This is a genomic window from Methanobrevibacter ruminantium M1, from assembly GCF_000024185.1.
In the GTDB taxonomy this organism is placed as follows: Archaea; Methanobacteriota; Methanobacteria; order Methanobacteriales; family Methanobacteriaceae; genus Methanobrevibacter; species Methanobrevibacter ruminantium.
In genome coordinates, this window is sequence record NC_013790.1 from 767,501 (window position 1) to 825,171 (window position 57,671).

Consider the following 57,671-nt stretch of genomic DNA (forward strand, 5'->3'; position numbering starts at 1 on the left):
TAATCTGATCTTTCCTTTAAATCCATATCTTTTGTTGATTCATCGCAGTCTTTTAATATCTGTTTTAAGTCATCAACTTCAAGCAGATTTACCGCCAGGCAGAAGAAGATATGTCTGTTGGCAATATTATACCTGTTTAAAATATGGTTTATGATTTCCTTTTTTTCAAGCTGTTCTTTGTGATAGTTTTCGATTCCTATAGTTTTTGCTTTTTGCAAATCCTTTTTCTGATTCCTGTGTGTGATTAGTGAATCGTATAATTCAATTCCATCATATTTGTCACAGGGATATTCCTCACATTCGAAGCAGTAGTCTATATTTCCATGTTCAATGCTGCATGGTGCTATTGTGCAGGTCAGATAACAGGCACTGCCTTCACGACAGCCTGTGCATCTTTTTTCAATAAACATTGGGCATAAACTGCAGTTAAGTCCGCACAATGACAGCAGCAGATCAGTCCGTTTAAATTTTTTATTTATCATAATGACCTTTTATTTCTCCTTATTTGTGCCATCCTTTCGAAATCACCATATTTCAAACCTAATGCCATTATAGCACCAGTGCAAGCTCCACAAACTTCTCCTTTACGCATACCGCCTCCAAATGATATGCTGATTTTAAATGCCTGTTCTCTTGAAAGTCCAAACTCTTCACAAAATACCTCTAAGACAGCTTGTGAACACATATAACCATCTTCAAATAATTGTACTGCTTCTTCTACATAATTCATGATATTAAATATCTTTTTGTTAAGTATATAATTTTAATGGACAACACAGTTTAATATATTCCAGACCATAGCAACCTTGCCATACCCATGTTATAAGCGAGCCAATTCGCCCGGCCGACCCCCACGCCGGTGCGTAAGTGGAGGCGTGTGTGGGGAGGCCTGGGTGAATAGAATTGGCGAGCACTACTATAGGGAGGAACCAATCCTCTCCAGTCGGTTCTGTAAATCAAGCATTTGAATAAAAAGTTAAATATCAAACAATCATCATGTTCCGCCCAACCATAGGTTGGACTGAACGCCTTGAGCATAAGCGAAAGGCCATAATATTGGCATAACGCACTTTAAATTATCTACTACTTTTAGTGAAATTTGTTCTATACCATACGAACAAAAAATTATTAAAAGTAGAAGAATTATCCGCTACTTTTTAGTTAAATTTGTTTAAAAAAATAAGACATTATAATTCAATATAATATGGACATATATTAGCGAATTCATCATTATCTAACCTGAATCCTTTTGGAATGACACCAAGCTGTTTGAATCCTAACTTTTCATACAATTGTCTTGCAGATAAATTATCTTCAACAACAGCATTGAACTGAAGAATTAGAAAATCAAGTTCTTTTGCTTTTTCAATCGAATCCAAAACCAGTTTTTGACCAATATATTTTCCTCTGGCTTTTGAGGATACTACATAGCTGGCATTGGCAATATGGCTGCATCTTCCCACATTATTTGGATGGAGAATATACAGTCCGAGAATTTCACCGTCAAATGCAACTCCAACATGACTTTGACTGTTGAAAAAATCCAAACCTGTCTTTAATGTCAGTACTTCTTCTTGTGGAAACGCATTGCCCTCCTCGACAATTTCATTCCAGATTGAAATCATTTCAGGCAAATCATCCATGGTAAATTCTCTAATAATCATCATTTAGTTAGTTTAAAAATAATGTTATATAAAATTTACATTAACAATCTCCAAGATAACAATCTAATGCAACATATGTTGCAAAAATTTATATATAACCACTACCATAACAAATATTAAAATGCAACATATGTTGCATATTATGGTGATTATATGAATTATCAAGAAATATCAAATATCATTAAAGAAAGCCTAAACCTTAAAACCAGCCCAGTTAGCGTGAAATTATTTGAAAAAGAAAAGGATGCAGAAGAAATTTTTGAAAAAACCAATAAAACAATACATTGTCAGGCAATAATAACAGCAAGTAAAGGAAAATCATTTTATGGAACCATAGATGAAATTGGATGTCCGATTGGAGCGGGAATTTTGGGTCTAAAGGAACTACCTGAAAAAATACTTAACGGATCACAATTCGATAAAATGAATGTAACCTCATCTCAGGAAAGCGGGAAAGCATTAATTGATTCAGTTGCTAAAAACAATAGAATAGAAGCCATTGCATACATGCCTTTGGAGGATTCAAAAATAGAACCTGACGTTGTTGTGGTAATTGCCAAACCAAGACAGATTTTCGATTTGATAAGAGCCAATACTTATCAGGAAGGAAAAAGAATGGACAACAGTGTGGGAGGAACACAATCACTATGCGGAGACATTGTAGTAAATTCAATTCAAACAAATGAACCCCATATCTCATTTGGCTGTATAGGCTCACACATGGCAACAGAACTCTCAGAAGACCAAGTAATAATCGGAATACCAATATCCAAACTTGAAGAAATAGCTAATTCTTTAAATATAATTAACTAAAAGGTAGAATATTATGAAATTTAAATTCAATACACCATTAACTGAAGGAAAGATAATCAAAAGAAACAGCCAGTTCACCTTGGATGTTGAAATCAACGACAACATTGAAAAAGTGCACTGTCCCACAACCGGACGGATTGGAAATATTGATTTAAAAAATGTTGCAGGATTACTTTCCAAAAGCGACAATCCCAAAAGAAAAACAAAATATACCTTAGAGGCAATATCCATCAGCAATCTCAACAGAAAAGATAAAAAATGGATAGGAATAAATCAAATAGCTTCAAACAAATATATTGAGCTGTTTTTAAAAAATCATCTTCTCGACGGGATGCTTCCGGAATATAGTGAGATTAAAAGGGAAGTTAGTCTTGGAAAATCCAAATTGGACTTTTTAGTTGGAAGCACATATCTTGAAGTTAAGACTCCACTTCAAACATTACAAATAGAATACGATACAGATATTAAAACAAAAAAAGTTTCATCATTCTCATCAACTGACAGATTCATAAAGCATATCAATGAACTTGCAGACAGTCTTGAAAGTAATGAAAAGGCAATACTTCTAAATACATTTCAATATGACAATCCAGGATATGAAATCTTAAATCCAAGTACAAATTATATTGAAGTCAGCGAAAATGTGGACAGATGCATTGAAAAAGGATTGGAGATATGGCAGGTAAATATGAAAATAGACCATGAAGGTGTGGAATTACTCAAATACTGGAATACAACATCAAACTTTAGGAAGATAAAATGAAAAGCAAGGATAAAATTGTTAAAAGTCTAATTGAACTAATGGAAACTCATGAATTTGAAGAAATAACTGTAAAAGATATATCCGAACTGGCTGAAGTCAACAGGTCAACATATTATCGCAATTTTAAATCAAAAGAAGACATCATAAAATACAAGTTAGAATCGATAATGGACGAATACCTGAAAGAATTTGAAAGTAAAACAGATAAAACAAAAGAGACTTATATCCGAACAATTCTTGAAACATTTCTCAAACATGAGGAATTTTTAAAAATCATACATAAGCAAAATCAAAGCTACATACTGCAAAAAGTACTCGCCAATTACTTTGGCGACGTATTGAAAGACACCTCTAAAAAGGAAAGATATCAAGTCTATTACCATATCGGAGGAATTTACAACTTTACAATATGCTGGATTGAAAATGACATGAAAGACCGACCGGAATATCTTGCAAAAATAGGTGCGGAGATAACATCAAATATTGAACCGTATTTGCTTAAATAAACTCTTTAGGGGCCTGACGATTTTAGTTTTCAGATAATTGTTGTATGGCCGTTTTTGAGTAAAATCCTTGTGATATAATCAGTGCTCCTAAAAATACATTTAGATAAACGGTTTTTTCTACTGATTTTGGAGTATATTTGTGGATTTCTCTCATATTCAAGCCTTGTTTTAATAATTTGAAAAAATCTTCTATTTTGCCCCTTATTGGTTTAAATTTTTCCCATGAATCTATTTTTTTCATTAATTCCATTTTTAAACTGTTGTATAATCTTTTTTCTTTCATTATTCTCTTTGTTTTGTTAAATACGGCTAGTGGATAAGTTAAAATGTCATCCAATCGGGTTCTGCTGAATTTTTCTTTTGGAAAAATGAAAGGAATGATTTTGTATTTGCTGATTCCGATTTGGTAGTTTTTATAGCTGTAATATCCTTTATCAAAGATTAATGTGTCTCCTTTTCTGATTATTCGTCTTTTTTGAAGGTTTTCTAAAATTTCTTCGAAAAGTTTTGCATCGTTTGGAGCTCCAGAGTGGACTAAAATACAAACAGGATTCATAGAATCATAATCTAATACAACAGTTGCTTTAAATCCAATATAATAACCTTTAGAGGATGAATAACTCCATTTGAGATTAATTTTTTCCAGATGTTCTTTAGTCTTTTTATTTCTGTGGAAATTAATATCTACGTCCACTGGGGTCGCATCAACAATAAAAGTCTTTTTTCCTCTTCTTTTAACCATATTCCTTGAGTTTAAGATTCTGTTTAAACATTTTATAAGTTTTTCAGAGTTTATTTCTGAAAAAATTTTATAAACTTGATCTGCAGTCAAAACTTCAGAAATATTAAAGTATTTGCGAAGTTCTTTTTTGGATTTAAGCTCGTTTAAAATGAATGGAATGTCAATTCCAAAGAACATACTTATAAATATAATTTTAAAAGTAAATATTGTTCTATTTAAGTTTTTAAATCCATAGGATGCTAATATACTTTTGGATTTTCTAGAATCCATAATTTTAAATATTTCTTTCAACAAAATATAATTTGGGTCTTTATTATCTAAATTTAATCTATGCTTCATTATTATCGCCAATAATATATTTGTAAAGCATATTATTTAAATTTAACGATATTAAAGACCTATTTTTTTATATAACTAATAATACAATTGTATTTTTAGAAATAAATACATTTTTATAGGGTAATGAATAAAAATATAGAAAATCTGAACGATTTCATACATAAAAAAATTCAGGCCCCTAAATTTCTTTTTCAAATAATTTAAAAAAAGGTTTTACTCATGGAATATATTAAATTAGGAAACTCCGATTTAAAAGTCAGTAGAATATGCATGGGATGCATGGGGTTCGGAGATCCGGAAAATGGAATGCACACATGGACATTGCCTGAAAAGGAATCAATAGAAATAATTACAAATGGCCTACACAATGGAATTAACTTCTTTGATACTGCTATCGGTTATCAGAATGGAACTTCCGAGCAATATGTGGGAAAAGCAATCCGGGAAAACGCTTCTCGTGAGGAAGTTGTTGTTGCAACAAAGTTTCTGCCTAGATCACAGGAAGATATTGGAAATAATGTCTCTGGAAGACAGCATATCCACAATATGGTCGAAAAAAGCCTTATAAATCTTGGCTTGGATTACATTGACCTGTATATCTATCATATGTGGGACTACAACACTCCTTTATATGATCTTCTTGAAGGATTAAATGAGGTCATTGAAGAAGGTAAAGTTAAATATATTGGAATATCAAACTGTTTTGCCTGGCAACTTGCAAAGGCCAATGCACTTGCAGAAATGGAGGGTTTTGCTAAATTCGTATCAATTCAAGGCCATTACAATTTAATTTTCAGGGAAGAGGAACGTGAAATGATTCCATTATGCCACACAGACAATATTGCATTAACACCATACAGCGCACTGGCTTCAGGAAGATTGTCAAGGCTCCCTGGTGAAGAATCTAAAAGATTAAATGAAGATTACTATGCCAAATTGAAATATCAAAATTCCGAACAGCAAGATTTAAAGATTATAGAAAGAGTCAATGAACTTGCTCAAAATTATGGTGTGTCAATGACAGAAGTGTCTCTGGCATGGCTACTTACAAAAGTTACAGCTCCTATTGTAGGGGCCACTAAAATGCATCATGTTGAAGGTGCAGTTAGTTCCGTTGATTTGACATTAACGGAGGAGGATATTAGTTATTTGGAGGAACCCTATATTGCTCATGATTTGGTAGGAGTAATGGCAGACAATAAGGTTTCAGCCAGTGATAACGAGAAAGTCTGGATTAAACACACTAAAAACAAGATTTAAAGAATGGAATCAAATTTTTAATCCTTTGAGGTTGAATTATTCGGCACTGTTGTAAATGAAAATCGATGATTTATTGGATACTTTAGAGATTTCTGTTTTCGGAGGACATTGTTATTATAATAGGTGAAAAAATGAAAATTATAGTTTTGAAAGGAAGTCCAAATATTAATGGTTCTTCTAATCTTCTTGCAGATAACTTCATTAAAGGAGCAGAAGAAGCGGGCCATGTTGTTGGAGAAATTGATGCTGCTCATGCAGACATTGCACCATGTTCTGGTTGTGTTAGCTGTGGCTATGAAGGTCCATGCATAATTAGTGATGATATGGATATTTTTAGAGAAAAAATCCTTGAAGCGGATATGCTGGTGTTTGTAACTCCATTATACTATTATGGAATGTCAGCGCAGCTTAAAATTCTAATTGACAGATTCTGTTCAGCAAACAGTTCCATTCAGTCAAGTCATTTCAAATCTGCACTTATAACCGTTGCATATAATTCATCCAATTGGACATTTGATGCACTGGAAGCACATTATGATACTCTAGTTAAATATCTTAATTTAGATGATCAAGGCAGAATTTTAGGTTATGGTTGTGGCACTCCCTCAATGACAAAATACTCTGATTATCCTAAAAAGGCTTATGAATTTGGAAAAAGTTTATAATCATGTTACATTTAAAATAAGTTTTCACATAACAAAATAATCTATGTTTCCAATAATAAATTCATTTATTTTCCACTTTAAAACACCAAATATTTTGATAAGATTTATATGAACTGATATTAAATATTATAATGTAGGAGCTAAAAGTACATTATATTTTGTATAGTATACGGGCAACAAAAAATCTATATTATTTGGGCTTTATTTAACTTATTATTCATTAATATTGGTTTAATTCTTGATTAACTTAATATACTTATTTTATAATTTTATTAAGCATTATATGTTGATATTTTTAAAAATTGAGTCTTTTTTTAAGGAATTAATTTGGTCTTTTTTAGCAGGTGTTTATATTTTGTATAGTTTTTTCAGTATATTGGCTTTATATTCAGTGTAAATTCTTTTAAAAATTTATTGGGGAAATTCAATAATCTGGTTTTAATATAATCAGTAATTCCCATAATAATCATTTCATATTTTTTATATAAAATAAGTAATAAAATTAATGTGGATGGAATATGAAAAAAATGATTTTTATGAACTGTAAGTTTTTTAATGGAATATTCTAACTCTTGTAGAAAAATTAATGATAATGTAAAAATAAATACATAATTATATATATTATATAAAAATTATATTACTATTTCGCATAATAGAAAACTAACATGATATAAATAATGAAAAATAGATTTGTTAAATCATGCCTGTTACAAATAAGACCAGATTTGCAATACTTGCAGAACCGAGGTAAGTTCCGGAAATTACGATTATTGCTATAATGATTCCTTTCCAACCAATCTTTTTAAATTCCTCCCAATCGTTACCGATTGCAATACCGACATATGCTAAAAATGCAGTGCAGATTGTAGTTAACTCAATTTGAGAGACATAAGTTATTATAATGTCTGAAGTTGGAACTCCAGGAATGGCTAAAAAAATACCAAGTAAACTTATATAAATGATTGATGGGATATCCCATGGAATTATCCTCTCAAGGCACATTCCGATAAGGGTAATAATTGAAATGATTAGCATTCCGATGAACACATCAAGCAAAGGGGTATGATAACCTATGAAATTTCCAACTGTGCCGATGATTGAGAAAAGTACGAGGAAAGTGACCCATCTTTCAATCTTACCAGAACTCAAATCCTCAGAAGTAGCATATTTATCATCTTTTACTCCTTCAATAGCATATTCGTCATCAATGGTTCTCCCCTCACCTTTACCTATGATTGGAGATAACCATTTATACAATTTTTCTGCAAGAGGCAGGGAAATGAATATGCACATGTAAATGCCTAAACAAAATGAAAGAATGTTACTGCATCCTGCAAAGGCCTCCAATTGGGTAGCCATGGCAGGGTACATATGCACCAATGGAACCAATGCTGCAGCATTCATGCTTGCGCTTCCTATGCCTGAAGCCATTGCAAAGGCATATGGATGGTAAGGTATGAGCGAAATGCATATGCTTGATAGGAAGCTGATAAAAGGAGTGCCGATAATGGATCCTATAACAAAAATGGCTAAAACTCCCCTTGTCTCAGGGGATTTGAAACCATACTTGTCGATAATGACTCCCAAGTTAGGTTCGCGGCAAATGGAACTTGCCATACCGATTACTTCTCTTCTAAATCCTAAAATCAAAGCAACGGGCAATGCTATAAGAGTGCCCAAATCCCCCAAAAGTTGTAAAATCAAGGAGGGGCCGACATTAAAAATAATATCAATGGATTGTCCGCTCGAAATAGCTAATTTAGCAATTAAAACTCCTATAAATAAAACCATTGCTCCTTCAGCTACCTTTGATTGCTTTTTACCTATAAATTTTATAGGTTTTGCTAAAAAAAGAGCCAAACCCATGATTAGGGCATATATTAAAGGCAATAATAAAACACTTATGGTATCAGTGATTCTAATCTCTTTAACTCCAATGGCCATTGAAATGGCAACCAGAACAAAACAAACTATATGCAGGTTGTATTCCTTCCATGGGGGTCGTTTCTTAATAGCCCTGTCAGTTTTTCCCCTAAACGTTTCTTGCGGTTTATTATTTGATATAAGATCTCCTCCTGAGAAGAAATTTGGCATTGTCTTTTTAAATTTTTTCTCTAAATGAACGTGGAGTTGTTGGCCTTGGAATATCCTTATGGAATTCAGCAGCCAAATCCATAATTTCCACTGAGATATCGCCCATTCTTTCGAATGATTTCACTACACGGGATATGTAAATATAATAATTGGACATTTCAATATCCTCAAAAGAAGTTTCAACCATTTGGTTGGCAATGAGATTCATGGCTTTTTGTTGAGTTTCATGAATTTTTTCTTCTGTATCCATCAAATTTCCACGTGAGTCAATATTCCCATTAATAAAAGCATCAGTTGCATATGAAATAGATTTTTGTGCATATTTATGCATTTTTTTTAATATATCTAAAAGTTCATCGTCTACGGCAGTCTTCTCATTAATGACAAATTTGGCAATATGGCCTGAATAATCTCCAATGCGTTCATAATTGTATGCCGCTTCGCTGAACAATAAAATCTTGGAAAGTTTGGAATGGGGATCAACATCAACGACAGTTTCAACAGATGCGCGAACTTTTTCATACATATTATTTGTGGTAAAATCCAGTTTTAAAGCTTGTTCTGCCAAGTCCTTATCATTAGTTAAAATGGCATCGAAAGACATTTGGACCTGTTCTTTAACATGCTCGCTCATGCTGCTTAGCATGTTTTCAATTAAAAAAAATGCGGAATGCTGTTTGAGATTGAAGATAGGGTCTGAAGAGCCATAAATTTCATCATATTTATTCAAGTCGATGACATAAGCCCTTTTGACAATGTCTTCTTCAATTAATGGTTTAAGCAATTGAGTAACATATCTTCGACTAATCTTTAATTTTTCGGCAATTTCATCTTGAGTTGACGGTTTATCATAAAAAATAATATTCAAAATGTCTTCCAAAGTTTTATCGCTCCGCGCCATTGAAAATCCTCTCCATCAATCAAATTTAAAAAATTAACTTCAAAGAAATTTTATTGTGAATGCAAATATTTTCACATTTGCCTATAATAAAAACAATGATTTTGGACTATTTAAACTTTGCTAAAATGTGAATTTTTATTCACAAAAAGTGAATAATATTAGGTGAAAAACATATTTCAAAAATCCGGATTTCAGATAATGGGAATAAAAAATAATGAAAAAATATTTAAACGAAATAAAAAGACATGGGAGTTTTAATATGTTTGCATTGAAAGAATTATCCCATTTCAAAAACATTATCAAAAAAAAGATTTCATTATTTCCAGTAATATTCTCATTATATTATTTATTATATTTTTTATATAAAACAAGTAATAAAATTTTTGAAATATCGGGTAAATTTAAAAGTAATAAAAATATATACTTCTTTGTTTTATATTATAATTAGAGAGCTAAAAGTAGTAAATATTTTGTATAGTATACGGGCAAAATATTAAATTAATTATTTTTTATAAAAAGAGTAATTATCAATAAATACTTTATAGTGATGATGTGTAAATAAAAAAGCGCTTTTAATTGATTAAAACATAAAATAATAATTTTATAGTTATAATCAAAATAAAAGCTTTTAACTATTTTTGAATAAATTTAGAACTAATAATTTTTATATGGAGATTATTCTTAATGGATTTTAGATCATTAAGTCTAATATAAACTTTTTTTAAATTCAGAATTTCTCCAAGATCTTACCATAGACCTTTTTCAGTTCAGGACTAGAGTTCTCATACATTCTTTTTATAATGAGCTCAGGTGTACTCTTAGCCAAATAATTCATCTTAGGGGTCCTATCCACAATCAGATTATAATTCTCATCCAATCCAGTTGCCTCAATACCATCCACCCTAATGTCTGTATACTTCATAAGCTCATTAGCCATATGGGTTACAATGATTGCAAAGGAATTGCTGTCCTTTATCATCTCAATAAAGCTTGAAATGATCTTTACAGCGGCTTCCAATTCTGTAATTCCCTCAAGTTCATCAAGAAGAACCAATTTTTCACAGTCGCTTGTCACAATTGGCATAAACACATTAAGGAATGATTCAAATGCTCCGGCATCCAATGATCTCTTTTTAGAGAAGTGATAAATCTCATCCAATAATTTTATCTTAGCCATATTTGCCGGAACTGGAAGGCCCATCTGTGCAAGAATCGCTATCTGGCTGATTGTCTCAAGAAGTGTTGTCTTTCCACCACTGTTTGCTCCAGTTAAAAGCGCCACATTCTCCTGCTCATTCAATTTATAATCTATCCTTTGAATCTCTCCATTCTCATTATCTTCCTCTGTCTCCTTAAGGCATAATTCCAAATGAAGGGCTCCTTCAAGAGCATATTCGTTTGAAAATTCAGGAGCATTAAGCTTATAATGGTATGCAAAGCTTCCTAGGGCATATTCAAAGTCAAATTCAATTGTTTCCTTAACCTCCCTTTCGGCCTGCTCCTTAATGAGAGCCAAATGTTCGGCAGCAGTGATTTTCATGTCAAAATAGTTGTTCTCGCTGCTTGAGAGAATCTCCATCTTGATTCTCTCCATCTCCATATCATCAATTTCAATAGGATATTTTTTGATGAATGGATCAAAGTCAATTCCACTTTTTGCCTTTATGTTCTCTTTTGATTTAGACAAGATTTCGTCAAATATTTTCTCTATCTTAGGGGGCAAGGCATTATTTAATAAGTCAAGGACTTCATCTCCTTCAAGGTCAACATTGTGTATCCTAGTTTTAAGTTCCTCATCAATATAGGTCTTTTCTTCCTGAACGATTCCATCCAAGTCAATCTCTTGGGTCTTGTAATTGTCAAGTTCCTCTAAGACCGGACCAACATCCTCCAAGACAGTGCTTTCACCTAGGATCTTTCGGATTTTACAAACATTCTCAAAGAGTTCCCTGTTTTCCTTGAAGTAATCTAAAATAATCTCAGGCACAAGCTGGTAGTCTTCAGCTTCCTTGCTTATCATGATGAGGTTAGGCATGTCTCCAAAGTCGAGTATCCCTTCAGAGTAGATGTAATAGACAAGCTCATATCCGCTGATTTCCTCCTTGAAGAATGGTGAATCGGAGGCAGTTAGGATTGTATAGTATTTGTTCAGTCCAAGGTCCATTAGATAATCGCTATCCTCAGCGCTTTCAACAAGTATTGCCTTGCTGGCATCGTAGTTTGCCTTTGCATTCTTTGGCTCATGGAGATTTCTCATCAGCTTGTTCAGCTCATCAAGAGGCAGTTTGCTGACTCTTTCCTTAGCGCTCATGACAAATGAAAGCCTTTCGGCAATAATGAATTCATCCTTTATTGGAGCTAAAAGCAAGATTCTGTTTTTAGAGTAGTTTGTATTTGAATATTTGAGGATTTTTTCAATGATTTCTTCATATAGCTGAATTGCACGTTCGCTTTTTAAAAACTTCTGTGCAGGATTTCCCAATAATTGGTTCATTATTTCAATCGCCTTTCTTTGGCTTATTCCTTCAATTTGGATAAGTCTTTCAAGATCAAGCTCATTTATGACCCGGTTAAGTTCCTCTTCTCCTCCAAGGTTTAGCAAAATCTTTTGGGACAGCTTATCTCCAATTCCTTTTATGTTCTGTAATTCGCTTCCTTCCATAATAATTCCTCAAATTTATTACTTTAGGCTCTTTTATTTCTATCTTGTCATTTTGGCTCTTTTAAAGAATGCTATTCTTTTTAAAAATTAATAAGATTGATCTAATCTGTTTTTCATGAAAACCTATTAAGATTTAATTAAATTAATTAATTAATCAATTTATATTTTGATAAGATTCAAATATTGTAATTTCTATTTTAATTCATTAAGTAATATCCTTTATAATTTTTATTATATTTTAAATCTTTTGTTTTTTCGAAGATTATGATATTTTTCACATCAAAATTGATGTGACTTCGTAAATGTTTAGTGCATTATAATAATTATTTTTAGTTTTTATGAAATTTTAATAATTATTTTAATCCTATATCAAAATTTGCTTTAGTCAATTGCTCTGAATGTTTATTGATAATTTCTTTAAACTCACCTAGGTCATAATCATCATTATCTAGGGAATCCCTATAAACCATTCCAATATCCCTAATATAATCAATGCCCTTCCATCTGCAGTCAATGGAATAGTTTTTGATTCCAATTGACTTCAAGTAATCAATCTCATCAATCAGGCAAAACTCCTCTGAGTTTAGAATAATCAGATTATCCTCATTTATGCTTGTTCTTATTGGGTAATATTGATCCTTTCTGTTTTTTAGGTAAAACTCATTTGAAGAGATGTCCATTTTATCCCTTCTCATCTTCTTATTATATTTGTCGATTAGCTTCAATTGTTTTTTGGAAATAAGTTCCTTTCTTGTGGTCATGGCTTCAATCTTTCCATGAACCAAGATTTCCATTTCAGATAATCCCTCATTGTTTTTGTTTGTATAATAGTCTTCCATTAATTTTTCAATATTCTTCTTATATAACTCGGGTGATATGCATAATGTCTTATAATTTTTTAATTCCATAACACTATATGCATTATATACATTTAACGGATAATTTCCATAAAGTTCTAGCTTAAACTTATCTTTTAATGAATCGTCTAATCCAATTAAACTAGTCATAATATTAATGTGCAAATTCATTTTATTTAGTATGCCTAATATCTTTACTATTGATTCCTTGGATTGCTTATGTGCAATGTCTGGCAATTTCCATATGAGTTCATAGTCTTGGTCTTGGGCCAAGTTGATTGCAGACTTTAGGAAGTTAACACAGTAGCTTATGTTAAGTTCTTTTGAGTCATTTGGGTTGTAGTTTTCTATTCTATCCTTTGTAATTTCATCCAGTCTTCTATTTGGCGGTATTTCTAAATAGATTCTATTGAATAGAGTATTTGAAAGATCATTGATTTTATTTATTTCCTTTAAGCTTTCTAGGCTATTTATGTAGATGGATAGATTTTTTGAATTCTTATTCTTATTTTCCAATTTGGCATTGGATTTTAAATCATTGTTTTCTTGTTCTGATTTAACTTTGGCCTTTAAATCAATCTTTCTATCCAGTTCTTTAGACAACTCCTTAATGTTTTCTTCTGCAATTTTTATATCTTCATCAGTAGGAATGTATGAATTAATTACTTCCTCTTCAAGCTTGTCAAAGAATTCTCTTCTAAGCTCATTTATTCCGCTTATTGGTGTGAATAGGCTTTTATTGTTGTTTACTGTAATCTTTTCGATATAATAAGGGAGGTCTCCTATCTTCATCAATTGCTTTTTGATGGTCTCATTTGTAATAGGCTTTTTGATTGCCTCTTCCCATGGCATTTCCCCTCTTATTTTAAGGGTGATTACCTTTCCATTGTCCAATTTAAGGTTTCCTTTTAGGTGAGGGTAATTGTCGCTGTCTATTCTAAAGTAGAGTTCCAGATTGGATTTCTTTATCATATGCTTGGACTTGTCGCTTTTTAGATTCTTGACTTCATTTATCAGGGAGTTTCTCTTTGTAAGGTATACCTTTGAGCCCTTCTCAAGAGGAAATGGGATTCTTTTGTTCTCCCTAACTCTTTTTATAACAAGTAGTTTGCCTTCTATGTCCTTGTCCTTTTCCCTTTTTCTCCAATGCTTGTCTTTGGAATCTTTTAGGACAGGCTTTGAGGATATGTCAAATCCATAAGTCTGAATGATTGAATGATAGTTTTCATCATTTTCCATCCTTTTTATTTTCTTTTTATTTTTATCTTTCTTATTTGATTTGGATTCATTTTGTTTATTTTTATTGTTTTTATTAGATTTATTGTTTCTTTCATCAGAGTTTTCTCTATTGATTCTGCTTTCTATTAATATTCCATCTCCTTTTTCGGGAATGTGAATTAAATTGTCATTTAATAGGATATGAATCTCTTCTGTTTGAGGATTGTATCTGTGAATATTTCCAATATATAATCCCTGATGGCCAGGTTTCTTTCTGTTCATGATCATAGGATTGTTTTTTGGAATAAGATGACCTGCCGTAAACTCCCTATTGAAGACCAGTCCTAATTCTTCCTCTGAATTTCTGTTTTCTTCCTTTTGAATCTTCTTAAGGCTTTCTATCTTTTCCTTATCCTCTATCTTTTTTAAGTCTGATTTTCTTCCTTTCTTTCCCTTTTTGGTTTTTTTGATTGATTCATTTATGTTTCTATTCAATGACTTTGAGGTCTTGTCGTATCTTAATCTGTTAAGTCTTTTTCTGTAGTTCTTAACTACAGTTGCCACATAGTCTGTGCTTCTCATTCGCCCTTCTATCTTTAGGCTATCAATGCCTAAATTTACGATTTCATCAAGGTTTTCATATAATGACAGGTCCCTTGGGGATAAAAGATAGTTTCCTTCGTTCTTTGGACTGATTCTTTTGCTTTTGTTTATGGACAGTTCATATTGCTCCCTACAGGGCTGTGCGCATCTTCCGCGGTTTCCGCTTCTTCCTCCTTGAAGAGAGGATAGGAGGCAATGGCCTGAATATGAATAGCATAGCGCTCCATGTGCAAATATCTCTATTTCAATTCCTAAGGAATGGGCATATTCCACTATTTCCTTAAGCTCTCTCATCTCAATTTCCCTTGGAAGGACTATTCTTTTTATATTGTGATCGTAGGCCCATTTGATGCCCTCTATATTGTGGAGGTTCATTTGGGTGGAAGCATGTATATTGAGTTTTGGAATATGTTTGTTTATTATATTTATTAGTCCGATGTCTTGAACAAGTACTGCATCAACTCCCATTTTGTATAATTGGAGCAAATATTCGCTTACTTTCTTCAGTTCACCTTCCTTGATTAGGGTGTTTACTGTTACATAGGCCTTGACATTATGCAAATGGGCATATTTGATCGCTTCTCTTATTTCGGGAAGGGAGAAGTTTTCAGCATACTTTCTAGCACCATAGTTCTCTCCAGAGAGGTATATTGAGTTTGCGCCAGATAAGATGGCAGTCTTTAAGTGTTCAGCACTTCCAACAGGGGCTAATAATTCAGGCAATTTCATATTATTCCTCAAAATTGATAATCTTTTGTTTTATGGGGATTGTAACTAATTATTTTTGATTCTCTTGCTTTCTTTTAGTTTAAACTTTTTTCTTTATTTTTCCTTTTAGTTTAATTTTCTTTTAGTTTAAACTTTTTTCTTTATTTTTCCTTTTAGTTTAATTTTCTTTTAGTTTAAACTTTTTTCTTTATTTTTCCTTTTAGTTTAATTTTCTTTTAGTTTAAACTTTTTTCTTTATTTTTCCTTTTAGTTTAATTTTTTCCATTACTAATCTTTAACAGTCTTTTTCATGTAACCTTCCATTTATAAAGTTTCCTTGATTTAGTCTGGATAGGGTTATGTTTCGAATTTGATCCTTTAGCAGGCTTAAGTCATAAGTATTGTCCTCTTTTAATGCCTGCAGGTATAAAGAGATTATTGTAGAGCTGTATTTGGCTGATGAGAATCTTGTATCGATTATTACAGAATCAACTCCTGTATCCTTTATAAGCTCCACTTCCTCTATCAGGCATAGGCAGTCCTTATTGATGAAATGGCTATGCTTATTATAGTCAAATACAACCTTATATTTGAATTTCTTTCTTTTCTTATCCTCAAGGATTGCATAGTCATCTGCAGAGTTTATTATGAAGTCTTTTCCATCATTTAAATTGGAAAAGTCGTCTTTGCTGCTCATGACTTCAAGGTTTCCTTGAATAATTATGTTTAGGTCGGTTTCTTTGTCTCCTTTAATGTATTGGTATTTTGATACAAGTTCCTTTATTTCCTTATGGGAGAGTTCTGATGATAGGATAAGGCTTTTAAATCCAGATTCAGAGAGGTTTTTGACATTGTAGCTGTTCCAGATGTTTAGGTTGTGGTTTCCATAGATGTCTGTATTGAAGCTTTTTCCTATTCCGGGAGTGTCATACATTATAGGGATGCTTATTCCTTCTTCTTTTAGCTCATCAATGATTTTGCTTAGTTTTTCTATCTCTTCATCTGAAATAAAGGAAGACAAGACTAGAACTAATCTTTCATCTTCATTTGATTTTGATTTATTATTTGGATTATTGGAATTGCCAACTATTGAATAAGCTTCCTTCAATAGGTCCTTAATCTTTTCAAAATACTCTTCTGGGCTGTTGAATGAGAATGATGGGTCAAAATAATATTTATGAATAGGAAGTTTCCTTGTCATCTCCAAAAGCTCAAGGCTGTCAACAAATATTGATAGGTTCAGTTTTTCCTTTCTTAGATCAATGTCACTATATGTTTTATATTCCTTTATAAATTGATTTACCTTTTTATTTGTAGCCCTCACTTCTTTTTTGCTTGGCTTATAATAATCAAGCAGTAGATTTGTGGCTTTTTCAAGAAGCCTTCTTCTGATTTTGTTTAATTTTCCAATAGGTATGAAAGTGTTTTCAGGCATGCCATGAATGTTCATTTCCTTTATATAAAATGAGCTGTCTCCAGTCTTTAGCATTTGCTTTTCTATATCCTCTTTGCTTATTGGTCTATTCAATGCCTTTTCAAACTTGGTTTCGGAAATATAGTTAAAGTTAAAGCGCTCTATTATGTTTTTGTTGTTTATTCCCTTTTCCTCTATCTGGAATCTTCCTGTGACATTTAGGCTTAAATCCTCATTCCAGTATATGTCTAGGGACAATGGGATGTGCTGCTTTATTGTTTCATTATGGAATTTCTTTAATTTATCGTGGGTTGACTTTGAATAGCTTAAGAGTACCTTATCTCCTTCACGGACATTTCTTGTGGTATTTAGGATTATATAATCGTCAGTCTGTTCTTTAATGTTGTCAATATAGATTCCCTTGATTTTGTCCTTATATTTGAATCCTATTCCGTCACCGATGTCAAGGTTTATTGAAAAGTCCTTGTTTTCTTTGGAAATCTTAATCTGCTCTCCTTTCTTTTCGATGATCTTTCCGATATAGACTCCCTCGTGGCCTGAGCTTTCCCTTCCTAGGACTTGGCCTGGACTTTGGTTTAGGATATATCCATCTGTAAATTCTCTATTGAAGACTAAATGAAGGTCTTTTTCATAGTCCCCCTCATCTCCATCGATTATATGTCTGTATGCATTAACGATTGTCCCTACATAATCTGCAGACTTCATTCTTCCTTCTAATTTTAGGGAGAATACTCCGGCTTCTTCTATTTTATCCAAACCTTTATAGACTGCCAAGTCATGGGTTGAAAGAAGGAATCCGTTTCCTACATTGTAGTTTTTGTATTTTAACTTGTATTGCTTACGGCAAGGCTGTGCGCAGGCTCCCCTGTTTCCACTTCGTCCGCTGTTATAAGATGAGATGTAGCAGTTTCCGCTGAAGCAGTAGCAAAGTGCTCCATGGCCGAATACTTCAAGTTCCATATTTAAGTTTGAGGATTTTAGCTTTTCGCTGATTTCCCTTATCTTATCCACGCTTATCTCACGTGGAAAGACAATTCTTGATATTCCATTCTCAACAGCCCAAAGAATGCAGTCATAGTCGCTAAGGGTCATTTGAGTAGATGCGTGAACTTCAAGACCAGGGATTAGGGTTTTGATTAGCTCTATAATTCCCACATCCTGTACAATAACTGCGTCTACCCCAAGCTTGTAGAGTTTGAAGAGGTATTGGACAACATCAACAACCTCAAAGTTGTTTATGAGGGTGTTTACTGTTACATGTATCTTTACTCCATTTAAGTGAGCATATTCTACACTTTTCTCAATTTCTTCAAGTGTGAAGTTTTTGGCAAAGGCCCTTGCTCCAAAGCGTTCGCCAGATATATAAACTGCATCTGCTCCTGCATTTACAGCAGTAACTAAAATGTCATAGTCTCCTGCAGGCGCTAATAATTCAGGTAATGTCATAAGATCTCCTATAATTGTGATTTATTTGTTTAAATTCTATTTTATTAGTAATTATTTTTTTATGATTTTGCTAGTTTTTGTTTATTTAATTTTATTTTATTTTTTTTTAATTCTTATTAAATAATCTAACTATTAATAAATCTGTTAATTTTGTTATATACATATTTTTATCAAAATTAAGGATTGAAGTCCGATTCTAGATTATTTAGTTTTCTAATCTAGATTAATTCTTTTTAAAAAATTGCAAAAATATTTATTTTTTAAAATTCAATTTCATATTATGTATATCGTATTAGAAGGAATAGATGGTGCTGGAAAATCAACTCAAATAAACTATTTAAAAGGATGGCTGGAAGATAACGGCTTTAAAGTTGAAACAATTGTTGAACCTACCGATTTGGAAGTTGGAAATCTTATTCGTCAATTGTTGACTAGGTCTGATGCTACAAGTGACACTATGCAAAAGACTTTAGGCCTTCTTTTTGCAGCTGACAGACTTGTTCTTATGGATAAAATCGAAAAGCTTGAAAGTGAAAGGACTGTTGTAATAAGCGATAGGTCTTTTTATTCAAGTCTGGTATATCAAAAGCCACAGGATTGGATTCGTGAGATAAATAAGTTTGCAAAAATCCCTGATTTGGTTTTGCTCCTTGATTTGGATGTTAAAAAGTCAGTTGAAAGATGCGATGGAACTGATGAATTCGAAAATGAGGAGTTTTTAACTGGAGTTAAAGAGAATTATCTGGCATTATCTAGAGAGAATGATAATTTTAAAATCATTGATGCGAATAATGGTCCAAATAAAGTTGCATCTGATATAAAAAAAGCTGTTGCTCCTTTATTTGATATCTGTGTAGATTGCATTAGGTAGTTTGAATATTTATCCTTTGAATCTGTGTAGATTGCATTAGGTAGTTTTAAAAATAGTTAAATAAATAATTATTTAAAAAAAATAATCTTATAATTAGCTTTTTTTTTTTAAAAAATAAAAAGGAAATTAAATAGACTTATTGCCTATCTAATTCTTCTAATCTTTTTTTCATCATTTCAACAATGTATTCTTGAGCTTTTTCCAATTCCTCTTTAGTTCCTTGGAGTTTAGGTCCGAACTCAGTTTGCTTTAGTTCCACATCGAACTTTTCAAAAACATGAGCAAGCATCTGTTCTCCAATTCCGTTTGTAAGTTTCATTTCGTAAATTGGTTCTTCTTCCATTTTTTCACCTTTATGTCCTTTTTATACTTTAAGTATCTTATAATTAAATCTTTTTTTACTATAATTATGACTTATTTTGATAAAGCTTTTTTTAACTTTGATTTAAACTTATTCGCCAGATTCCATAAATTCTCTAACTGGCTTTAAGAAATCAATGAGGAATTTAGTGATTCCATTTTTTAAGTCCATTGGATGAAGTTTGCCTTCGCTGTACATTGTATGCAGTTCATCTTTTGTTAATTCAAGGTTTCCTCCGAATTTTTCAGGTCTTTCTATGACGAATGTGTCTTGTTGGGAGAATACAAAGAAGTCTGCAATTTCAATCATTGGGTTTCCTTCGATTTCACCTTGCGGACAGTAGCTTTTTCTTATTTTTTCCTTGATTGTCTTTTCGTCATCATCCACAGCGATATAGTTTCCTTTGCTTGAGGACATCTTGTCATCGCCGTCGAGACCATGAATCAAAGGAGTGTGAATACATACAGGAGCTTCCTTTCCGATTCTAGGCAGGTTTTCCCTTGCTAACATTTGGATTTTTCTTTGCTCCATTCCTCCTAAGGCAATATCTACATTTAATGCAGACATATCAGCAGTTTGCATGAGAGGATAGACTACGCTTGCAACTTTTGGATTGTCATCGTGTCTGCTTACTTGATCCATACTTCTTTTTGCTCTTTTTAAGGTTGTTATGGTGGCTAATTGGTAAACATCATTAGTATATTCGCTTCCGGTTTGGAAAGATGAACCTAAGATGTATTCTGTATCATCAGCTAATCCTAAACCTTGAAAACACCTTTTATTGTATTCTGCAGTTTCTGCAATCTCTTCTACAGTTCCTTTTCCATTCAAGAAAGCATGGTAGTCTGCAAGAAGGATCTTTATCTTAAATCCTAACTTTTGCAATTGCTTAAGCTTCATTATGGTAACTGCATGACCTAAATGAATTTTTCCAGAAGGTTCATATCCAGTATAAGCAATTGGGGTTTCTTTTTCAAGCTTTTGCTTTAATTCTTCCAGTTCTATGATTTCAAGTGTTCCTTCTTGGATTAATTCTATTTTTTCTTCTATGTTCATATAATCACATTTTTCTTTTTTGTAATTAGTAAGTATAAGTTCTTTCAGTGTTTTTTTTTCAAATAATAATTGTAAATTATTATTTATTTAGTTAATTAATTATTAGATCGTTTTTTTTTACTTAAATAATAAATATTCTGCCCTCTATTTTTAATATATCAATTTCATCCCCGATATTAAAGCCTTCTAATTTTTCATTCATATCAAGGTCCAATGGGCTGAAGTCATCTGGATCTAGGATTTGAATGCTCTTTGGAGATTTTGCAGTTATGATTGCCTTTTGAATTCCATTTAGGTTTTCCATCTTTTCAATTGAATCATACTCTCTCCATTTCAATGCCAAGGAGTCCTGATTTTCCAAATTGGCCAGGAGAATTCTATTTCCATCAATGGCTTCCACCCTATAGATTTTATCATTATACTTGATTATATTCTCTTTTTCAAACTTAGGAAGCCTTAATGATATCCAGATTCTGTATAATCCTTTTCCTGTAGACTTGTCTTCGCTGATTAGCCTTGGAGATTCCTTGACTTTTCCTCCAAGCTCCTCTTTAAGATGTTCCACAACCTTTTTAGCTGACTTTAAGGAACCGATATAATAGTCATTTCCTTCCTTAAGCTTAGCCACTTGTGGAATATATGCCAATTTGTCTTTTTTAAACTGCTTGTCCAGTGTTCTGCCGATTATTTCTTCAGCTTTGATTATTTCATCTTCCTTAAGTTCCCTATTGTCTGCACGAAGTTGAATTACTGCTTCATAGTATCCTGCATTTCTTTTGCTGCAGTCTGGACAAACGGAATATTTGATTTTAACATTTGGCGTATGGGTTTCTACAATTTCCTCTCCAAGAACTGTCGCCACTGCTTCAATGTAACATTCTGCAATTGTTCCTCGCATTTGGTCTATTTCCAGTTCAATCTCTTCATTTTCTGCTAAATCATTAAGTTTAATATTGTTTTCTAAGGTACGATATATAATCTCATCCTCTGGAATATATTCGTCTTTCCATTTTCCTTCCTCTAATTTAGCATTACAGTGTTTACAGATGGTTACGGTAATGTTTTCTGGAATTTCCATCAATTGAAATTTCTTCAAATAGCAATTCTTGCAGATTCCATCTACCATTTCAACATCAGTGGCACCACATTCTGGACAAAACATTTAAAACGCCTTTTAATAGTAAAAATAAATAAAATAATTAAAATAAATTGTTCAAATCAAATCTATTAAATTGTGCTGATTAATAATGGTTTCATATGATTTAATAGAGATTTGGCTTTTTAAAAAAATAAAAGAGAAAAAAGAGTTATAATGGTTTAAGCGGAGCTTTTGCACCACATGCAGCACATTTTAAAATAAATATTCTATCTTCTCTTATGATTTTAGTATCTGGCCTGTTACATTCATGACAGATAACGTATTTTTCAATATATTCGTCAATTCTTTCGTTGATTAAAAAGTGATTGAACTTACCTTGAAGGATTGCTCTTACTCCTTCCAGGTTTCCTGCTGTACCTAATTCCCTAAGCAGGTATTTTAATATATGCTGAGGGTCTCTATTTAATGAGTCTGCAACATCTTTGAAATTTTGAATGAATGTTCTATTACCTTGAATAACAGAGTAAGCTTTAACTGGTTCAAACCTTTTGGTTTCAAATACTTCAGGAGGTAATTGATCAATCGCTCTGTTTAATAAATTTTCATAATCGTCCATTTTATCGCCTTCTTTATGATTGAATAAATATAATTAAATTAAATGCTTTAGGATAGTTTATATCTTATTATTTTAAAGTTCTAATTTATTTGTATGGTTTTTAAAGCATTTAAGTTATAAAAATAATTTTTTAAAGTTTTTATAATCAAATAGTTTTCTATTAAAAAGATAGTATTTGAGTTATATTAATATAAATTATATATTTTATCATTTATTAAGTTAATGTATATAAATGATTTAAATGGAATTATTTGGTTAAGTGGAATTATTTGGTTAAGTGGAATTATTTGGTTAAGTGGAATTATTTGGTTAAGTGGAATTATTAATTTTGTTAAAATAGGTGGCAATTATTTTTAAAATAATTAAAAAGAGTTAGGAATTATTAATTTTGTTAAAATAAGTGCTAATTATTTTTAAAATAATTAAAAATAAGTAAATTATTAATTTAGTAAAAAAGGAATAAAGAAATAAAAGTAAAAAGAAAAAAAAAGAAAAATGATTTATTTAAAATGCTCTAATCAAATGTTTTAATTATTAAGCAGTATTAAAGAAACCATTTCTTGGTTCAAATATGATGCCTTTTCCTTTAAGTTTTTTAACAAGAGTTTCAACCTTTTCAGGACTCATATCATATTTCTCTTTCATGTTTTCCTTAAGAGTGTCTATAGGAGCTCGTTCGAATTCCTGTTCAAGAAGCTTGATTTCCTCTTCTATCTTTTGCATTCTTTCCCTATCTGAGGTTGTTGTTCCTCCTTCCACTCTTGAAATATCTAACTGTCCTGTTTCAGGGTCTAATCCAATTTGCTCTAATGTTTTCCTTTGCAATGTGATTGCTCTTTGAGCATCCACTGCCTCTACCTTGTCCTTTAATTGGAGCTTTGCGCTTGCTTCAGCTAGACGGATGATTGCTTCAAGTTGTCTTGCTGTAATTGGAACTGGAGTGTCTTCCTCCACCCCTGCACTTCTTACAGATACATAAAAGTCTTCCAATACCTTGTTTGCCTCGTCGGTTAGGACTGGATTTATGTTTTTACGGGCATATGCGATATATTTTCTAAGGAGATCAGGCTCTATCTCATAGTTTACGCTTTCAGACTGGTGTATCTTTAGAATGTGTTGTGCCAGTTTTCTATCGTTTTCAATGTTTGGCTTATCTTCAATTACAAAGGTAAGGTCGAAACGAGAAAGAATCGGTGAAGGCAAGTCAATTTGGTCTGCTAAGGTTTTATATCGGTCGAATCTACCGAATTTAGGGTTTGCAGCTGCAAGAACTGAACATCTTGTATTCAATGTAGCCATGATTCCAGCCTTTGCAATACTTACTGTCTGTTGTTCCAATGCCTCGTGAAGGGCTGAACGGTCTTCGGAACGCATCTTGTCCAATTCGTCGACACATACGTTACCTTGGTCCCCAAGCACCAATGCACCTGCTTCAAGAGACCAGCCGCCAAGCTCATCTCTTACTGCCGCTGCAGTCAAACCTGCACCTGAAGTGCCTTTACCACTTGTATATACACTTCTTGGTGCCAATTTTGATACGTACTTAAGTATCTGTGACTTACCGATACCAGGGTCTCCGACAATGAGGATGTGGATATCTCCCCTTAAACGTGTCTTGTCTTCAAGGTGCTTTACAGATCCTCCAAAGAGCTGCAATGCAATCGCTTCCTTGACCTCTCTGTATCCTCTGATTGAAGGTGCAGTGGAGTTAATGATTTTATCATGTATGTTAGGGTCTTGGGATAATTCAAGGATTTTAGCCTCATCCTCTTCGCTAAGGTGCAATTCCTCAAATTCCTGTTCTAAAGGCTCAATATGATTTACATAAATGTAATTTTTGAATTTTCCGCTTTTTTCTTCTCTGAATGTTTTTAAAGTCCCTGTAATCCTGACCTTGTCTCCTGGACTCAATTCATCCACCAAGTCATCTTCCAATACCATAAGCATTTGCTTAGGCTCTGTTCCTCCTGAAAGGTTTTCCAAAGGCTCTTGCATTCTGGCGCTTTGAGTGTCTATGTATTTGGATTCCTCTTGAAGCAGTCTGAATGACCTTCCTCCACATTCTGTACACATGGAAGGTTCCATTATGCGGCTTGAGGATGTCTGTTCAACTTCTTGTTGTCTCATGCAGCCTCTGCATTCGAAAACACCTTTTTCAATTCTTGGGCGAATCTCATCGGTTTTTCTTACGATTCCATCTGCTGAAACAAACTTTCCAATGTATTTACTTAAGAGATCGCTTAATGGAACGTTGTTTGTAAGATTTTCGAATCTGATATTTAAATTAGCGTCTTTCATCAATGGATCGATATTCTTGATAGCCTTTTGTGAAGTTGTAATGACTTCATCAGGCTTATCGATTAATAAATCCGCCAAATCTGGATCAAACATTTCTAAATCGTTATAATCGACTGTCAATGACCTTTCATCAGGATATTTTTCTAGAACTTCAAATACATCGTCCTTGTAAATTGTAGAGAAGAATTCTTCAAATCTTGCAAGTGATGCTTTGGTTTTGTTAGTGGGACTCATAGTATACTATTCTCTATATTTAATATTATAAAAGTTTTATTGATTTTTCATTTTTTGCCTATTTTTTCACATCAAAATTGTTTTGATTTCGTAACAATATTACTTTGATTCACTAAGTTATATTTATACTTTGCTTCAATTTTACTTATTTTTTTTATTTTACTCCTCTTTTAAGGTTTAGGTTTTAATAGTTTGGTTTGATTGATAATCATTTTTTTCATATTCTCTTTTTGCCTTGATTTTATGATAATTTTAAATACTTAAAAGTAAATAATTAATGATGTATAATAATTTTATAATAATTTTATAAAAATTTTATAATGTTTTTGTAATGTTTTTATAAGTTTTTTTTAATGTTTTTAAAACATTTATAAATATTTTTATTATTTTGGTGAATATATGAGAAAATCAAGACTAAATTTATTTAGATCAACTTCTATGTTAATATCAGTCTTGGGAGTGATTGTAATTATCATTATGGTAGTTGCAGCTGCTTATGTTGGATTTAGCGTTGTTTCATCTAGTTTGACTGGTGGAATTTCCTCTGGTACTCAATATGATGAGTTAGCAACCTTAAAATCCAATTGCTCTAGTTTAGAAGCCCAATTCAATATAACCGGAACTAAGATTTATGCAATGCAAAACATTACCTTAGAAAGAGAGTTTGTAAATGCTCAAGTGGAGTTAATTAAGGTTCAAAATGATTTGGATAGTGTTGAAAGTGCATTGGCATCCGGTCAGCCTGCTTCAGAAGTTGATAAAAGAATACAACAATCAAAAGAAGATTTAAAAATAGCTCAGCAGGCTTATAATAGTTTATCTGTTAAATAAATAATCAAATTATTTATTTAATCTTTTTTTATTTTTTTTAATCAATATTTTGCTATTTTTATGGTTTTACTTATTTATATTAATTTTTAATTTATTTTATAATAATTTTTAACTTATTTTTATTAATTTTATTAATTTAATGGATTTTTATTTATTATGTATTAAAGCCTTTTTTATTATTTAAAAGGAATTACTCTTTATTTCTACTTTTTCTACTTCCAGGACCTTTTCTATAGCCTAATCCAACAATATACATCTCTTTGCTTCTGTGTCTTGATGATGGTGGCTTTGTGGATTTGACTTTTCTAAAGTCCTGCTTGATTTCATCCAATAAGCGCTTGTATTCAGGGCCTTGGAATGCTTTGATTACCATATTTCCTTCGGTTTCAAGGATATTGTCTGCTATTTTTATAACGGTTTCCACTAAATCAACTGAATTTAAATGGTCTATTGTCTTAATTCCAGTTAATGAAGGTGCTGCATCTGAAATAAGGACTTTTGCTTTGCCGTTTGTAAGTTCCATAATCTTATCTTGAACTATCTCTTTGGTGAAGTCCCCTCTAATTCCATAGAAGTTCTTTTCAGGGAATGGCTTGATTCTGTTCAAATCCACTCCAACAACGATTCCCTCTTCCCCAACCTTTTCCAAGGCCACTTGAGACCATCCTCCTGGAGCTGCACCTAAATCCACTACAGTGTTTCCTTCTTTGATTATTTTATACTTTTTATCAAGTTGTTTAAGTTTATATGATGCTCTTGAACGATATTCTTCACTTTTAGCTCTTCTATAATAGGGATCTTTCTTCTTTTCCACTTGCCATCTACTTCCCATTTTGATACATCCTTTTTAAATATTAGTTAATTATCGGTTAATTATTAGTTTATTATTGATTATTCGTTGTTTATTTATTAGTTTATTATTGCTTTATTATTAGTTTATTATTACTTATTTGTTGTTTATTTATTAGTTATTATTAATTGAAACTTATTTATTCTTTATTTGCTTTGTCTTTAAAGAAATTTAAAGCAGAACAAACAGGATTTCCCACTTTAACGAATTCAAAATTAATATCATTTCCATTTATTTCCATAATTGCCACTGAAGGGTCTGACAATCTTGGATTTGTAGGGCTTCCCGGATTAACCAGAATCACATTTTTAATCTTTTCAAGCTGTGCAACATGGGAATGGCCGCTTACAAGGATGTCTACACCTAATTCCAATGCAGTGTAATAGAGCTGTTGGGTGTCTCCTCTTGGATAGACTTCTCCATGGACTATTCCTATTTTATGGCCTTCAGCTTCAACTATTTTAGATGGAGGAAGATTCATTTCCCCTACAACCCTGTCCATATTTCCTTCAACTGCATGGACCGGTGCAATTGCCTCCAAATCATCAATAACGCTTTGGCTGGTGATGTCTCCTGCATGAAGAATCATTTCAACATCTTCAAATGCATCCAATACTTTTTGGGGAAGTTTCATTCTTCTATCTGGAATATGGGTGTCTGATATTAATCCAATTAACATTTTAGTCACTTAAATGATTGATTTTAAATAGTTCTTAAAGTTAAATTAATAATTCTTAATTTAGAAAATATAATTCTAATAAAAATCAAATTTAATTATTTGTTCATAGACATATAAACAATTGTTTTCTTTTAACATTAATAAATTTGTTTCACATTCATTATATATTTTGTCTGAATCGGTTCCTTTTTTTATAACTTTCTTAAGTTGCTTATTGTTTTTTTCCAATTTTCAATTTTCCACTCAAGTTTAATAATAAAACTTTATAAGTTTATAATTATATAATATTAATTATCTGATAATTATTTTGTTCAGGAGATTAAAAATGGGAAAAGTTAGTAAAGAAAAAATATTGGAGATTTTAGATGGCTATGATAAGGAAAACATTACCATAGCTACTCTCGGTAGTCACACTTCCTTGCATATTCTTAACGGTGCTAAAGAAGAAGGCTTTAGAACTGCTATTGTATGTGAAAAAGGTAGGGAAGTACCTTATGAACGTTTTGAAGTTGCAGATGAATTCATTATGGTCGATGAATTTAAAGACATAGTGAATGAAGATGTACAGCAAAAGCTAAGAGATATGAATGCAATCGTTATTCCTCATGGTTCCTTTGTTGCATATGCGGGTTTGGACAATGTTGAAGACAAATTCAATGTTCCTATGTTTGGAAACCGTGATATTTTAAGATGGGAAGCTGAAAGAGACCTTGAAAGAAAACTATTGGTCAATGGTAAAATTAGAATCCCAATGAAATATGATGACCCTTCAAAAATCGACCGTGCAGTAATGGTTAAATTCCCTGGGGCAAGAGGTGGAAGAGGATACTTTGTAGCTTCATCTCCTGAAGAATTTGATGCTAAAATCGATGCAATGAAAGAACGTGGATGGATTGAAGATGAAGATGTGGCACAAGCTCACATTGAAGAGTATGTTTCAGGCTGTAACTACTGTATTCACTACTTCTACTCTGCTTTGAATGACGAAGTGGAATTGATGGGTATGGACAGCAGATATGAATCCAGCATTGACGGATTTGTAAGAATGCCTGCTAAGGGTCAATTAAGCATTGATATCAGCCCTTCATATGTTGTAACCGGTAACCACCCTGTTGTAATGAGGGAATCCTTGCTTCCACAAGCATTTGAAATCGGTGACAAATTGGTCAAAAGTGCAGCAGAGCTTGTAAAACCAGGTTTGAACGGTCCATTCTGTATACAAACTCTTGTAAACGATAACCTTGAAGTTGTTGTATTTGAAACAAGTGCAAGAACTGACGGTGGTACTAATACCTTTATGGAAGGTTCTTCCTACAGTTACCTTAAGTATGGTGAAGGTATGAGTATGGGAAGAAGAGTTGCACGTGAGATTAAAAACGCTTTAGAAAACGGTGGTTTTGAGAAAATTATTACATAATTTTCTTTTCTACTTTTTTTAGTTTTTTTTCTTATTTTTATATTCTTTTATTTTCTATTTTTCTTTCTTTTTTTTGACTCTTATTTTTCTATTTTTCTAATTTTTATCATTTTAATTAGTTCGTATGGTATAAAATTATTTTTTTTTAGAAATTCGTTCCTATTTTTGAAAAACTATATTAAATGAGTTTCATTTAATAAATTATAAAAATGTAGTTTTTACTTTAATAGATTATAAAAAAAGAGTTTTTACTTTAATAGATTATAAAAAAAGAGTTTTTAGTTTAATAGATTATAAAAAAGAGCTTTTCTATTTTAAATTATTAAAAAATTTATTTAATAAAAAAAGAGATAAAAGAATTCCATTTGGAATTCAATTAATTAAATTATTTTTTCCTTCTGCTTTTTGGAAGGAATAAGTTAGCAACATTCTTTTTGACACTTCCAGTGTCTTCAAATTGTTTTTCTTTTTTAGGAGTGTCTTCGACTACAATACCCCCTGCTTTTGCTTTATTTCTTTGCCTATCTCTGTAGAGGTATCCTCCAAAGTATCCCATCAATGCGCCAAGTCCGAGAATTCCGACAGTCATGATTATATCTGCCATTTCACCTGATCCGTATGATCCTAACATGCCTGAAAAAGCTAAATATAATAGTGGAGTTGCACCTACAATTCCTAAAATGATTGATTTAAGTTCAGTTTTTGCAGTATATCCTATGTATAATGGACCTATTGCTGCAAATACCATTAAAATGTCTAGATTGTATTGGTATGCAACAAGCGGGAAAAATGCATATGCTGCTGCACCAAAAATTAATGCTTTAAAATCAATATCTGGAAGGTTACTGTTTTTATTCTTTCTCTCCTTAGGTTGTTTTGCTTTTTCTGCATCTACCATTGAATCACCTAAAACTCAAAATTATTACTTTCTATTATCTTTATTAATCTTTATTTTTCATATAATTTAAAGGTTAATGTTTTTTTTTAAATTTAAAATGTGTTTTTCATTATTTAAAAAGGATAAGTGAGTTAATATTTTTATAAAAATAATAATTGGGATAATGTTTATCCGGTCTTTTTAAATAAGATTTTAATCAGTTAAATAAAAATTAAAAACAGATTTATAAAAAAGAAAGAAAAAACGAATAAAAAAATTTTCTCTAAAAAAGAAAGAAAAAAAGTAATAAATCAAAGATAGAAAAAAAGAAATAAAAAAAGGGAATAAAAAGATAAAAATTTAAATAAATAATCTTATTCTTTTTCTCCGCTTAAGGCTCCACCTACAGCACCAGTTATTCCCATAACAATCATATATTTGATTATTGTAAATACAATATCAATCAAGCTTGTAATTCCTGAAACTGTAAATCCAGCAAGTCCTCCGAGGAATCCCATCATTGCAGTTCCTCCAATTGTGACAAGTATTATGAATAGGATTGCTGATATGATTGTTCCGAATGCTCCTGCAAGGGCTGCATTCCACATTCCGCCTAATATTCCTTCGTGAGCTATATATCCTACAATGAATCCTACAATTAAAAGACCCCAGAATTCATAGCGTCCAAAGAATAGGTAAACAACAAGTGTCAATATAAATCCTAATATCACAGCATTCATTTTTGCCATTTTTTCACCTCCCAATTATTTTGTCTATTCATTATCTGCTGTTTCTTTAGCATTTTCTAGAACTTTTATACTTTCAAATTTTTCCAATGCTTCAGGATCGTCCTTAAACAATTCTGCAATTCCTCCAACTGAGCCTAAGATTCCTGAAACTTCAGTAGGCAAGAATATTTTAGTTGCTCTTCCATCAGCAATGTTTTCAAGAGCCTCCAGATACTTGATTGCAATCAGGTCATTAGTAGGATTACCTGCATGGATTGCATTATAGGTGATTTCGGTTGCCCTTGCCTTACCTTCAGCAATGGCAATTTCCTGATATTTGTTTGCATCTGCAACTTGCTTTATGGCTTCAGCTTCCGCTTGGGCTGCAAGAATCTTGGATTGCTTGTCCCCTTCTGCCTTTTTGATTTCAGATTCCTTATAACCTTCAGACTCTAGAATTGTAGCTCTTTTCATCCTTTCGGCTTTCATTTGTTTACTCATTGCTTCAACGATGTCCTTTGGAGGTTCTATTCTTTGAATTTCTACACGGACAACTTTTGTTCCCCATTTGTCAGTTGCAACATCAAGGGTTTCACGCAATTCTGTATTGATCATCTCTCTTGAAGTCAGGGTTTGGTCCAATTCCAAGTCACCGATGATATTTCTTAGATTGGTTTGTGCAAGCTTGGTAATTGCCTGATAGAAGTTAACAACATTGTATACTGCATTGAAGGCATCTATGACCTCGCAAAAGATAACGCAATCTACAACTACAACGGTGTTGTCCTTTGTAATTACCTCTTGAGGAGGAACATCTACGACCTGTTCCCTTAAGTCAACCTTTCTGATTGTCTCTATAAATGGAATAACAATGTTCAGACCTCTTTCTACAGTTCGGTTGTACTTTCCTAATCTTTCTACAACCCCTTTTTCATAAGGTCTTATGATCTTTATGCTTTTGTATGCGATTATTGCAATGATAATTATTATTAATATGTAAATTAAATCCATCATATCACCCTTTTATTGGATTTAGAGTTTTTCAACCTTTAACTTAACTCCATCTATACCTATTATTTTTACTTCTTCCCCTTTAGATATCTCCTCATCTGAAATGGCTTTCCAGACTTCTCCTTTTATGCTTATTGCTCCAATATTTTTTTGCCCAATATCTTCCATAGCTTCTCCATTCAATCCAATCAATCGCTCTGTGTTTGATTTTTTATCAATTGTGTTTCTATTAAGCCGATTAAAGAGAGGCCTAGAAAGAATGATAAAAATGACTGTAACTAAAATAAATGCCACAATTTGGATTGTAATGCTAAATTGGAAATAGTTAAATATTGCAGCAGCTAGCGATCCAAGTCCTATGGATAATAGGTAGAATCCACCTGTCAGCAGTTCTCCAATTATGAGGATAATGGCTAAAATTATCCAAAATTCTAAATACAATTTATCACCCGCTAATAAAATTTGTTTTTAAGTTTTCACTAATCTTTTCGTTTTTTGTAAAATTCTCCATTCTTTAATTAATTTTTCTTAAGTGAAATAAGATATATTTTAATAGTATTTAAACTTTCTTATTTTATTTTAAAAGTTTAATATATTAAACTATATATGTTTTTATTTATTCTAAGAATTCTCCTATATTTAAATTTACTCTAATTGGATTAAAATGCTTATTTTTAGATATCATATATTAATTTTAAGTTATTTTTTGCTTTTTTTATTAAAACTGATTGTCCATCTCTTCCTTGATCTTATCTAGAACTGCCCTATGCATCCTTTTTGTAAACTCTGCCTTATCGTCCTGGTGGAGAACTTCCAAATATCCTTGGGAAACCAGATTGAATGCAAATGGGGTGGGGATGATTGTATTTATTGTTTTTATTTCCATCTCTCCGCTGTCAATCCATGAGATGACTCTCTTTGCATTCTTGATGTCCATATAGTCCTCTGTAGCTTCCCTTCGGGACTCCTTAAGAATTGGGAAGTTATTGTCCATCTCTTGAATGTGCTTTAGCAGTATTTTTCCTCTGACTTGCTGGCGCCCTACAGACTTCTCATGGCCTTTATATCTCCTTAGGGTCATGAGGGAGCGTCCTGCGCAATGCCTGAACCTGCTTGCTAGGGTTTCAGTCTTGTCAAGTGATTTGATTAGAATGTTTTCAAAGTTTTGAGGATTTAATCTGTTCAATGCCTCTAAGGCCCCCATCTTTCCATCTGAACTTAAATAAAATCCATTGTCTGTAATGGATATTGTTATGTTTCGCTTATTGAAGTCTGAGGCTAGAAATGCAACTGCCCTAGCTATTGCATCATTTGTCTTTCGTCCGAATAGGCTATGGAATATGACGAATTTGCGCCCTCCAAATCCTGTGTAGTACTCTACAAGGAGCTTTTGCTTATGTGGTATCTGCGCATAGAGATACTGCTCATTGAAGTATTCATAGATGGAATTTGCTGCAAAATCATCCACATAGAGATAGTCGTGGAGAAACTCCATTATCTCTTCCTTGCTTCTGCCATACTGGAACTTGCTGTCAAGGATATATCTGAATCTTTGAATGTCCACTGCAAGGTCAAATGCAAGTGGCAATTGCTCTGAATACCAAGATGGAATTGATGGAGGTCCAGATGCAGGGGATACATTTATTGTCATTCCCTTTCCATATTTGAACTTATATGTTCGACCTCCCAATACAAAGCTGTCTCCTTTCTTAAGCTTTTCCATAAAGTCCTCTTCAACCTTTCCTATGACCTCTCCGTCGCATTTTACAATAACTGCCGAATGATCAGGGATTGTTCCAATGTTTGTTGAATAGAGCATTCTTGCAAGCTTTCCCCTTTTTCCAAAGGTGTTCTCCTCATAGTTTATCCAGATTTTGGCATAGACATATCTCTCTTCAAGCTCTACATATTCTCCGGCAAGATAGCTTAATACGTCTTCATAGTCGTCTCTTGAGAGATCTTTATAGCAGTAGCTTTTTCGGATGATATCAAAGGCATAGTCAATGTCCCATGGGTTTTCTATTCCCATTCCATAGATATGCTGTGATAGGACATCTAAACAGTTTTTAGGAATCTTTATATTATCTATCTTTCCTTCCTTTGCATTCTTTAAAAGCACACTGCATTCGACAAGCTCATCTCTGTCTGTAACGATTATCCTTCCCTTTGATTTCTCATGCAGCCTGTGTCCGCTTCTTCCAATCCTCTGAAGTGCCCTTGAAACTGATTTTGGAGAGTTTATCAGGATTACAAGGTCAATGTATCCGATATCTATTCCAAGCTCAAGGGATGTTGAGGATACAACTGCCTTAAGCTCTCCTTTCTTTAGCTTTTCTTCAGTTTCCAGTCTCAGTTCCTTTGATAAGGAAGAATGGTGAGCCATAATGTTATTGCTGTTGAAGTGCTCTCCATAGAGCTTTTTAAGATTATATACATACCTTTCGGTGGCGCTACGGGTATTTGTAAAAATCAGGCTAGTCTTATGCTCCATAATCAAATCATCCAATAGGGCATAGGTAGCAAGGCGAGTGTCTTCGCTATCAGCTATTACAATGTCATCCACAGGGGATATGACCTCTATGTCCAGTTCCTTTAGATAATTGATGTCCACTAGCAAACAGTCCCTTTCTGTTCCATATTCGTATCCAACAAGAAATCTTGCCACTTCCTCCAATGGAGATACCGTTGCAGAGAGCCCTATTCTTACAAACCCTCCGATTAAGGCCTGTAGCCTTTCAAGGGATAGGCTAAGGTGAACTCCCCTTTTGTTTTCAGCAAGTGAGTGGATCTCATCGATTATCACATATTTCACATGGGAAAGCTTTTCCCTAAACTTAGGGGCCACAAGAAGGATGGATAATGTTTCAGGGGTTGTGATAAGGATATGCGGAGGGTATTTTAACATCTTGTTTCTTTGATATTGTGTGGTGTCTCCTGTTCTTACAGATTTTCTTATGTTTAATGGCTTTCCAGCTATTTTTTCTATCTCTTTAAGCGGAGTGTCTAGATTGCGCTCAATGTCATTGTCCAATGCCTTAAGGGGAGATATGTAAATGCAGTATACCTTATCTTCAAGCTCTCCTTTGTCTGCAAGGGTTGTAAGCTCGTTAATTACTGATAGAAAGGCGGTTAGTGTCTTACCGGAACCTGTTGGTGATGAGACAAGTATGTTTTTTCCCTTTTGTATTTCTGGAATTGATTGTTTTTGTGCTGGTGTAAAGTCTTCGAAGCTATTTTCAAACCATTCTCGTACAAACGGATGAAGATTCTTGTAAATCTGCTTCTTTGAATATGTTTTAGTTTGTTTTTTAATCATAGTATCATTTTATGGTGGCTTTTATTGATTTAATTTTTCGGTTTTTGGTTATATTTATTTTATAATTCATTTATTTTATAGTTTGGTTTTATTAATTTCAAAGTAGTTTATTTTATAGTTTGGTTTTATTTATTTGAATAGTAGTTTATTTTATATTTTGCTTTTATTTAGTTCAAATTAATTTAAATATTAGTTTTTACTTAAATAGTATTAAATCAAAAATAATATTGTGTTTTAAATATTTTTTAAGATAATTAAATACTATTGTGTTTAAATACTTTTTTAGTTTAAATATTTTTTTAACGAGGATTTATTATGGTTGAAAAATTATCAATTGATGAAGCTATTGAAGCATTGAAAGATGAAGATGTGGCTAATAGGAAATTAGCCATCAAAAGCTTAGAGCATAAGAGCGACGATAAGATTATCGAACCTTTGATTGAAGCCACTAAGGATGAAAATGCTCAAGTTAGATTTGGAGCTGCTGAAATATTAGGGGATATTGGAGATTCAGCAGTTGATAAATTATTGGATGAATTTAATAAGGAATCCGGTTCAAATAAACGTTTTTTAGCTGTTGCACTTCAAAAAACTGGCAGCGAAAAGGCAGTTGATGCATTTGCTGATGCATTGAATGATGAAGACTTTGGAGTTCGAAAAGTAGCTGTAAGGGCGCTTGGAGAACTTAGGGCTGAAGATAAGATTGATGCCATTGCCGAATGCATAAATGATGAGGATGGTGGAGTAAGGACTGCTGCTATCTTTGCTTTAGGAGATATTGGAACTGATAAGTCCATTCAAATCATTAAGGATGCAAGACGTAAGGAAAAGGACAAGGACTTTAAGAAGTATTGCAATAAAGCAATAAAGCAAGCTGAAAAAGTTCAAAAGTCTGGAGGCAAAGTCAAGTCTTCCAAAGGTCAGCCAATGAGCACAATTAAGGAAATGGAAAAGCAAGATCCAGAAGCTGCCATTAAGGCTTATGAAGTTCATGTAAAAAGCGGCAGCACTAAGGACACTCCTTATAAGCGTCTCGCTATATTGTATAGGAAGATAAATGATTATGATAATGAGACTAGGGTTTTAAAATTAGCTATTGAAGTTTTATCTAAAGAAAATCCTAGCAAGGTTGGATGGTTTGAGAAAAGATTGGAAAAAATGACCTAATCTTTTTTTTTATCTTTTTTTTTAGCATTTCTGCTCTTTTTTATGTTTTAGGTTTATTTTTTTCATAATTTTATTCATTTTTACTCTTTTTACTCTATTTATTCTATTTACTCTATTTATTCTATTTACTCTATTTACTCTATACTCCTTTTATTTATTTTAGATTTTGCACTGTCATTTTTATTCTAATAAATATTTTATTGGACTATTTGGTCTTTAATTAACCTAATTAAGTTTTATATGGGCTAATAAAGTTATATATTCTTTAAAAAATTATTTAAACTAAAAATAGAAAGATAAATCTAGGGATACTATGGATATTTTCAATTATATATTTCAAATTATCGTTTCGGTTTTGATTTTTGCAGCAATCTTTGCTGTTGGAATATTGCTAAGGGATAAAATAGTCCATAAGCTAAATTTCTTTGTAAATCCTCAGAATTATTTGCCTGAAGAGGAAATACAAACATTGAAGCAGGTTTATTATTTGATTTTAATTCTAATTTTAGTTGTGTGTATTCTAAACTTCTTCTTTGACAATAATATCATATTGCCAAACAGTCCGGAATTCTATGTATTCAATTCCTTTTTAGATATTATAGTTTCAGTATATATAGCAATAATCATTTATGACGGCTCTAAAAAAAGCAAAATATTATTGATATTCCTAATTCCTATTCCATCAATTGCATTCCTATTATTTGGCGAATCTTTAATTGAATATTGGGATTTTGTACGTATTCCTGCATTATTATATATTATGAAGATATTTTATGATAAGTTCCATATTTATACTGATAAGTATAATTTGGAAAAATCAATACTTCTTCTCTTTTCAATAGTGTTCATTAGTTTTATTATAACATTGGTTGCTGAAAACGAAGATCCATTAAACGCATTGGTTATGGTCTCCAATGCATTTACAAGCAAGGGATATACAATTTTAGGTGAAAGCACTATAGGAAAAATAGATAGCATATTTCTAGTTTGGGGAGGTTATATTATATCTGGAGCTGCTACAGCTACTTTGACTGCTGCAATTTTAATTAAACACTTTAATGCTAAAATAGAGAAATTTGATGAAAAATTTGAAGAATTAGAAAAGTTAATTTCCGAATAAAAGGATGATTGATTCTTTAATCTATAAATATCAAATCTTTATTTTACATTGGTGCATATAAGTCTTATCTTATTCTTTTATTTTTCTATTTTTTTTTAATTATTTTTCATTGATGTCATACAAGTCGGTTCTTCTATTTTTTAGTACAGGTATCTCTTCTCGAACTTGCTTAATCAAATCAAGATCCAATTCAACTATTTTTAACTCTTCATCATAGTCTAATTCTTCAATTACTTCTCCCCAAGGACTTACAATAATTGAATGCCCATAGGAATTATAGCTTGCCTCCTTATCCAAAGCGGGGGCCACTCCTATTGCATAAACCTGATTGTCCAATGCCCTTGACCTAAATAGAAGTTCCCAATGTGCAGGGCCGGTTGTCAGATTGAATGCCCCTGGGAAAATTAATATCTCTGCTCCGTTTAAAGCTAAAATTCTTGAAAGCTCTACAAATCTTATGTCATAGCATATTCCAATTCCGATTCTTGCAAAAGGTGTTTTAATGATTGTAAAGTCATCTCCTGCACTTAAAGTGTCTGATTCCTTAAAATAGATTTTATCCTTTATATCTATGTCAAATAGGTGGACCTTTCTATGTTTTCCCAATATCTTTCCTTCATTGTCAAAGAAAACTGATGTGTTGTATAAGTTATTTTCATTAGAAGAATCATTTAAGACAAGTTCAGGTACAGATCCTGCTAGAACATAGATATTTTCTTCATTTGCAGTTTCAGATATTGATTTCAATGTTCTGCTATCTTCTAGGGTCTCTCCATATTTAATGAACTTTTCGTTTTCATATGGGCAGTTAAACATTTCAGGCAATATTGCAAGGTCTGCTCCTTGTTTTTTAGACTCTTTTATCATTTCAATTGCCTTTTTGATATTCTCGTCCTTATTGTCTACTACATTCATCTGACAAAGAGCTATTTTGATTTTATTCATTTTAACACCTTGATTTGCTTATTTTATGATTTTAAGTTTTATAAGTTCTGTTTTAGTTTAATTTCAATATTTGACATTTAATTAGTTTATTAAAAGAAGTAAATAAAATAGTTTAAAAAATAATAAAAAAAGTTATTTTCAATGCTTTTAATGCATTGGAAAAAATATAAAAAAAGAAATTATTAAAAAAGTAGAAAAGTTAAAAAAGGATTAATAGATTAGTAATTGCTTGTGTCTTCATAGTTATAGTTGTCGTAGCTTTCCTCTTGGTAACTGCTTTCCTGATAGCTTGTATCAAGGTTTGCAGTGTCTCCAGCTACAACATCCTTAAAACTAATACTATTAATCATATTTTGAATTTCAGTTGTATTCAAAGATGTCAAGTTCTGATTGTCAGATTTTGCATTGTTTGCAACGAAGCAATAGTAGACTCCGTCATGCAAGATGCATAGGTATCTGGAATAGCCTTGATCTTGAGTGCTTATGATTATCTCTTGAGCTGGGACGCCTCCCACATTAACCTCTTGATATTCAAGGATTTCTCCATTTAAGGAATGGGCAGTGTCATTTACATCTGATAGGATTTTTTCATAAGTGATTTCATCGCTTTGAATTGTTGTAAATCCAATTAAAGTTTTATCTTTAGTTTTGAATGCAAGATCGGTCATGTTGGAATCTGCATTGGTATTGTTGTATACAGACCAGTTACCAGAGTAGGTGAAATTGATGATGCCGTCTGTATAGTTCATCACCTCATCAGTTGTCTGGTTTTGCATTTGATTAAGTCCGATTCCTGCGATTAAAAGAATGATTAGTATGATTATTGCTATAATTCCAATCTTTTTAAGGTTTATTCCGCCAGATGAACCTTCATCTGATTTTTTAACAATATTTGGTTTAATTTCTTTTTTAGGAGCTTCTTTTTTAACTTCTTTCTTAGGGGATTCCCTTTTAATTTCTTTTTTAGGAGCTTCCCTTTTAGGAGCTTCCTTAGCTTTAGCATCAACAGTTTCTTCTTTTTTAGGCATATTATATTTTGTAGCAGGATTTTTTATTCCTTTATCCTTTTGCTTAAATCCTTCTGTTGCAGTTTTAGAGAAACTTGGTTTTGAAGTTTGTTTTAAGAAAGCTTCTTCTCTTTCCTGTTTATTTTCAACAGCAGTGTTAGTGCTGCTCACTTGGAAACTGCCAATTTTTTTGCCTATTTTGGAACTAAATCCGTCGGATTTGCTTGAAAATATGGAACTTTCACTAGAAGTTGATGTTGATTTAGCTTTTTTATCACGACTTGGGGGTGTAGAATTTGCCTCTGACTTTGGACCTAGCTTAGCACCACAGTTTCCACATACTGGTGCACTATCATAGCTTGCATTTCCACACTCTTGACAATATTTCACCAAAGTTTTAACCTCCTACTTTTTTATAACAATAATCTTTATATCTTAAATAATATTTAAATATTTTTAATTTTAGTATAATTTTTTCCTAGTTTTTAAAATCAATTTAATTTAAAGACTTTTTAGACATTTTAGAAACAGATTAATTTGAGGAGGTTTAGTTTTTCTTCAAGTATTTTGGTAAATTTTTTTAGTTTTTCTTTAGGTATTTTGATAAATTTTTTCTTAGTTTTATGTAATCAAGTTTTTGGTAAATTATTTTATTTAGTTTTAAGAAAAGTATAATTAATCAAAAATTATTATAATATTAGAAAGGTTCTAAATAGATTATTAATGATTTTTCATAAATATTCGTTATAAAAGTGATTTAAATTTAAAATAAGCACAATGTGATAATTATGGTAAAGAAAGAAAAGATTAAATGTGATAATATTAATTATGCAGTTTATAGGATTGATGATTGGGAAAACGATTATGAAATAAACATTATTGGAACTGCAAGAGAGATTCCAGTAACACAGCCTACCCTTGAGCATATGCTAAAGCAGATGGATCATATTCGCCAATCAGTATTTGAAATAGGTGGAAAAAAGGTTAATGGAATGATTGGATTGTCTATGCAGTTTAATCCAAGCTTTGCTTCAAGAGACATTGATGAGCTTATCGAACAGGAGCAAAAGGAGTTTGATTCAATCATGGCTGAATTGAATGCCCTTGAATTGAAGGACGCTAAGGATGTAATATTCTTGGACACAGATGAGTATGTCATATATAAATTAGAGTATGATGGGCATAGCTTAAGCCCAAAGCCTTATAATGACTACGCTAAACAGCATCATTTGGATGAAATTAAACGTTTGAAGGAATTAAGTGGAGAAAGGTTTGTTTTAGAGCTTTAGTTCTTTAGTATTTTTTATCTAAATAGTTTATTTAAACTTTTTATGCATTCTACAAACGCTGATTTGATATCATGTCTAAAATTCAACAATTGCAGGAAATAATAAATTCATCAGACAATATTGTTTTCTTTGGAGGGGCTGGTGTTTCAACAGAAAGCGGAATTCCAGACTTTCGCTCTGAAAGCGGAATCTTTAAAAGCCTGGAAAAATATGGGGATGTTCCGGAGAATCTGGTGTCTCATACTTACTACTCAGACCACACAGAGGAGTTCTTTGAGTATTATAAGGACACTCTTGTATTTGATGGTGCTAAGCCAAATCCAGCTCATTTGAAGTTGGCAGAGCTTGAAGAAAAAGGCAAGTTAAGGGCAGTTATTACACAGAATATTGATGGCCTTCATCAAAAGGCCGGAAGCAAGAATGTCCTGGAGCTTCATGGAAGCATTCATAGAAATTATTGTCAGATTTGCAATAAGGAGTATTCTCTTGATTTTATTTTAAAAAGCGAAGGCATTCCAAGGTGTGATTGTGGTGGTGTTGTAAAGCCAGATGTTGTCCTTTATGAAGAGCCTTTAGACAATAGGATTCTAGCTTATGCAATCGATTACATTCAAAATGCAGATACATTGATTATTGGGGGAACTTCCTTGGTTGTTTATCCTGCAGCAGGTCTTATAAATTATTTCCATGGTGGCAATCTGGTTTTAATTAATAAGAGTGAGACTGGCTTTGATTATATGGCTAATTTGGTTATTAATGAGCCAATTGGAGAGACATTGTCTCAAATCAGAGTTTAAATATATTGTTTATAAAACTAAAATTCCAAGACCTTCAAGGAGTATTTTTACACCAAGAAGAATTAAGATCACTCCACCGACTATCTCAAACTTGTCTCCAAAGTAATTTCCTATTTTTTTACCTAAATAAAGTCCAATTATTGTAAAGATAAATGCTACAACTCCAATCATTATTATAGGAATTAGAATATCTACTTTTAGTACTGCATATGTTATTCCAACTGCAAATGCATCAATGCTTGTAGCTATTGCAAGCAATGTCAATTCCTTAAATGAAAACTTATCAGAGTCCTTCTCATCCTCTTCATCACCAGAGAGACTTTCTCTAATCATATTTGAACCGATTAAAAGAAGAAGTATGAATGCAACCCAAGGTGCAAAGGTTGTAATGAGCCATTCAAGTTGGATTCCTCCTAGCCATCCGAGAACAGGCATTAAAGCCTGAAATCCACCAAAGAATATTCCAAACCATAAAGCTTGGCTTTTTGTGAGGTTCTTTAAGGTGAATCCCTTTGTTAGGGAAACGCTAAAGGCATCCATTGCAAGTGCGATTGCAATCAGTAGAGTTGAAATAAAATCCATAATAATCTAAAACCTTTTCATCTTGTTTGCTATTTAAATGCATCTAAAGTTACTTTTTTATCTTTTTTAAGCTCACGAGGTGGTTCTACTGAGACAAATTCAATACCTTCTTCCTCTAAAAGCTCAAGGGCATCATCACCTATTGAAGGAGCAACAAGCAAGCCTCTTACCTTTTGCTTTTCCTCTTCATGTCTTATTTCCTTGTTTTCCCTATTTTCAAAGTCAGTGAGATAACGCCTTATCTGTTTTACTGCAGTGATCCCTGCCTTTCTTGCCTTAAGCTCTAAAACCATAAGGTTTCCGTCGGCATCCTTTCCTAAAATGTCAATGAAACCATGCTCTGTAGCATATTCCCTTACAGTCGGGCGGAATCCTTCCTCTATGATATGTGGATTGTCCCAAATCATATCTCCCATATCCTTTTCATAGCCTGCCCTTTCAAGCTCTTCATAATCTTCAATCAGGTTATATCTTGCATAATGAATCTTTTTAACTTCAACTTCCAATAGTTCAGGTGGCTTTCGCCTGTGGCTTTCTAAGTAAAGGGTTTCATCTTTTATCAAAGCTTTTGTTTTTGATTTTGGAGGTTGCCAATTGACCGGATCCACCTTATTGTCTTGGTGTATCAAAAAGCAGCCGTCTGGCTTAATCATGATTATTCTTTCTCCATAGTCAAGTTCACTTAATGCACGGCCTTCATAGCTTACCTTACAGCATGCAAATAGGAGCATGGTTGCTTTTTTCACTAATCCTTCTTCGATTAGCTCATATGCCTCTTTATAATTGGGATTTTCTAAGATTTTATATTTCATTTTATCAGTTTTATTGTTAATTATTTAAATTTTTCTTTGCTTATCAAATATTTGTTTTTGGATTTTATAAACTTATTTGATTTATTATGTTTTGATTTCATTTTTTAATACTTTTTTAATCCATTTTTGATTTTTGTATTAACTGAGATAAAATTATTTTATTTAATTTATGTGATGGGAGTTAAGCTTATGGTCTTAAAAATAGTTTGACAAGTTCAGATAAAGTTTATTTTCTAAAAAGAAGGTCTTGAAAATTAAGCATTAAATTACTTTTAAAATATATGATTTTAGTTCTATCTTCATCAAACATTTACTTTATATATAATCAATTATATATTATTAATAGTTGGGAATTTGATATTATGGAAATGAATGAAAATGTTGAAATGATTACAGGAGACCCTAAAAAGGCAATCAATAAACTTGCTTGGCCTTTGATAGCAAGCATGCTCTTGATTTTTTTAAATAACATTATAGACAGTATCTGGGTTGCAGGGCTTGGGCCTGACCCTCTTGCTGCAATCGGCTATGTCACACCTCTCTTTATGGTGCTTGTAGGATTTGGAAACGGTATCGGTGCAGGTGCAACCTCACTTATCTCCCGTTATATCGGAGCTGAAAAGAGGGATGATGCAAACAATGCAGCGATTCACTCTGCCATATTAAGTGTGGTTGTTTCATTGGTTCTCACTGTCATTGCCCTTTTGATATTAGAGTCCTTGCTTAAGCTAATGGGTGCTGGGTCTGTATTGAAATATGCAATGGACTATGGTGTGATTATATTTCTTTTCACTGCCCCTATATTGATACCTCCTATATTTGGTGGTGCTTTCAGGGCTGAAGGAGACATTAAACGGGCAACTGTGCCTATTGCACTTGTTGCTGTAATCAATATGATTCTAGATCCGATATTCATGTATGTATTTGGCTGGGGAATTTCAGGTGCTGCCTTTGCAACAGGTCTTGCTCCATGCTTCGGTCTTTGCATGATGCTCTATTGGATATTCATTAAAAAGGACACTTATCTCTCATATAATAGAAAGGATTTCCATAATAATTTGAATATGTATAAGGATATTTTAGTTGTTGGAATACCTGCAAGCCTTGAGCAGTTAATCATGGCTGCACTTGCAGTTACAGTCAATTATATGCTCACCCTTGTTTCAGGTTCAGTTGCAGTGGCTGTATATACTGCAGGATGGAGAATAATCTCATTAGGACTCTTGCCAGCTATTGGAGTTGGAACTGCTGCCATTACAGTCACAGGTGTTGCATATGGTGCAAAGAAATATGAAAACATAAGGACTGCATGCAGATATTCAGTTAAGCTAGGTCTCATATCCTCTATTATAGTATGCATATTGCTCTTTATATTTGCAGATCAGATAGCATATATCTTCTCTTATTCAGAAGCAAGTGCACATCTCTTGCCTTTAATTGCAGGATTCATACAATTGATGTGTCTATTTATTTTATATGTTCCATTCGGTGCAACTGCAGGTAACGTTTTCCAAGGACTTGGAAAGGGAACCACTTCATTTGTATTGACCACATTCAGGGAGTTTGTCCTTGTATTGGTCTTTGCATATCTTTTAGGATTTGTATTCCATATGGGAGAGACTGGAATTTATTATGGAATGCTTATAGGTGGATTTATTGGTTCTGTAATTGCATATGGATATATTGAATATTATGTTGATAGATTGATTAAGGGAAAGGTTAAAGGAAGCGATATTTAACTTGCTTTTTCCTATATTTATTTTTATAACTTAATCGAGTTAAATAAACTCTTTTAAATGATTTTAAACAGATATATGATAGAAAATAATTTTTTATTTAATCCTTTTAAAGGATTATTAAACAGATAGGATAATAAATAATAATTTTTTAAATCCTTGAAGGATTTTTGAACAGATATGATTATAGATAATAATTTTTATAAGGCGGTTTTTTAAATATGCAAAAAGTAATTAATTCTCATTGTCACATTTATCCAGATAAGATTGCAGCAAAGGCTGTTAAAGGAATACGTGATTTTTATGACCTTCATATGTCTTTAAATGGGACTGTAGATGATTTGATTGAAGACGGTAAAAAAGTAGGGGTTGTTCATTATCTCATCCACTCAGTTGCAACAACTCCAAAGCAGGTCGAGTCAATCAATGAATTCATTTCATTTGAAGTAAACACTCATCCTGGCTTGTTTACAGGCTTCGGCACCCCTCATCCAGATAGCGAAGACATTGAAAGGGACCTAGACCACATAATTGAACTTGGCCTTAAGGGCGTAAAGGTTCATCCAGACTTCCAGCAGTTTGCCTTAAACGAGGAGCGTGCTTTTAGGATGGGTGAGGCAATCAATGAAAGGGGATTGCCTATTATGATTCACTGTGGCGATTTCAGGTATAATTATTCTAATCCCGAACAGTTAAGGCCTTTCCTTGAAGAGTTTCCAGACCTTACAGTGATTGGAGCTCATTTTGCAGGATGGAGCATGTGGGAGAAGGCTACAGAGGAATTGGCTGGAACTCCTAATCTGATTGTTGACTGCAGTTCAAGCTTATATTCATTGACTCCAGAGACTGCAAAGGACTTGATTCATGCATATGGTGCAGATAAGGTTCTATGGGCTACTGACTTTCCGATGTGGGAGTCTGTAAGCGAGATGGAAATGTTTAATAAGATTGATCTTAGCGAGGAAGAGAGAAATACTTATTCTTTATGAAAATGCTAGACAAAGCTAATTGGGGCTTAAGGATTAATCCATTTCTTTTAATTTTATAATAATTGATCTATTTTTATTATTTTAACAAATCTTATTTTTATTTAGATAATTTTAATTCATTTTAAAGGAAGTTTTAAAATGTTTGATGTGGAAAGTATTGAAGTGGAGTATTTTACTCTCAAGGAATTTAAATTTAAAAACGGAGAAGTCCTGAAGGATGCAAAAGTCGAATATATCACCTTTGGAACTCCCAAATATGATGATAATGGAATTATAAATAATGCAGTAATCTATTTCCATGGAACAAGTGGCAATTGTCATTCTGCAAAGCGTTTATGCGAATCTATGGGTAGCGGAGATATATTGGACACAGATAAGTTCTTCTTTATTTCATTAAGCACTTTAGGCAGTCCAAATTCAGCAAGCCCATCTTCAACTGGCCTTATGAACAAGTTTCCAGAATATGACATAGAAGATATGGTCAATTTCCAAAAGCAGTTTGTTGAGGAAAGATTCGGAATCACCCATATTAAGGGGCTTATTGGAAACTCTATGGGTGGATTTGAAGTCCTGACATGGGGATGTGTCTATCCAGATTCTGTTGACTTTATAATTTCTCTTGTAAGCAGCTTTAAGGTAGGGGGCCACAATTATATATTAAGCAAGGTGATTGACAATATATTCACTTCAGATCCGGATTATAATGATGGCGCATATGATTTGCCTATTTCCGATTCTTTAAAGAGAAGCTTAAAGCTCTCATCAGATGCAATGTATTCATTTGGATTGTCACGGGAGGAATATCGAAATAACCTTACAAATGAGGAATTAACCGAATTCATGGCAGAATTTGCAGAGGAAAGCCTTGAAGAGGATCCTAATGATGTGGTCTATATGAATAAGGCTTCCATTGATTTTGATATAAGTGAAGATTTAAAGAATATAAAGGCCAAGGTTTTAATTATAGCAATCAATCAAGATCAGTATTTCCCTCCTAATTTGGATGCAATTCCAATGAGCAAGATGATTGAAAACAATAAATTGGTCATATTTGATTCCTGTATGGGTCATGTTGGCTCTGGTGAATTGTTTAAGATAGAAGATGACTTAAGGGAGTTTTTAACTGAATTCTACTAGATATTAGTAGTTAATTTTTAACTGAATTCTACTAGATAAAAGTAGTTAATTTAAAAGAGTTAAATTTTTATTTATTTTCTAAATTATTAATTTTTCAGGTGTTTTTATGGAAATAACTTATAAGGATACTCATGACTTTAAGGAAGAGGACCTAAAAGACTTGTTCTTATCAGTGGAATGGTCTTCAGGCCATTTTCCAGACAAGCTTGTCATAGCCATGAAAAACTTTGAGACAGTTTATTCTGCATGGGATGGCGATAAGTTGGTAGGTCTTGTTTCAGCTATGGATGATGGAATAATGACTGCATATGTTCATTATGTTCTCATAAGACCTGAATATCAGGGAAAGGGAATTGGAAAAGAGCTATTGAAAAGAACAACAGATCATTATAAGGATTATTTGAGAATAGTTGTGGTTTCATATAATGAAGAGATTGAATTCTATGAAGCCTGCGGCTTTGAAAAGGCAGATGATGCAAGCCCTATGTTTATAACAGAATTATGGACTTAGTTTAAAAAAGGTTTTATACTTACTAGTGGACTTAGTTTAAAAAAAGGTTTTATACTTACTCACGGACTTAAAAAAGGTTTTTTAACTGTTAAGGACTTAAAAAAGTTCAAATCAATTAATTAAAGAGGATTAATATGTTTAGCGTTAAAGTTGATGATTATGGTGAAACTGAAGATGATATGCATTTTGTAACTTATATGATTTCAGGATTAAGTGAAGCTGAATTGGATTATCTTATTGCTAATCTTGAAGGAGAGCTTGCCCTTGAGGATGGCAATCTGTTTTTAAATATATTCTATTCAAAGCAGTTCTTCCCATTTGGTTCAGATGATGCTCATTTCAAATTGGACGACTTTATTAAAAGGGAAGAAATAGAAATGACTTATTTCATTGCAAGCTTTTTAGAGGATATGAAATAAGTTTAATCTTTTTTCTTCTTTATTTTTTTATTAATTCATTAAAAAATTTCTATTTTTCTATAAAAATGATATATTAAACTTATGATTCTTTTTTTTATTAAACAACCAAATCTGGCTTGTTCTTGCTTTGATACGCATACCAAGTACTGTTTTCAATCAGGAACTCTCTAGCTGCATATGAAAGTATCTCATCAGTTTCTCCTTCTGTTCTTATTCTGTCTTCTATAATTCCATATAGTTCAACCATCCTTTCATGGTCATCTATCTTTTCGCTTAAGGACATCTTTCCGTAATAGCTTCCTAAAAAGAGTGTGAATGCAGACATTCCAGCCATAGCTAATTTGATGCCTAGATGAATTATATCTCCATTTAAATTGAAAGTTGAAGCGGGTATGAGATATTCAAAGATCAATGCAATTATATAGGTGGCTATTGTCACTGTAATTGATGCATATGTGACTATTTTCTGTGTCCTCATTTTCTTTTTTGACTTTTGAAGAGCCCCTTCATGATATTTCTTTTGGTGTATAATCCAGTTATCCCTTATTTCTCTCTTTTGAGGCAATTCAGTGAAATCCAAGGTTCCCAATACCTCTTTAACCAATGGAACTCCATGCTCGATAAACCAAGGGAGGATATCTATAACCTTTTCCTGGGCTCCTGCATAGCTTAGGAAAAACTGAAGCCTTAATGATTCTGCTAAGACCCTGTATTCAAGATATTTATCATGATAGTTCAACTTATTTGAGACTAAATGAATTCCTATTAGGATAAACATCAAAAGCACGCAAGGTATGATAAAGGCGCTTATGTCCCATTCAAAATAGATGAAGAATATGATTGTAATTATGGTTCCTATGCTGGCAAGCAAAAGCAGGATATTATTGTGTATGTTTTGGTTTTTTCCGCTTAATGCCCCTGCAATTCCATGTAGTTCATCTATTTGAAGCAGTGTAGGATTGTCTATTTCCTTTAGCAAAGGACGATATGTTCCTTTAAAGTTTGCCTTGTCCTTATCAAATGTTTCTTTGCTTATCATAGTATCCGTTTAGTAGTTTCTATAAAAATAGATGGTTTTAATAATTGATTGATAGTTTTAGTTCTTAAAATGGATTAAATCTTTAATTAGATTTTTAAGAACTGATTAATAGTTTCAGTTCTTAAAAAGCGATTTGATATTAAATATTAAAAAAAGAATAAATTAAATTTTATTTAGAAGCGTCAAGCATTCTTTCAACTGCAGAAATAGACCTTTCTGCAATGTCTTCTGGAACGGTGATTAAAGGCTCCTCATTAACAAGACAGTCTTTAAGCTTTTCAAGTGTGTGAAGCTTCATTGTCTTGCAGATAGCTCCTTCAAGCAAAGGATAGTATGTTTTATCTGGGAATTCTGCTTCAAGTCTTGTAATGAGATCCACTTCAGTTCCAATGACAAATTCTTGCTTTTCGCTATCTCTGATGTGTGAAAGCATTCCTCCAGTGCTTAAGACGTAATCTGCCATATCCTGAACTTCCTTATTGGATTCTGGGTGAATGATTATCTCAGCATTAGGATATTTTTTCCTTGCATCATCTATATCCTCCTTATGGAATAGCTTGTGAACATAGCAGTGACCGTCACCTGGAATCGGAATGATCTTTTTGTCAGTGAATGGTTGTACAAACTCTCCAAGGTTTGTATCTGGTCCAAAGAGAATGGTATCCTCTTCTATGCTTTCTACAACCTTTTTAACATTTCCAGAGGTACAGAGAATATCGGATTCTGCCTTTGCCTCTCCGAGACTGTTTACATACAGGCATACTGCAGCGTCAGGATATTTTTTCTTAGCTTCTATTACTTGTTCTCCTGTAAGCATATGTGCCATAGGACATTCCGCTTCAATATCTGGTATTAAAACCTTCTTGTCTGGATTTAACATATATGCAGTTTCTGCCATAAAGTCTACGCCACAGAAGACTATGATGTCCTTGTCATCAATCTCTTTTGCTTTCATGCATAATTCAAGAGAATCTCCTAGAAAATCAGCTATTTCCTGAATCTCTTTAGGCTGATAATTGTGAGCAAGAATGATTGCATTCTTCTCTTCTTTCAATTGAATAATTTCGTTCTGTAATTCTGTTGTCATTTTATCACTAAAAATACTTGTTTAAAATGATATTTTCTTATTTGTTGTTTTATAAAGAATTTCTTCTTTAATAAAAGGTTTTTGTGAATTTTGGGTTTAATAAAGAATTATTCTTATGATTATGAATATTGTTGTTTTTAAATATATTTTGTTTAAACTTAATATTATATTTATGTTTAATAAGATTAAGTAGTTTAGTCATATTTTTTTAATTTGCCGTAAACTTGCTTTTAGCGGATATTATTTAACTATCCTTAAGATGCCTGCATTCTTTTCATCCATGAGATAGTCATAAATTAGTTTATTGCTTTCTTCTAAGATTACAGCTTTTCCAGGGTCTCTATCCTTATAATCATTTATCCAAAAGCTGATTTCAACTTTAGAGCCTTCTTCATTTATTTCTCTAGCTAAAATGACTGGTTCTTTGTCTTTATTGATATATTCATATTTTTCCATAGCCTCTGTCATCTTTTGCTTGTATTCGAAGATATCAAATCCATGAGGCAATATCACATCAAGCCTAAGCCTATAATCCTCTCCCATTGGGAAGTTTTTATATGTTTTGGTTGAAAGAACAGAGTTTGGAATGGTTACCTTAAAGTTATCCATACCAATCATTGTTGTATTTCTAAACCCAACCTTTGTGATGGCTCCTTTTCTCCCGTCAATCTCTATGGTTTCTCCAACTTGGACGTTCTTATCTCCAATTACAAATATTCCAGATATGAAATTGGATACGATGTCCTTAGATGCAAAACCGATGACGATACTGACAATTCCTAAGCTCAATATGATGTTTTGAAGGTCTATTCCAATTAGATTCAATATCAAAGCAAGTGCAATTATAATAATTCCATATTTAAGGATGTCTTTTAGGAGATAATGGGCAGTAAGATTGATTTCATACTTTTTCTCTATTCTTAGAAGTGATTTTTCTCCTAGCTTTATGATTATTGCTGCAGCTATGATTATTACAATAATTGATATGATTGTGCTTAAATCAAGCAGATTTAGTAGAATTTGATAAAGCCATTCTGTTGTTGTCATTTTTGCTCCTCTTTGGGGGGGGATTACTCCTTATCTTTGCTCTTTAATGATAATTTATGCTTTTCATTGTCTAATTATTTAAGGATATTGTATTTATTCCTTGTCTTTGCTGTTTATATTAAAAACCTTAAAGTCTTCAGCCACTTCAACATTATCGAATGCTTCCTTGGCTTCTCTTTCCAAGACGCTGAATTCCTGATACCTTGGGCTTATGTGTGTTAGAATCAATTTCCCTACATTTGCCTCTCTAGCTATGTCTGCAGCGTCCCTTGCTGTGGAATGATCATGTTCGTATGCATGAAGCCGGTCTTCTTCTTCAAAGGTCGCTTCGTGGATTAAAATGTCGCTGTCTCTTGCAAGTTCGATAAGCTTAAAGGAAGGTCTTGTGTCTCCTGAATAAGTTACCTTAAGGCCTTTTCTAGGAGGACCAAGGACTTGTTCTGGCTTGATTATTTTGCCGTCTATTTCAACTTCTTCTCCTCTGTGAAGCTTTCCAAAGGCAGGTCCTACTGGAACACCAAGCTCAATGGCCTTTTCCCTTATGAAACGAGGTTTTTTCTTTTCAATAATTGAATAAGCATTATTTGGGACGCTATGTTTTGTTTTTGTGGTTTCTATTCTGTACTTTTCTGTTTCTACAACAATTCCTTCGTCGATTTCATGAATGTTAAGATTGAAGTCAATCTTGAAGTATCCGGTATGGGTGATTGCATTCATCACTTTTTTAAGTCCTCTTGGCCCATAGATATCTAGATCCTCTTCCCTTTGCCTAAGTCCCATTGATTGAATTAGTCCTCCTAATCCAAGTATGTGGTCTCCGTGGAAATGGGTGATGAATATTTTATCCACTTTCATTGGACTTACATTTGCTTCAATGAACTGTCTTTGGGTTCCTTCTCCACAATCAAAGAGAAATACTTCTCCAAATTCTCTTATGACAATTGCAGCATGGTTTCTCTCCCTTGAAGGCACTGCAGAGGATGTTCCTAAAAATATGATTTCCATATGATCACTAGATTTTAATTTATTAATCGATTCGGTTTTATTCCATTATTTGGATTTAAAATAATTTTTTTCTCTTATTTTTAATTTTTGTTAATTTAAATATATAAACTATAACAACTAATATTTATTTAAGTAAAATATTTAGAAAATATTTAATTTATCTGTTTAAATATTTTTTTCGATTATGTAATTCTTAAATATTTAAATCTTTGAGTACTATTTAATTCTTAGAAATATTAGTTATTCTTATTTAAAATTTATTATTGGTGTAAAGATGGATGATATAATTAAATTTATGCTTGAAGAGGATGAAGGCTTTGGCGATATCACTTCAAATGCATTGATTCCTCAAGATAAGGTTTTTTATGCTAAGCTAATCTCAAAGGATGAAGGAATCCTTGCTGGGATTGAGATAATTAAGGAAATCTTTTTGGAATATGGAATAGATATTCTGTCCTCTAAAAATGATGGGGATGAAATCAAAAAAGGAGATATTCTTCTTGAAATTGAAGGAAACGCAAGAAAAATTCTTCTTTTAGAGAGAACTGCACTTAACCTTCTTATGAGGATGTCTGGCGTAGCCACCAAAACCCATAGGGTTGTAAGCAGTGTAAAAGAAGTCAATGATAAGGTTAGAGTTGCAGGAACTCGTAAGACTGCTCCAGCACTTCAAAAGTATGATAAGATAGCTATTTCAATTGGGGGAGGAGACCCTCACAGGTACGGTTTGGATGATATGGTTTTAATTAAGGACAATCATATTGCAGTGGTCGGATCTGTTAAGGATGCTCTTAGATTGGCTAAAGAGAATGTCAGCTTTTCTAAAAAGATTGAAATAGAGGTTGAATCTGCCGATGATGCGGTGATTGCAGCAGAGAATGGTGCAGACATTATCATGTTTGATAATATGAGTCCCAAAGAAGCTCAAGATAGTTTAGATGCTCTTATTGATAATGATTTAAGGAATGGTGTCCTTATTGAAATCTCAGGGGGAATTACTGAGGATAATATACTTGATTATGCTCCTTTAGATGTTGATATCATATCTTTAGGCTCTCTTACCCATCAAGCAAGCAGCTTGAACTTTAGCTTGGATATGGATTGATTTTATCTGTTTATTTCAAATTTTATTTATTTTCTTATATTTTAAAGACTTTATAAAGTTCTTGAAGCTATATATAAGTCTTTTTCCTTAATGGATAGTAGGAAATTTTATATATTTTATTAATTAATTTAATATTAAGCTTTGAGGTGATAACATGGCTGAACTTGATAACAACATAAAGGAAAAACTTACAGAAGTGTTTAAAGAAGAATTAGGCAAAGACGATTTTGAATTGAATTATCTGATTACAGACAACGAAATCACATTTTTCTTTGGCATCTCTGAAGGAAAGGAACTTTCTCTCGATGGAATTGAAAAGATTTCTAGCATAATCGATGGAGGTTATGAGGGAAATTCCATTGTTAATCAGGAATACAGGTACAAATTCAATTTAGACCCTTGTTCTGATTAGATAAAATCTATTTTTCATATTTTTATTTTTTTTATTCTATTTTTTGAAGATTTGCTTTTTTTTTATTGCTCATTATAATCTTAAGGATAATGCTCTTTTCAGCTCTTCAGTAGTCATTTCAGTAATGAATGTTTCATCAACGCTTATTGCCTTTTCAGCTAAATCCAATTTGGTCTTAATGATTGAATCAATTTCTTCCTCAAGAGTTCCTTTTGTTATAAATCTATAAACCATAACATCCTTTTCCTGTCCTATCCTATGTACCCTGTCTGTGGCCTGGTTTTCCACTGCAGGATTCCACCATAGGTCATAGTGAATCACATTTGAAGCTGCAGTGAGATTCAAACCCACTCCTCCTGTCTTAAGGGTTGCAATCAATATCTTATAGTTGTCATCTTCCTGGAATCTGTCTATTATCTCTGCCTTTTCGTTTCTGCTTTGTGAGCCGTGGAGGAAAAGAACCTCTCTTTTAAGTTTTTTTGAAACAAGATCTTGAATTATCTCTCCCATCTTAACGTACTGGGTGAAAATCAAGACCTTCTCATCCATATCCATTATATTTTCCAGAATTGTGATTAAGAGTTCCATCTTACCTGATTCTTTGATTTTTGGTTTGCCTGAGCCTAAAAACTGTGCAGGGTGGTTGCAAGTTTGCTTTAGGGAAGTTATTGTCTTTAGGATGGTTCCCCTTCTTTCAATTCCTTTGAGTTCATCTATCTCTTCAAATATTCCATCTAAGACAGCATTGTATAGCTTTATCTGTTTTTTGCTAAGGCTTGCATAGATATCGTTTACAATCCTATCAGGCAGTTCTCCCTTGATTTGCTCATCGGTCTTAAGTCTTCTCATTACAAATGGTTTTGTTATTGCAAGAAAGTTCTCAAGGGATCTTTCATCTTCCAGCCTTTCAATTCTAAAGACATAGCTATCCTTAAAGTCACTGAGGCTTGAGAGGTATCCCTTATTTGTAAAGTCAAATATTGACCAATAGTCTGTGAGTCTGTTTTCGATTGGAGTTCCAGTCAATGCTATCTTATTGTATGCATTAACCTCCTTAATCGCTTTTGTCTGCTGTGTATGTGGGCTCTTAATGTTTTGGGCCTCATCAATTATGTATAAAAACCATTCCTTATCTAAGAAAAGGTCTAAATCATTCCGAATAACTCCATATGAGCTTAGTACAATGTCATAGTCTTCCAATGGAAATCTTCTGTTTGTGCCGTGATAGATGTAATATGATAGTTCTGGGGTGAATTTCCTAATCTCATGTTCCCAATTTGAAATCAGGGTTGGGGGAACGACAATCAGGCTTGGTCTTTCTTCAAGCAATCCTTTTTCCTTAAAATATAGGATTGCAGTTAAGACTTGGAGGGTTTTACCTAAACCCATATCATCTGCCAATATGGATCCAAAGCCAGATCTTATGTTTTGCACAAGCCATGAATAGCCAATCTTTTGATAGGTCCTCAATTCACCCTTTAATGTCCTTGGAACCTCATAAACCCTTGAAGGATTTATAAGTCTCTTTAAGTTTTCCCCCACTTCAAATTTAAAGCCATCTATCTCTTCGGATAATGCCAATTTTAGTATTTCGCTATTTTCAGTGGTTTTTAAAAGTGAGGATGCGTAGAATTTTATATCAAGGAACTCATTCCTATTAAGTATGAAGAAGTAATTTCTGGTTATTAGGATTTCCTTATTGTTTTCTGTTTGCTTGTCAAAGTCTCTTAAGGCAATTCTTCCTTTGTTTAATCTCACTATCCATTTGATTCTGTTTAGTTTTTTTAAAGAGAATTCATTTTCCTTTAAATCAGTATCCATGATAAGTTTCAAATCGCTTTCTATAATCTCTTTTGATGAGATAAGCTCTGCATTATTGTCCCTTAGGATAGGTTTAATGTTTAGGGCGAATTTTATGAATGCCTTTTTGTCCATTTGGATTTTTTCATATCTTGTATTTTCTATTGCAAATTGGTCGAATAAGTCATATATCCTGCCGATATCTTCTAATTCCTTATCACTTGCTTCTTTAATTGTGAAAATATTATCTTTTAGGTTCTTTTCACTGGCATTGCCTTCTCTTCTTATTTTTATTTCACATTCCAAATCATCATTGATGATTAGGAGATATTTGAAATCTGATTGATGTTCTTGATAGCGATTTTCCATATGATTAGATATGATTTTAAATGTATTAAATTTTTCAACTTCTGATTTTATTATGATTAAAAAAATGGCTTCTGTCTAATTGATTTTTCAACATTTTATTTTAATAATTCCCATAAAAAATCATAATTTAAAAAGGGTTTTTTCTTATTTAATAAAGCATTAAAATTATTGACTTTAGATATGATAATTCATATAGTGTAAGTTCTAACTTAACAAATTATTAATCATAAAATCAATATTATGCGATATCTTTATATATTCCTTTAAACAAATATATCATTACATCTAGATATGTAAATGAATTTTTGGATTTTTTTAAAGTTTTTATTAAAAAATCATTTAATCTAAAATTTTAAAATTTTAATTCAATTACTTATCATGATTTATATGAGAATTAAATAAATTTTATTAATATTTTATTTTCAGTGAAATTCTTATAGATTTCGGATGAAAATTTTGAAAATTTTCTTAAGATCTTTTATAAGTTTTGCTGATTTGTGGAGTATTGTTTTTAAAATATCATTCTTTATAGATATTTTTATGAATTGCATTGCATTGCGAGTTGAATTAATAAAATTATTTAATTTCTATTATGGAGTCGTAAATATGGCTGAAGATGAAAAAATCGAAGAAATCGAAGAAATCGAAGACAAAGAGGAAGAAAACTTACCTTTTGCTAAAGCAGAAGTAGTTCGTTTAATGAAAGAAAACCTCGATGATGACAAGATGATTAGGGAAAGAGTTAAAGTTGAAATGAACAAGTTCTTAGGAGACATTCTTAAACAAGTATGTGAACAACTTAACGATTATCCTTACACTACCATTGAGTATGAAATGCTTAAGGAGTCAATCTATCCATACACTAACATTAAAAGGATTAACCAAGAAAAAGAAAGAATTTTATTACACTTAAATGCTATTAAAGCAGACTGTGATGCATTAGCTATGGATGTTGAAAAGACTCTCAAATTAAAAGATGTTGCAGATGAAGATGCATTCACTCCTTTATCTGAAGCACAAGATGAAGAAATGGATGAATAATTCTTCTTCTCTTACTTTTTTTTATTTTTTATAATTTTATCTACTTTTAGTAATTATTTTTTATTTTAACCTATTTTAGGACTATTTTTTTATTATCACTACTTTTTAGGGCTTTTTTTACTTTCAGAATTTTCAGATTTATTTTTATTTAAATTTTAAATATTGCAAAAAGTAATTAATATTGAAAAAAAGTAATTAAATATCACAAAAAAGTAATTAAATCATTAAAAAAAAGAAGAAAAAAATGAAGATTTAATTGTGTAGAGATATAAAAATCTTCATTTGTTGTATGGGTGGTTTTATCTGCTGTATATGTAATTTGCAACGGCTATGGCTCCTAAAATAAAAGTCACTATATAGCCTAAAACTGCAATTAAAGGCATGTCAAATAACATTGGCCCTCTATTGATGGTCATAGTTATTGAAGAGCTCATCAGAAGGGCTGCAATTATAACAACCAATGAAAACTTGCTTACAATATGGTCGATTCTGTCAATTTCAAAGCGAAGCTTCATATCTCCATTGTTTATCTTATGAACGCTGTTTGTTAAAAGTGGAGGAAGTGTCTTAAGCATGTTCTTATAATAAACCAAACTGCCTTTTTTGTTTGAAAGAGATTCCTTAATGTTCATTCTTTCTTCCATTACCTCTTTGACTATCGGTTCGATGGAAGCCATGACATCTATTTTAGGATCTAATGTGGTGGCAACAGATTCAATCATGGATATTCCTCTAGCCATTGAAACGAACTCATTAGGCAGAATGACATTATAATCCTGCATAAGGTCTAGCAATTTAGTCAATGCTTCATTCAATCCACGGGAATCCTGTGCAAAATACCTGAATAATAAATCTCTTTAGGGGCCTGAATTTTTTTATGTATAAATCGTTCAGATTTTCTATATTTTTATTCATTACCCTATAAAAATGTATTTATTTCTAAAAATACAATTGTATTATTAGTTATATAAAAAAATAGGTCTTTAATATCGTTAAATTTAAATAATATGCTTTACAAATATATTATTGGCGATAATAATGAAGCATAGATTAAATTTAGATAATAAAGACCCAAATTATATTTTGTTGAAAGAAATATTTAAAATTATGGATTCTAGAAAATCCAAAAGTATATTAGCATCCTATGGATTTAAAAACTTAAATAGAACAATATTTACTTTTAAAATTATATTTATAAGTATGTTCTTTGGAATTGACATTCCATTCATTTTAAACGAGCTTAAATCCAAAAAAGAACTTCGCAAATACTTTAATATTTCTGAAGTTTTGACTGCAGATCAAGTTTATAAAATTTTTTCAGAAATAAACTCTGAA

Annotated in this window: 51 protein-coding genes and 1 pseudogene (2 of these 52 running past the window's edge); 21 read left to right on the forward strand and 31 right to left on the reverse strand. The window is 32.4% G+C overall.

All coding sequences use genetic code 11. The annotated features are described in order from the left end of the window. The 3 genes from MRU_RS02930 to MRU_RS02940 form a co-directional block, all read right to left on the reverse strand. Positions 1-482 carry the 5' portion of a DUF3795 domain-containing protein gene (locus MRU_RS02930; RefSeq protein WP_083777626.1) on the reverse strand. Its footprint begins 73 nt before the window's first position, so only the first 482 of its 555 coding nucleotides appear in the window; the start codon lies at positions 480-482; the stop codon falls past the left edge of the window. Next, positions 479-685 (reverse strand): C-GCAxxG-C-C family protein, encoded by a 207-nt coding sequence (locus MRU_RS02935; protein WP_265101242.1) that lies wholly within the window; start codon positions 683-685, stop codon positions 479-481. The genes MRU_RS02930 and MRU_RS02935 overlap by 4 nt, the downstream gene beginning before the upstream one ends. 502 nt (positions 686-1,187) lie before the next feature. Beyond that, positions 1,188-1,667 carry a GNAT family N-acetyltransferase gene (locus tag MRU_RS02940; protein ID WP_048812393.1) on the reverse strand — a complete coding sequence of 160 codons (480 nt, stop codon included), beginning with the start codon at positions 1,665-1,667 and terminating at the stop codon, positions 1,188-1,190. 150 nt (positions 1,668-1,817) lie between these two features. On the opposite strand from MRU_RS02940, the gene MRU_RS02945 reads away from it, so the two are divergent. The 3 genes from MRU_RS02945 to MRU_RS02955 are packed head-to-tail and all read left to right on the forward strand — an operon-like array spanning position 1,818 to position 3,746. Next, positions 1,818-2,477, forward strand: coding sequence for a DUF169 domain-containing protein (locus tag MRU_RS02945; RefSeq protein ID WP_012955377.1), 660 nt, complete (start codon positions 1,818-1,820; stop codon positions 2,475-2,477). 13 nt (positions 2,478-2,490) lie between these two features. After that, positions 2,491-3,240, forward strand: coding sequence for a DNA/RNA nuclease SfsA (locus MRU_RS02950; protein WP_012955378.1), 750 nt, complete (start codon positions 2,491-2,493; stop codon positions 3,238-3,240). Then, positions 3,237-3,746, forward strand: coding sequence for a TetR/AcrR family transcriptional regulator (locus MRU_RS02955; RefSeq protein ID WP_012955379.1), 510 nt, complete (start codon positions 3,237-3,239; stop codon positions 3,744-3,746). Before MRU_RS02950 ends, MRU_RS02955 begins: the two co-directional genes overlap by 4 nt. A 22-nt stretch (positions 3,747-3,768) precedes the next feature. Here MRU_RS02955 and MRU_RS02960 read toward each other — a convergent pair whose 3' ends face one another. Next, a complete protein-coding gene (locus MRU_RS02960; protein WP_012955380.1) occupies positions 3,769-4,827 on the reverse strand; it encodes an IS5-like element ISMru1 family transposase in 1,059 nt (352 codons plus the stop codon). Positions 4,828-5,046: 219 nt separating this feature from the next. On the opposite strand from MRU_RS02960, the gene MRU_RS02965 reads away from it, so the two are divergent. After that, entirely contained in the window at positions 5,047-6,087 is a 1,041-nt protein-coding gene (locus tag MRU_RS02965; protein ID WP_048812394.1) for an aldo/keto reductase, read from the forward strand. Positions 6,088-6,218: 131 nt separating this feature from the next. Further along, the gene (locus tag MRU_RS02970) at positions 6,219-6,752 is read left to right on the forward strand and encodes a flavodoxin family protein (protein WP_012955382.1); all 534 of its coding nucleotides are present in this window, start codon (positions 6,219-6,221) and stop codon (positions 6,750-6,752) included. Positions 6,753-7,445: 693 nt separating this feature from the next. Here the strand turns inward: MRU_RS02970 and MRU_RS02975 are convergent. The 5 genes from MRU_RS02975 to MRU_RS02995 form a co-directional block, all read right to left on the reverse strand. Further along, positions 7,446-8,846: a DUF3100 domain-containing protein gene (locus tag MRU_RS02975; RefSeq protein ID WP_012955383.1), complete on the reverse strand. Its 1,401-nt coding sequence runs from the start codon at positions 8,844-8,846 to the stop codon at positions 7,446-7,448. A gap of 7 nt (positions 8,847-8,853) precedes the next feature. After that, positions 8,854-9,747 carry a PhoU domain-containing protein gene (locus MRU_RS02980; protein ID WP_012955384.1) on the reverse strand — a complete coding sequence of 298 codons (894 nt, stop codon included), beginning with the start codon at positions 9,745-9,747 and terminating at the stop codon, positions 8,854-8,856. A gap of 727 nt (positions 9,748-10,474) precedes the next feature. Beyond that, positions 10,475-12,409: a MutS-related protein gene (locus MRU_RS02985; RefSeq protein ID WP_012955385.1), complete on the reverse strand. Its 1,935-nt coding sequence runs from the start codon at positions 12,407-12,409 to the stop codon at positions 10,475-10,477. A 353-nt stretch (positions 12,410-12,762) separates the two neighbouring features. After that, positions 12,763-15,816, reverse strand: coding sequence for a U32 family peptidase (locus MRU_RS02990; protein ID WP_012955386.1), 3,054 nt, complete (start codon positions 15,814-15,816; stop codon positions 12,763-12,765). Positions 15,817-16,090: 274 nt separating this feature from the next. Then, positions 16,091-18,676, reverse strand: a complete 2,586-nt coding sequence (locus tag MRU_RS02995; protein WP_012955387.1) for a U32 family peptidase — start codon at positions 18,674-18,676, stop codon at positions 16,091-16,093. A gap of 280 nt (positions 18,677-18,956) precedes the next feature. Between MRU_RS02995 and tmk the strand changes: the two genes are divergently transcribed. Continuing rightward, complete coding sequence (tmk, locus tag MRU_RS03000) at positions 18,957-19,547, forward strand: dTMP kinase (RefSeq protein WP_012955388.1); 591 nt, start codon at positions 18,957-18,959, stop codon at positions 19,545-19,547. Positions 19,548-19,683: 136 nt separating this feature from the next. On the opposite strand, the gene MRU_RS03005 is transcribed toward tmk, so the two are convergent. The 5 genes from MRU_RS03005 to mcm all read right to left on the reverse strand — a co-directional run bounded on the left by MRU_RS03005 (position 19,684) and on the right by mcm (position 25,211). Then, a complete protein-coding gene (locus MRU_RS03005; RefSeq protein ID WP_012955389.1) occupies positions 19,684-19,890 on the reverse strand; it encodes a hypothetical protein in 207 nt (68 codons plus the stop codon). A 108-nt stretch (positions 19,891-19,998) separates the two neighbouring features. Further along, positions 19,999-20,964 (reverse strand): tyrosine--tRNA ligase, encoded by a 966-nt coding sequence (locus tag MRU_RS03010; protein ID WP_012955390.1) that lies wholly within the window; start codon positions 20,962-20,964, stop codon positions 19,999-20,001. A 121-nt stretch (positions 20,965-21,085) separates the two neighbouring features. Beyond that, the gene (locus MRU_RS03015; protein ID WP_012955391.1) at positions 21,086-22,126 is read right to left on the reverse strand and encodes a 60S ribosomal export protein NMD3; all 1,041 of its coding nucleotides are present in this window, start codon (positions 22,124-22,126) and stop codon (positions 21,086-21,088) included. Between the two features lie 145 nt (positions 22,127-22,271). Beyond that, the gene (locus MRU_RS03020; RefSeq protein ID WP_012955392.1) at positions 22,272-22,679 is read right to left on the reverse strand and encodes a translation initiation factor IF-2 subunit beta; all 408 of its coding nucleotides are present in this window, start codon (positions 22,677-22,679) and stop codon (positions 22,272-22,274) included. A gap of 534 nt (positions 22,680-23,213) precedes the next feature. After that, entirely contained in the window at positions 23,214-25,211 is a 1,998-nt protein-coding gene (mcm, locus tag MRU_RS03025; protein WP_012955393.1) for a minichromosome maintenance protein MCM, read from the reverse strand. 399 nt (positions 25,212-25,610) lie between these two features. Here mcm and MRU_RS03030 point away from each other — a divergent pair, with 399 nt between their 5' ends. Further along, entirely contained in the window at positions 25,611-26,042 is a 432-nt protein-coding gene (locus tag MRU_RS03030) for a hypothetical protein (RefSeq protein ID WP_048812395.1), read from the forward strand. A gap of 190 nt (positions 26,043-26,232) precedes the next feature. On the opposite strand, the gene MRU_RS03035 is transcribed toward MRU_RS03030, so the two are convergent. Together MRU_RS03035 and MRU_RS03040 are read right to left on the reverse strand one after the other, a co-directional pair. After that, positions 26,233-26,874, reverse strand: coding sequence for an RlmE family RNA methyltransferase (locus MRU_RS03035; RefSeq protein ID WP_012955395.1), 642 nt, complete (start codon positions 26,872-26,874; stop codon positions 26,233-26,235). A gap of 157 nt (positions 26,875-27,031) precedes the next feature. Further along, the gene (locus tag MRU_RS03040; protein ID WP_143714292.1) at positions 27,032-27,580 is read right to left on the reverse strand and encodes a metallophosphoesterase; all 549 of its coding nucleotides are present in this window, start codon (positions 27,578-27,580) and stop codon (positions 27,032-27,034) included. Positions 27,581-27,896: 316 nt separating this feature from the next. On the opposite strand from MRU_RS03040, the gene MRU_RS03045 reads away from it, so the two are divergent. Continuing rightward, entirely contained in the window at positions 27,897-28,988 is a 1,092-nt protein-coding gene (locus MRU_RS03045) for a formate--phosphoribosylaminoimidazolecarboxamide ligase (protein ID WP_012955397.1), read from the forward strand. A gap of 385 nt (positions 28,989-29,373) precedes the next feature. Here the strand turns inward: MRU_RS03045 and MRU_RS03050 are convergent, their stop codons facing one another. From MRU_RS03050 to MRU_RS03070, 5 genes are all read right to left on the reverse strand, one after another. Continuing rightward, the gene (locus MRU_RS03050) at positions 29,374-29,886 is read right to left on the reverse strand and encodes a UbiA family prenyltransferase (RefSeq protein ID WP_012955398.1); all 513 of its coding nucleotides are present in this window, start codon (positions 29,884-29,886) and stop codon (positions 29,374-29,376) included. Between the two features lie 353 nt (positions 29,887-30,239). Then, positions 30,240-30,614 carry a DUF5518 domain-containing protein gene (locus tag MRU_RS03055; RefSeq protein ID WP_012955399.1) on the reverse strand — a complete coding sequence of 125 codons (375 nt, stop codon included), beginning with the start codon at positions 30,612-30,614 and terminating at the stop codon, positions 30,240-30,242. Positions 30,615-30,638: 24 nt separating this feature from the next. Further along, complete coding sequence (locus tag MRU_RS03060) at positions 30,639-31,607, reverse strand: SPFH domain-containing protein (RefSeq protein ID WP_012955400.1); 969 nt, start codon at positions 31,605-31,607, stop codon at positions 30,639-30,641. An 18-nt stretch (positions 31,608-31,625) separates the two neighbouring features. After that, positions 31,626-32,045, reverse strand: a complete 420-nt coding sequence (locus MRU_RS03065) for an NfeD family protein (protein WP_012955401.1) — start codon at positions 32,043-32,045, stop codon at positions 31,626-31,628. Positions 32,046-32,322: 277 nt separating this feature from the next. Beyond that, a complete protein-coding gene (locus tag MRU_RS03070) occupies positions 32,323-34,920 on the reverse strand; it encodes an ATP-dependent helicase (RefSeq protein WP_012955402.1) in 2,598 nt (865 codons plus the stop codon). A gap of 315 nt (positions 34,921-35,235) precedes the next feature. Between MRU_RS03070 and MRU_RS03075 the strand changes: the two genes are divergently transcribed. Both MRU_RS03075 and MRU_RS03080 read left to right on the forward strand, forming a co-directional pair. Further along, complete coding sequence (locus MRU_RS03075; RefSeq protein WP_012955403.1) at positions 35,236-36,087, forward strand: HEAT repeat domain-containing protein; 852 nt, start codon at positions 35,236-35,238, stop codon at positions 36,085-36,087. Positions 36,088-36,400: 313 nt separating this feature from the next. Beyond that, the gene (locus tag MRU_RS03080; protein WP_012955404.1) at positions 36,401-37,207 is read left to right on the forward strand and encodes a hypothetical protein; all 807 of its coding nucleotides are present in this window, start codon (positions 36,401-36,403) and stop codon (positions 37,205-37,207) included. 99 nt (positions 37,208-37,306) lie between these two features. Here the strand turns inward: MRU_RS03080 and MRU_RS03085 are convergent, their stop codons facing one another. Both MRU_RS03085 and MRU_RS03090 read right to left on the reverse strand, forming a co-directional pair. Next, positions 37,307-38,152 (reverse strand): carbon-nitrogen hydrolase family protein, encoded by an 846-nt coding sequence (locus MRU_RS03085; protein ID WP_012955405.1) that lies wholly within the window; start codon positions 38,150-38,152, stop codon positions 37,307-37,309. 218 nt (positions 38,153-38,370) lie between these two features. Continuing rightward, positions 38,371-39,549 (reverse strand): PsbP-related protein, encoded by a 1,179-nt coding sequence (locus MRU_RS03090; protein WP_012955406.1) that lies wholly within the window; start codon positions 39,547-39,549, stop codon positions 38,371-38,373. Between the two features lie 398 nt (positions 39,550-39,947). On the opposite strand from MRU_RS03090, the gene MRU_RS03095 reads away from it, so the two are divergent. Together MRU_RS03095 and MRU_RS03100 are read left to right on the forward strand one after the other, a co-directional pair. Further along, the gene (locus tag MRU_RS03095) at positions 39,948-40,448 is read left to right on the forward strand and encodes a hypothetical protein (RefSeq protein ID WP_012955407.1); all 501 of its coding nucleotides are present in this window, start codon (positions 39,948-39,950) and stop codon (positions 40,446-40,448) included. Between the two features lie 71 nt (positions 40,449-40,519). Then, positions 40,520-41,245: an NAD-dependent protein deacylase gene (locus MRU_RS03100; RefSeq protein ID WP_012955408.1), complete on the forward strand. Its 726-nt coding sequence runs from the start codon at positions 40,520-40,522 to the stop codon at positions 41,243-41,245. A gap of 9 nt (positions 41,246-41,254) precedes the next feature. On the opposite strand, the gene MRU_RS03105 is transcribed toward MRU_RS03100, so the two are convergent. Next, positions 41,255-41,827, reverse strand: a complete 573-nt coding sequence (locus tag MRU_RS03105) for a manganese efflux pump MntP (RefSeq protein ID WP_012955409.1) — start codon at positions 41,825-41,827, stop codon at positions 41,255-41,257. Positions 41,828-41,856: 29 nt separating this feature from the next. After that, positions 41,857-42,639, reverse strand: a complete 783-nt coding sequence (gene nucS / locus MRU_RS03110) for an endonuclease NucS (RefSeq protein ID WP_012955410.1) — start codon at positions 42,637-42,639, stop codon at positions 41,857-41,859. 362 nt (positions 42,640-43,001) lie between these two features. On the opposite strand from nucS, the gene MRU_RS03115 reads away from it, so the two are divergent. From MRU_RS03115 to MRU_RS03135, 5 genes are all read left to right on the forward strand, one after another. After that, positions 43,002-44,378 (forward strand): MATE family efflux transporter, encoded by a 1,377-nt coding sequence (locus tag MRU_RS03115; protein WP_012955411.1) that lies wholly within the window; start codon positions 43,002-43,004, stop codon positions 44,376-44,378. Positions 44,379-44,596: 218 nt separating this feature from the next. Further along, positions 44,597-45,364 carry an amidohydrolase family protein gene (locus MRU_RS03120; protein ID WP_012955412.1) on the forward strand — a complete coding sequence of 256 codons (768 nt, stop codon included), beginning with the start codon at positions 44,597-44,599 and terminating at the stop codon, positions 45,362-45,364. A gap of 138 nt (positions 45,365-45,502) precedes the next feature. Next, a complete protein-coding gene (locus tag MRU_RS03125; RefSeq protein ID WP_012955413.1) occupies positions 45,503-46,501 on the forward strand; it encodes an alpha/beta fold hydrolase in 999 nt (332 codons plus the stop codon). A 106-nt stretch (positions 46,502-46,607) separates the two neighbouring features. Next, the gene (locus MRU_RS03130) at positions 46,608-47,012 is read left to right on the forward strand and encodes a GNAT family N-acetyltransferase (protein WP_012955414.1); all 405 of its coding nucleotides are present in this window, start codon (positions 46,608-46,610) and stop codon (positions 47,010-47,012) included. Positions 47,013-47,146: 134 nt separating this feature from the next. Continuing rightward, positions 47,147-47,431, forward strand: coding sequence for a DUF5750 family protein (locus tag MRU_RS03135; protein WP_012955415.1), 285 nt, complete (start codon positions 47,147-47,149; stop codon positions 47,429-47,431). Positions 47,432-47,528: 97 nt separating this feature from the next. On the opposite strand, the gene MRU_RS03140 is transcribed toward MRU_RS03135, so the two are convergent. The 4 genes from MRU_RS03140 to rnz all read right to left on the reverse strand — a co-directional run bounded on the left by MRU_RS03140 (position 47,529) and on the right by rnz (position 51,609). Beyond that, positions 47,529-48,470: a hypothetical protein gene (locus MRU_RS03140; protein ID WP_012955416.1), complete on the reverse strand. Its 942-nt coding sequence runs from the start codon at positions 48,468-48,470 to the stop codon at positions 47,529-47,531. 169 nt (positions 48,471-48,639) lie between these two features. Beyond that, entirely contained in the window at positions 48,640-49,557 is a 918-nt protein-coding gene (nadA, locus tag MRU_RS03145) for a quinolinate synthase NadA (protein WP_012955417.1), read from the reverse strand. Between the two features lie 240 nt (positions 49,558-49,797). Continuing rightward, positions 49,798-50,604, reverse strand: a complete 807-nt coding sequence (locus MRU_RS03150; protein ID WP_012955418.1) for a mechanosensitive ion channel family protein — start codon at positions 50,602-50,604, stop codon at positions 49,798-49,800. A 93-nt stretch (positions 50,605-50,697) separates the two neighbouring features. Then, positions 50,698-51,609 carry a ribonuclease Z gene (gene rnz / locus MRU_RS03155; protein ID WP_012955419.1) on the reverse strand — a complete coding sequence of 304 codons (912 nt, stop codon included), beginning with the start codon at positions 51,607-51,609 and terminating at the stop codon, positions 50,698-50,700. A gap of 274 nt (positions 51,610-51,883) precedes the next feature. On the opposite strand from rnz, the gene nadC reads away from it, so the two are divergent. Both nadC and MRU_RS03165 read left to right on the forward strand, forming a co-directional pair. Further along, positions 51,884-52,714 carry a carboxylating nicotinate-nucleotide diphosphorylase gene (gene nadC / locus MRU_RS03160; protein WP_012955420.1) on the forward strand — a complete coding sequence of 277 codons (831 nt, stop codon included), beginning with the start codon at positions 51,884-51,886 and terminating at the stop codon, positions 52,712-52,714. Positions 52,715-52,868: 154 nt separating this feature from the next. Next, positions 52,869-53,126 (forward strand): hypothetical protein, encoded by a 258-nt coding sequence (locus MRU_RS03165; protein WP_012955421.1) that lies wholly within the window; start codon positions 52,869-52,871, stop codon positions 53,124-53,126. A gap of 72 nt (positions 53,127-53,198) precedes the next feature. Here the strand turns inward: MRU_RS03165 and MRU_RS03170 are convergent, their stop codons facing one another. Beyond that, positions 53,199-55,295 carry a DEAD/DEAH box helicase gene (locus MRU_RS03170; RefSeq protein ID WP_012955422.1) on the reverse strand — a complete coding sequence of 699 codons (2,097 nt, stop codon included), beginning with the start codon at positions 55,293-55,295 and terminating at the stop codon, positions 53,199-53,201. Positions 55,296-55,901: 606 nt separating this feature from the next. Between MRU_RS03170 and MRU_RS03175 the strand changes: the two genes are divergently transcribed. Beyond that, a complete protein-coding gene (locus tag MRU_RS03175; protein ID WP_012955423.1) occupies positions 55,902-56,336 on the forward strand; it encodes a hypothetical protein in 435 nt (144 codons plus the stop codon). A gap of 299 nt (positions 56,337-56,635) precedes the next feature. On the opposite strand, the gene MRU_RS03180 is transcribed toward MRU_RS03175, so the two are convergent. After that, on the reverse strand, positions 56,636-57,139 hold the full coding sequence (locus MRU_RS03180; protein WP_143714293.1) for a hypothetical protein: 504 nt from the start codon (positions 57,137-57,139) through the stop codon (positions 56,636-56,638). 235 nt (positions 57,140-57,374) lie between these two features. On the opposite strand from MRU_RS03180, the pseudogene MRU_RS03185 reads away from it, so the two are divergent. After that, positions 57,375-57,671 (forward strand): annotated as a pseudogene (locus MRU_RS03185) (IS5-like element ISMru1 family transposase); it runs 764 nt beyond the window's last position.

Excerpts from the sequence above, each read along its gene's own strand:
- nadC (WP_012955420.1), top strand. The coding sequence starts at position 51,884 with ATGGATGATATAATTAAATTTATGCTTGAAGAGGATGAAGGCTTTGGC.
- rnz (WP_012955419.1), bottom strand. The coding sequence starts at position 51,609 with ATGGAAATCATATTTTTAGGAACATCCTCTGCAGTGCCTTCAAGGGAG.
- MRU_RS03140 (WP_012955416.1), bottom strand. The coding sequence starts at position 48,470 with ATGATAAGCAAAGAAACATTTGATAAGGACAAGGCAAACTTTAAAGGA.
- MRU_RS03075 (WP_012955403.1), top strand. The coding sequence starts at position 35,236 with ATGGTTGAAAAATTATCAATTGATGAAGCTATTGAAGCATTGAAAGAT.
- MRU_RS03085 (WP_012955405.1), bottom strand. The coding sequence starts at position 38,152 with ATGAATAAAATCAAAATAGCTCTTTGTCAGATGAATGTAGTAGACAAT.
- MRU_RS02990 (WP_012955386.1), bottom strand. The coding sequence starts at position 15,816 with ATGAAATTGCCTGAATTATTAGCCCCTGTTGGAAGTGCTGAACACTTA.
- MRU_RS03070 (WP_012955402.1), bottom strand. The coding sequence starts at position 34,920 with ATGATTAAAAAACAAACTAAAACATATTCAAAGAAGCAGATTTACAAG.
- MRU_RS03005 (WP_012955389.1), bottom strand. The coding sequence starts at position 19,890 with ATGGAAGAAGAACCAATTTACGAAATGAAACTTACAAACGGAATTGGA.
- MRU_RS03050 (WP_012955398.1), bottom strand. The coding sequence starts at position 29,886 with ATGGTAGATGCAGAAAAAGCAAAACAACCTAAGGAGAGAAAGAATAAA.
- mcm (WP_012955393.1), bottom strand. The coding sequence starts at position 25,211 with ATGAGTCCCACTAACAAAACCAAAGCATCACTTGCAAGATTTGAAGAA.
- MRU_RS03115 (WP_012955411.1), top strand. The coding sequence starts at position 43,002 with ATGGAAATGAATGAAAATGTTGAAATGATTACAGGAGACCCTAAAAAG.
- MRU_RS03010 (WP_012955390.1), bottom strand. The coding sequence starts at position 20,964 with ATGAACATAGAAGAAAAAATAGAATTAATCCAAGAAGGAACACTTGAA.
- MRU_RS03020 (WP_012955392.1), bottom strand. The coding sequence starts at position 22,679 with ATGGACGATTATGAAAATTTATTAAACAGAGCGATTGATCAATTACCT.
- MRU_RS03045 (WP_012955397.1), top strand. The coding sequence starts at position 27,897 with ATGGGAAAAGTTAGTAAAGAAAAAATATTGGAGATTTTAGATGGCTAT.
- MRU_RS03095 (WP_012955407.1), top strand. The coding sequence starts at position 39,948 with ATGGTAAAGAAAGAAAAGATTAAATGTGATAATATTAATTATGCAGTT.
- MRU_RS03175 (WP_012955423.1), top strand. The coding sequence starts at position 55,902 with ATGGCTGAAGATGAAAAAATCGAAGAAATCGAAGAAATCGAAGACAAA.
- MRU_RS03125 (WP_012955413.1), top strand. The coding sequence starts at position 45,503 with ATGTTTGATGTGGAAAGTATTGAAGTGGAGTATTTTACTCTCAAGGAA.
- MRU_RS03015 (WP_012955391.1), bottom strand. The coding sequence starts at position 22,126 with ATGTTTTGTCCAGAATGTGGTGCCACTGATGTTGAAATGGTAGATGGA.
- MRU_RS02995 (WP_012955387.1), bottom strand. The coding sequence starts at position 18,676 with ATGACATTACCTGAATTATTAGCGCCTGCAGGAGACTATGACATTTTA.
- MRU_RS02940 (WP_048812393.1), bottom strand. The coding sequence starts at position 1,667 with ATGATGATTATTAGAGAATTTACCATGGATGATTTGCCTGAAATGATT.
- MRU_RS03105 (WP_012955409.1), bottom strand. The coding sequence starts at position 41,827 with ATGGATTTTATTTCAACTCTACTGATTGCAATCGCACTTGCAATGGAT.
- tmk (WP_012955388.1), top strand. The coding sequence starts at position 18,957 with ATGTATATCGTATTAGAAGGAATAGATGGTGCTGGAAAATCAACTCAA.
- MRU_RS03030 (WP_048812395.1), top strand. The coding sequence starts at position 25,611 with ATGAGAAAATCAAGACTAAATTTATTTAGATCAACTTCTATGTTAATA.
- MRU_RS02970 (WP_012955382.1), top strand. The coding sequence starts at position 6,219 with ATGAAAATTATAGTTTTGAAAGGAAGTCCAAATATTAATGGTTCTTCT.
- MRU_RS03080 (WP_012955404.1), top strand. The coding sequence starts at position 36,401 with ATGGATATTTTCAATTATATATTTCAAATTATCGTTTCGGTTTTGATT.
- MRU_RS03055 (WP_012955399.1), bottom strand. The coding sequence starts at position 30,614 with ATGGCAAAAATGAATGCTGTGATATTAGGATTTATATTGACACTTGTT.
- MRU_RS02935 (WP_265101242.1), bottom strand. The coding sequence starts at position 685 with ATGTGTTCACAAGCTGTCTTAGAGGTATTTTGTGAAGAGTTTGGACTT.
- MRU_RS03130 (WP_012955414.1), top strand. The coding sequence starts at position 46,608 with ATGGAAATAACTTATAAGGATACTCATGACTTTAAGGAAGAGGACCTA.
- MRU_RS02960 (WP_012955380.1), bottom strand. The coding sequence starts at position 4,827 with ATGAAGCATAGATTAAATTTAGATAATAAAGACCCAAATTATATTTTG.
- MRU_RS03135 (WP_012955415.1), top strand. The coding sequence starts at position 47,147 with ATGTTTAGCGTTAAAGTTGATGATTATGGTGAAACTGAAGATGATATG.
- MRU_RS02975 (WP_012955383.1), bottom strand. The coding sequence starts at position 8,846 with ATGCCAAATTTCTTCTCAGGAGGAGATCTTATATCAAATAATAAACCG.
- nadA (WP_012955417.1), bottom strand. The coding sequence starts at position 49,557 with ATGACAACAGAATTACAGAACGAAATTATTCAATTGAAAGAAGAGAAG.
- MRU_RS02985 (WP_012955385.1), bottom strand. The coding sequence starts at position 12,409 with ATGGAAGGAAGCGAATTACAGAACATAAAAGGAATTGGAGATAAGCTG.
- MRU_RS03120 (WP_012955412.1), top strand. The coding sequence starts at position 44,597 with ATGCAAAAAGTAATTAATTCTCATTGTCACATTTATCCAGATAAGATT.
- MRU_RS03150 (WP_012955418.1), bottom strand. The coding sequence starts at position 50,604 with ATGACAACAACAGAATGGCTTTATCAAATTCTACTAAATCTGCTTGAT.
- MRU_RS02945 (WP_012955377.1), top strand. The coding sequence starts at position 1,818 with ATGAATTATCAAGAAATATCAAATATCATTAAAGAAAGCCTAAACCTT.
- nucS (WP_012955410.1), bottom strand. The coding sequence starts at position 42,639 with ATGAAATATAAAATCTTAGAAAATCCCAATTATAAAGAGGCATATGAG.
- MRU_RS02980 (WP_012955384.1), bottom strand. The coding sequence starts at position 9,747 with ATGGCGCGGAGCGATAAAACTTTGGAAGACATTTTGAATATTATTTTT.
- MRU_RS03060 (WP_012955400.1), bottom strand. The coding sequence starts at position 31,607 with ATGATGGATTTAATTTACATATTAATAATAATTATCATTGCAATAATC.
- MRU_RS02950 (WP_012955378.1), top strand. The coding sequence starts at position 2,491 with ATGAAATTTAAATTCAATACACCATTAACTGAAGGAAAGATAATCAAA.
- MRU_RS02965 (WP_048812394.1), top strand. The coding sequence starts at position 5,047 with ATGGAATATATTAAATTAGGAAACTCCGATTTAAAAGTCAGTAGAATA.
- MRU_RS03035 (WP_012955395.1), bottom strand. The coding sequence starts at position 26,874 with ATGGGAAGTAGATGGCAAGTGGAAAAGAAGAAAGATCCCTATTATAGA.
- MRU_RS02955 (WP_012955379.1), top strand. The coding sequence starts at position 3,237 with ATGAAAAGCAAGGATAAAATTGTTAAAAGTCTAATTGAACTAATGGAA.
- MRU_RS03165 (WP_012955421.1), top strand. The coding sequence starts at position 52,869 with ATGGCTGAACTTGATAACAACATAAAGGAAAAACTTACAGAAGTGTTT.
- MRU_RS03170 (WP_012955422.1), bottom strand. The coding sequence starts at position 55,295 with ATGGAAAATCGCTATCAAGAACATCAATCAGATTTCAAATATCTCCTA.
- MRU_RS03100 (WP_012955408.1), top strand. The coding sequence starts at position 40,520 with ATGTCTAAAATTCAACAATTGCAGGAAATAATAAATTCATCAGACAAT.